General features: G+C 36.0%; 38 protein-coding genes and 1 tRNA gene (1 of these 39 running past the window's edge). 10 read left to right on the top strand and 29 right to left on the bottom strand.

All coding sequences use genetic code 11. The features are described from left to right. The 11 genes from ACSHW7_RS15175 to ACSHW7_RS15125 form a co-directional block, all read right to left on the bottom strand. A tRNA-Thr gene (locus ACSHW7_RS15175) sits at nucleotides 1–73 on the bottom strand. Nucleotides 74–289: 216 nt separating this feature from the next. Further along, the gene (locus ACSHW7_RS15170) at nucleotides 290–1177 is read right to left on the bottom strand and encodes a tyrosine-type recombinase/integrase (protein WP_435680214.1); all 888 of its coding nucleotides are present in this window, start codon (nucleotides 1175–1177) and stop codon (nucleotides 290–292) included. A gap of 259 nt (nucleotides 1178–1436) precedes the next feature. Then, on the bottom strand, nucleotides 1437–1631 hold the full coding sequence (gene rpsU / locus ACSHW7_RS15165; RefSeq protein ID WP_151674372.1) for a 30S ribosomal protein S21: 195 nt from the start codon (nucleotides 1629–1631) through the stop codon (nucleotides 1437–1439). A 116-nt stretch (nucleotides 1632–1747) separates the two neighbouring features. Continuing rightward, nucleotides 1748–3178, bottom strand: a complete 1431-nt coding sequence (locus tag ACSHW7_RS15160) for a carboxypeptidase-like regulatory domain-containing protein (RefSeq protein ID WP_435680213.1) — start codon at nucleotides 3176–3178, stop codon at nucleotides 1748–1750. 43 nt (nucleotides 3179–3221) lie between these two features. Continuing rightward, complete coding sequence (locus ACSHW7_RS15155; RefSeq protein WP_435680212.1) at nucleotides 3222–4379, bottom strand: acyl-CoA dehydrogenase family protein; 1158 nt, start codon at nucleotides 4377–4379, stop codon at nucleotides 3222–3224. A gap of 73 nt (nucleotides 4380–4452) precedes the next feature. Continuing rightward, on the bottom strand, nucleotides 4453–5352 hold the full coding sequence (locus tag ACSHW7_RS15150; protein WP_435680211.1) for a ComEA family DNA-binding protein: 900 nt from the start codon (nucleotides 5350–5352) through the stop codon (nucleotides 4453–4455). A gap of 62 nt (nucleotides 5353–5414) precedes the next feature. Beyond that, nucleotides 5415–7040 carry an alanine/glycine:cation symporter family protein gene (locus ACSHW7_RS15145; RefSeq protein ID WP_435680210.1) on the bottom strand — a complete coding sequence of 542 codons (1626 nt, stop codon included), beginning with the start codon at nucleotides 7038–7040 and terminating at the stop codon, nucleotides 5415–5417. Between the two features lie 98 nt (nucleotides 7041–7138). Next, a complete protein-coding gene (locus tag ACSHW7_RS15140; protein ID WP_435680209.1) occupies nucleotides 7139–8149 on the bottom strand; it encodes a potassium channel family protein in 1011 nt (336 codons plus the stop codon). Next, on the bottom strand, nucleotides 8146–8376 hold the full coding sequence (locus ACSHW7_RS15135) for a PspC domain-containing protein (RefSeq protein WP_435680208.1): 231 nt from the start codon (nucleotides 8374–8376) through the stop codon (nucleotides 8146–8148). Before ACSHW7_RS15135 ends, ACSHW7_RS15140 begins: the two co-directional genes overlap by 4 nt. A gap of 31 nt (nucleotides 8377–8407) precedes the next feature. Next, nucleotides 8408–9679 (bottom strand): DUF2851 family protein, encoded by a 1272-nt coding sequence (locus ACSHW7_RS15130; RefSeq protein WP_435680207.1) that lies wholly within the window; start codon nucleotides 9677–9679, stop codon nucleotides 8408–8410. 202 nt (nucleotides 9680–9881) lie between these two features. Further along, entirely contained in the window at nucleotides 9882–10862 is a 981-nt protein-coding gene (locus ACSHW7_RS15125) for a PLP-dependent cysteine synthase family protein (protein ID WP_435680206.1), read from the bottom strand. 219 nt (nucleotides 10863–11081) lie between these two features. Between ACSHW7_RS15125 and ACSHW7_RS15120 the strand changes: the two genes are divergently transcribed. Further along, nucleotides 11082–14021: a GEVED domain-containing protein gene (locus tag ACSHW7_RS15120; RefSeq protein WP_435680205.1), complete on the top strand. Its 2940-nt coding sequence runs from the start codon at nucleotides 11082–11084 to the stop codon at nucleotides 14019–14021. 312 nt (nucleotides 14022–14333) lie between these two features. On the opposite strand, the gene ACSHW7_RS15115 is transcribed toward ACSHW7_RS15120, so the two are convergent. Then, nucleotides 14334–15572 (bottom strand): ABC transporter permease, encoded by a 1239-nt coding sequence (locus ACSHW7_RS15115; protein ID WP_435680204.1) that lies wholly within the window; start codon nucleotides 15570–15572, stop codon nucleotides 14334–14336. A gap of 9 nt (nucleotides 15573–15581) precedes the next feature. Here ACSHW7_RS15115 and ACSHW7_RS15110 point away from each other — a divergent pair, with 9 nt between their 5' ends. Next, the gene (locus ACSHW7_RS15110) at nucleotides 15582–16877 is read left to right on the top strand and encodes an exo-beta-N-acetylmuramidase NamZ family protein (protein WP_435680203.1); all 1296 of its coding nucleotides are present in this window, start codon (nucleotides 15582–15584) and stop codon (nucleotides 16875–16877) included. 19 nt (nucleotides 16878–16896) lie between these two features. Here ACSHW7_RS15110 and ACSHW7_RS15105 read toward each other — a convergent pair whose 3' ends face one another. Together ACSHW7_RS15105 and ACSHW7_RS15100 are read right to left on the bottom strand one after the other, a co-directional pair. After that, a complete protein-coding gene (locus tag ACSHW7_RS15105; protein WP_435680202.1) occupies nucleotides 16897–17439 on the bottom strand; it encodes a DinB family protein in 543 nt (180 codons plus the stop codon). A gap of 28 nt (nucleotides 17440–17467) precedes the next feature. Beyond that, a complete protein-coding gene (locus tag ACSHW7_RS15100; RefSeq protein ID WP_435680201.1) occupies nucleotides 17468–18010 on the bottom strand; it encodes a YkgJ family cysteine cluster protein in 543 nt (180 codons plus the stop codon). 58 nt (nucleotides 18011–18068) lie between these two features. On the opposite strand from ACSHW7_RS15100, the gene ACSHW7_RS15095 reads away from it, so the two are divergent. Further along, nucleotides 18069–18791 (top strand): class I SAM-dependent methyltransferase, encoded by a 723-nt coding sequence (locus ACSHW7_RS15095; protein WP_435680200.1) that lies wholly within the window; start codon nucleotides 18069–18071, stop codon nucleotides 18789–18791. Here the strand turns inward: ACSHW7_RS15095 and ACSHW7_RS15090 are convergent. Next, the gene (locus tag ACSHW7_RS15090; protein WP_435680199.1) at nucleotides 18763–19299 is read right to left on the bottom strand and encodes a DUF2059 domain-containing protein; all 537 of its coding nucleotides are present in this window, start codon (nucleotides 19297–19299) and stop codon (nucleotides 18763–18765) included. The genes ACSHW7_RS15095 and ACSHW7_RS15090 overlap by 29 nt on opposite strands. Nucleotides 19300–19344: 45 nt before the next feature. On the opposite strand from ACSHW7_RS15090, the gene ACSHW7_RS15085 reads away from it, so the two are divergent. Next, nucleotides 19345–20154 carry a hypothetical protein gene (locus ACSHW7_RS15085; protein WP_435680198.1) on the top strand — a complete coding sequence of 270 codons (810 nt, stop codon included), beginning with the start codon at nucleotides 19345–19347 and terminating at the stop codon, nucleotides 20152–20154. Nucleotides 20155–20225: 71 nt separating this feature from the next. On the opposite strand, the gene ACSHW7_RS15080 is transcribed toward ACSHW7_RS15085, so the two are convergent. The 3 genes from ACSHW7_RS15080 to ACSHW7_RS15070 all read right to left on the bottom strand — a co-directional run bounded on the left by ACSHW7_RS15080 (nucleotide 20226) and on the right by ACSHW7_RS15070 (nucleotide 26861). After that, nucleotides 20226–21857 (bottom strand): amidohydrolase, encoded by a 1632-nt coding sequence (locus ACSHW7_RS15080; RefSeq protein WP_435680197.1) that lies wholly within the window; start codon nucleotides 21855–21857, stop codon nucleotides 20226–20228. Between the two features lie 128 nt (nucleotides 21858–21985). Continuing rightward, nucleotides 21986–23725, bottom strand: a complete 1740-nt coding sequence (locus ACSHW7_RS15075) for a TonB-dependent receptor (protein WP_435680196.1) — start codon at nucleotides 23723–23725, stop codon at nucleotides 21986–21988. Nucleotides 23726–23837: 112 nt separating this feature from the next. Beyond that, the gene (locus tag ACSHW7_RS15070) at nucleotides 23838–26861 is read right to left on the bottom strand and encodes a tetratricopeptide repeat protein (RefSeq protein WP_435680195.1); all 3024 of its coding nucleotides are present in this window, start codon (nucleotides 26859–26861) and stop codon (nucleotides 23838–23840) included. A 267-nt stretch (nucleotides 26862–27128) separates the two neighbouring features. Here ACSHW7_RS15070 and ACSHW7_RS15065 point away from each other — a divergent pair, with 267 nt between their 5' ends. The 3 genes from ACSHW7_RS15065 to ACSHW7_RS15055 all read left to right on the top strand — a co-directional run bounded on the left by ACSHW7_RS15065 (nucleotide 27129) and on the right by ACSHW7_RS15055 (nucleotide 30041). After that, nucleotides 27129–27605 carry a hypothetical protein gene (locus tag ACSHW7_RS15065; protein ID WP_435680194.1) on the top strand — a complete coding sequence of 159 codons (477 nt, stop codon included), beginning with the start codon at nucleotides 27129–27131 and terminating at the stop codon, nucleotides 27603–27605. After that, the gene (locus ACSHW7_RS15060) at nucleotides 27605–29284 is read left to right on the top strand and encodes a S8 family peptidase (protein ID WP_435680193.1); all 1680 of its coding nucleotides are present in this window, start codon (nucleotides 27605–27607) and stop codon (nucleotides 29282–29284) included. Before ACSHW7_RS15065 ends, ACSHW7_RS15060 begins: the two co-directional genes overlap by 1 nt. Before the next feature lie 73 nt (nucleotides 29285–29357). After that, nucleotides 29358–30041 (top strand): cell division ATP-binding protein FtsE, encoded by a 684-nt coding sequence (locus ACSHW7_RS15055; RefSeq protein WP_435680192.1) that lies wholly within the window; start codon nucleotides 29358–29360, stop codon nucleotides 30039–30041. Between the two features lie 41 nt (nucleotides 30042–30082). Here ACSHW7_RS15055 and ACSHW7_RS15050 read toward each other — a convergent pair whose 3' ends face one another. Both ACSHW7_RS15050 and ACSHW7_RS15045 read right to left on the bottom strand, forming a co-directional pair. After that, nucleotides 30083–31003 carry a hypothetical protein gene (locus ACSHW7_RS15050; protein WP_435680191.1) on the bottom strand — a complete coding sequence of 307 codons (921 nt, stop codon included), beginning with the start codon at nucleotides 31001–31003 and terminating at the stop codon, nucleotides 30083–30085. Between the two features lie 2 nt (nucleotides 31004–31005). Next, nucleotides 31006–32427, bottom strand: a complete 1422-nt coding sequence (locus ACSHW7_RS15045) for an MBOAT family O-acyltransferase (RefSeq protein WP_435680190.1) — start codon at nucleotides 32425–32427, stop codon at nucleotides 31006–31008. Between the two features lie 124 nt (nucleotides 32428–32551). Between ACSHW7_RS15045 and ACSHW7_RS15040 the strand changes: the two genes are divergently transcribed. Both ACSHW7_RS15040 and ACSHW7_RS15035 read left to right on the top strand, forming a co-directional pair. Next, nucleotides 32552–33430 (top strand): glycosyltransferase family 2 protein, encoded by an 879-nt coding sequence (locus ACSHW7_RS15040; protein WP_435680189.1) that lies wholly within the window; start codon nucleotides 32552–32554, stop codon nucleotides 33428–33430. Continuing rightward, entirely contained in the window at nucleotides 33423–34352 is a 930-nt protein-coding gene (locus ACSHW7_RS15035) for a glycosyltransferase family 2 protein (protein ID WP_435680188.1), read from the top strand. The genes ACSHW7_RS15040 and ACSHW7_RS15035 overlap by 8 nt, the downstream gene beginning before the upstream one ends. 52 nt (nucleotides 34353–34404) lie before the next feature. Here the strand turns inward: ACSHW7_RS15035 and ACSHW7_RS15030 are convergent, their stop codons facing one another. Genes ACSHW7_RS15030 through ACSHW7_RS15020 form a run of 3 tightly spaced genes read right to left on the bottom strand, consistent with a single transcriptional unit; the run spans nucleotide 34405 to nucleotide 37082 of the window. Next, a complete protein-coding gene (locus tag ACSHW7_RS15030; protein WP_435680187.1) occupies nucleotides 34405–35553 on the bottom strand; it encodes a glycosyltransferase family 61 protein in 1149 nt (382 codons plus the stop codon). Nucleotide 35554: 1 nt separating this feature from the next. Beyond that, the gene (locus ACSHW7_RS15025) at nucleotides 35555–35971 is read right to left on the bottom strand and encodes a sugar 3,4-ketoisomerase (RefSeq protein WP_435680186.1); all 417 of its coding nucleotides are present in this window, start codon (nucleotides 35969–35971) and stop codon (nucleotides 35555–35557) included. After that, the gene (locus ACSHW7_RS15020) at nucleotides 35958–37082 is read right to left on the bottom strand and encodes a glycosyltransferase (protein ID WP_435680185.1); all 1125 of its coding nucleotides are present in this window, start codon (nucleotides 37080–37082) and stop codon (nucleotides 35958–35960) included. The genes ACSHW7_RS15025 and ACSHW7_RS15020 overlap by 14 nt, the downstream gene beginning before the upstream one ends. Before the next feature lie 12 nt (nucleotides 37083–37094). Between ACSHW7_RS15020 and ACSHW7_RS15015 the strand changes: the two genes are divergently transcribed. Beyond that, complete coding sequence (locus ACSHW7_RS15015; RefSeq protein WP_435680184.1) at nucleotides 37095–38228, top strand: glycosyltransferase family protein; 1134 nt, start codon at nucleotides 37095–37097, stop codon at nucleotides 38226–38228. A 113-nt stretch (nucleotides 38229–38341) separates the two neighbouring features. Here the strand turns inward: ACSHW7_RS15015 and ACSHW7_RS15010 are convergent, their stop codons facing one another. From ACSHW7_RS15010 to ACSHW7_RS14985, 6 genes are all read right to left on the bottom strand, one after another. Beyond that, on the bottom strand, nucleotides 38342–39622 hold the full coding sequence (locus tag ACSHW7_RS15010; RefSeq protein ID WP_435680183.1) for an O-antigen translocase: 1281 nt from the start codon (nucleotides 39620–39622) through the stop codon (nucleotides 38342–38344). Then, nucleotides 39623–40723 (bottom strand): DegT/DnrJ/EryC1/StrS family aminotransferase, encoded by a 1101-nt coding sequence (locus ACSHW7_RS15005; RefSeq protein ID WP_435680182.1) that lies wholly within the window; start codon nucleotides 40721–40723, stop codon nucleotides 39623–39625. Continuing rightward, entirely contained in the window at nucleotides 40720–41697 is a 978-nt protein-coding gene (locus ACSHW7_RS15000) for a GNAT family N-acetyltransferase (RefSeq protein ID WP_435680181.1), read from the bottom strand. The genes ACSHW7_RS15005 and ACSHW7_RS15000 overlap by 4 nt, the downstream gene beginning before the upstream one ends. 89 nt (nucleotides 41698–41786) lie before the next feature. Next, a complete protein-coding gene (locus ACSHW7_RS14995) occupies nucleotides 41787–43274 on the bottom strand; it encodes a sulfatase-like hydrolase/transferase (protein ID WP_435680180.1) in 1488 nt (495 codons plus the stop codon). Beyond that, nucleotides 43261–44667, bottom strand: a complete 1407-nt coding sequence (locus tag ACSHW7_RS14990) for a class I SAM-dependent methyltransferase (protein ID WP_435680179.1) — start codon at nucleotides 44665–44667, stop codon at nucleotides 43261–43263. Before ACSHW7_RS14990 ends, ACSHW7_RS14995 begins: the two co-directional genes overlap by 14 nt. After that, nucleotides 44645–44815, bottom strand: partial view of a hypothetical protein gene (locus ACSHW7_RS14985; protein ID WP_435680178.1) — the 3' portion only. 30 nt of this gene lie beyond the right edge of the window; the window shows 171 of its 201 coding nt (coding positions 31–201); its start codon lies beyond the right edge, outside the window; its stop codon occupies nucleotides 44645–44647. Before ACSHW7_RS14985 ends, ACSHW7_RS14990 begins: the two co-directional genes overlap by 23 nt.

Raw genomic sequence — 44815 nt, 5'->3', positions numbered from 1 at the left:
GCCGATGGAGGGACTCGAACCCACGACCTGCTGATTACAAATCAGCTGCTCTAGCCAGCTGAGCTACATCGGCCTTTTTGACCAATTTTAGACTGAAAAAATCAGCATAAAAAAGTCCGCTATTTCTAACGGATTGCAAATGTATGTAATTTATCTTTTTTACAAAACAAATTTCAGAAAAAAAATTGTAATTATTTCTTCATCACAAATGCGGTGCAAAAATATTCAAATCAAAGATGTGTGCAAACTTTTTGAAGAAAAAAATTAGTTAAAACTCATCATATTTCTGTTACTCCGAATTTCGAGGATGCGCGCCCCTATGCACCTCTTTCAATGTGGCAATATTATTATGTGTGTAGACCTGCGTCGAGGCGAGACTAGAATGGCCAAGCAATTCTTTCACAGCGTTCAGCTCTGCCCCCTCATTGAGCAAATGTGTAGCGAAAGAATGCCTTAAAATATGCGGACTCTTTTTAATCTTCTCTGAAGCCATATCAAAATAAGAGGTTATCACTCGATAGACTAGTGTTTCATAAATTTGTTCGCCCTTTTCTGTTATTAGCAAAAATGACGAACTATAAGTATCAACCTCTTTTCTAAAACCGAGGTAAAAACCAATTGTTTTTAGAACCGAAGGAAGCAATGGGATTATTCGCTCTTTATTACGTTTCCCTAAAACTTTGATTGTTTTTTTTACTTCGGAAATGTCGCTTATCCTCAAATTTATTAATTCCGCACGGCGCATTCCCGTGCTGTAGAAAAGCTCGACAATCAATTTATTGCGATAGCCCTCGAAATCATCTGCTCCTTTTAATAGCTCCAAAACGTCATTCACCTCGGTTTCCGAAAAAGGGATTTGAATCTTTTTTGATGTTTTAAGGGCTCTGTGTTTTGCTAAAGGAGTTTCAGTAATCTCCCCTATTTTGAGCAGAAATTTATAGTAGGTTTTTAATGATGAAATTTTTCGGTTGACGGTTCTGTTTGAAATACCTGAATCTACTAATGCAACAATCCAACTTCGAACAATGGGGTAATTGACTTCGGCCAAGGACGTAATTTCAAATTCCTCCTTTCCGAAATTAAAAAACGTCTCCAAATCATTTTTATATGCCATCACCGTGTGCGCCGAATATTTTTTCTCGAGCGTCAAATAATCTATAAATGGCGATAGTGACAATTTCTTGGGTGTTTTATATTTCCGCTTTGCGATAAAATTACAAATAAACCGCTTTGAGTTAGGTGACCAAACAGATTATTTCAATAAAAATCTGAAATAACAAATTCACGTAATTACAAATCCCGCTGCAAAAGCGGGATCAATTCAACTTGTACTTTTAAATAATTTGAGTAAACACAAATTTTTAAAAGTGGGTTTCATTAAAAAAGACCGCTACTTAAAAGTAGCGGTCTTTATTTATTTTTAGGATTGCATGAGACTAGATTTCTTCTGCATCTCTAAGTCCTTGAATGTACTGTGCTTTCTGGATTTCTTTTCTTCTCACAACCGATGGCTTTGAGAATGCCTGACGTGCACGTAGCTGGCGCATAGTTCCTGTACGATCAAACTTACGCTTGAAACGCTTAAGCGCTCTGTCTATATTTTCTCCGTCTTTAACTGGTATAATTAACATAGTGTCATAACCTCCTCTCTTTTGGACCGCAAAAATACTACTTAATTTGAAACTTCAAAACAGGTAGTTGATTTTTTTCTGAAATTTAAATAAAATAAAAATTTCTGAAGCAATCCTTACTGTTCTCTAAACAATCCTGCCCGCAATGTCAAGTCTCTAATTAATTTCTCCTCTTCTTTACTCTCTAACAATACATTGTAATCTTCCCAAAATTCTGGGTGATATGGTTGTGGCGAAAAGATGTCTTCGCTCCACTGCTTTGAGCGCTCTTCTTTAATGAGTTCTGGGTCTGTGATGATTTCGGTAAAGACAATTTCTTGTACGGTGTTGTAATAGAATTCTGTTTTGTCTTGTGTGGGGTTTCCTTCTTTATCGGTTTGGTCTGAAGAACGGTCACCTGCATTAACAAGTTTTGGAGTCTCATAGTAGATGTATTTAGGGTACATCCTGCCGTTGTATTCCATATAGGTCAGCACCAATTTGTGATTTAGCAAAGTTCCAAAAAGACTTTTACTTCGTTTCTTTTGATTGTCTGAAGCCGCTATCAATTGGTATTCCACTTTCTTGATTGCCCAAGTATCCCAGTCAATATACAACCAACCTTTTGCTTCAAAACCTTCGTTATAAATATCGGGTGTATTAAGACCCACAAAGTCTTTTCCTTTTAAAATTTCGATTTTATAAAGTTTCTTGTCATTTTCAACCAACACAGTATCGAGCTTAAATTGCTGTCTTTCTAAAAGTCCGTTACCGAAAATGGCTCCGGTCTCGTTTGCATTTCTGATAAGATTTATTTTTCCTCTAAATAATTTATCGAGCCCATTTACGCGCTCGTCATTCCAGCGAATAGCTTTTACTAAACTTGAAGTTGAGATGGTATCTCGCCTTAAATTATTTTTTTGTAATTTTTTATTGCGGGTTCTGTTTTTAAGATATGCGGTATATGCATACAGACTGTCCACATCTCTTAAATCGTAACTCTTACGGGTTTCGTCAACATTAATCCTTAGGTTTTTTTTCGCACCTGCCTCGTAGCTATCATCGTATAATGTTATGGCACTTTCAATAAGCCATTTGTATTCGGTTGAGTTTCTCTCTTTGTGTCTAAGGAATCCTTTTTGAATGTAGGCGCTATCGGGTAATGTTTCGGGTAGTTCTTCGATGGCACGGAGTACAATATCGTTTCCTGTTTTTGGACGTGTTTCTGCGACGATTACAATTTCATCTAAAGAAGCAACATCTTCTTCAAGGAATAGATCCATGGAAGCATCAAAATCTTTTACAACGCTTTTGTAACTCTTGAAACCGATACTTGAAATAACCAGTGTATCATTCACAAACTTTTCTGGTACAGTTAAAGCAAAATTACCATCGGCGTTTGTGATGGTACCTATGGTACTGTTTTGAACATACACACTCGCGCTTTCAATACCAGCAAAGGTTGTAAAGTCTACAACTTTTCCGTTGATATCAATTTGAGAAACAGCGCTAAAAGAAATAAGACAGAGCAAAAGTAATGATGCCTTTTTAAATAAAGAGTTTTTCATTGTAGGTTGTTTATAAAGATAGAACGCTTTGGGCGATATTCTATTATGTTGCAGGCTTATACGCTACTCCATCGATGACCATCTTAGAAATGATTTCTCTAAGAATTTCGGAAGTACCACCACCTATAGGTCCCAATCTGCTGTCTCTCAAATTACGTGCCAGTGGATATTCTTCCATATAACCGTAACCTCCCAGTAACTGCACGCACTCATAAGCTACGGCGTCTGCTATTTTTGTTGAAACTAATTTTGACATAGTAGCTTCTTTTACAACATATTCACCATCGTTAAGCCTTTTCGCAGTAACGTAATTGAACGTTTTTGCCATTTCTACTTCACTGGATAAATCTGCTACTTTATGACGCAATGCTTGAAATTTTGAAATTGGTTTTCCAAAAGCGGTACGTTCCTTCATATAAGCAATGGCATATTCTAGCGCCCACTCGCTTCGTGCATGTGCATTTACTCCCATAATCAAACGCTCCAATGCGAAGTGTTGCATAATGTAAGGAAAACCCATGTCTTCTTCACCTAACAAGTTTTCAGCTGGAATTACCACATTGTCAAATGCAATTTCCCCTGTATCGCTTGCTCTCCAACCTAGCTTATCTAACTTAGTTGCACTAATACCAGGCATATCTCTATCCATTACAAAAATACTTATTCCTTTATTTCCCAACTCTGGGCTCGTCTTTGCACAAACGATTAAGTAGTCGCTGTAAATACCGTTTGTAATAAATGTTTTTGAACCATTGATAACATACGTATCTCCTTTTTTAACCGCAGTAGTTCTCATACCTCCGACATCACTTCCTCCAAAGGGCTCGGTAATACACAGACATCCTATTTTCTCTCCAGTTACACTTGGTGCTAAATATTTTAATTTTTGTTCGTGATTTGCTTCTTTATTAAGATGCGTCATTGCAAGATATTCGTGCGCCCACATTGCGGCTGCAAAACCACCACTATTAATTTTTTGTAATTCTTCAATGAAGATAATGGTATAAAAAATATCCAAATCCAACCCTCCATATTCCTCAGGGGTTGCCAGACCAAAATAGCCCATTTCGCCAAACTTCTCCCAAATAAATCTATCTATCGTTCCTGTTTCCTCCCACTTTTCAATGTGCGGTACAACCTCTTTCTTTAAGAAATCTTGAAAACTCTTTCTAAAAAACTCATGCTCTTCGGTAAAATACATTTGCTATTGCGGTATTAATAATATGATTGTAAATAAATGTCGATTTGTCAATAATATGCTGAAATTTTAAAAATTATTCAACAGACAAATATAATGCAATTAGCTTTAATTTGGAAGAAGTGATTCCGTCTATTTTCTGCAATTCATCCAACGAATTGATTCGTTCTCGCAGGGTTCTGAATTCCCATATTTCAGCAGCTAAATCGAAAGATATACCTTTTATCGTGGCGATGTCTGAAGCTGATGCCGTATTGACGTTTATCTTTTCAATGACCTTTGGTGTTTTTACCGTAAATTGAAGCAAGGTTTTCTGTACTACGGAATCATTCAATCCCCAAATGCCGTATAATTGGTCATTGTTAGAAAAGCCTCCCAACTTTTCTCGCTCTTTAACGATCCGCGCGCTTAGGGCGTCGCCAATTCCGTACACTTTTTTGAGTTGTTCGGCGGTTGCTATGTTTAAATCTATTTTTTGTTCAAACGGCAATTCTTTATTATAATCTTTAAAATTTTTCTTCGGAAACGAGGTGTTTGAAACATATTTGGACTTAGGGTTTGTTACCCAATCTGGAAATTTAAAATACGGGCTAATTTTATACAAAACAGAGTCGTTTACCTTTGTAACCTTTTTAAAATCTGAAACCGAATTTACCCATTTATCTTTTTCCCTAAAATTTTTGAGCCTGTCAAACTCTTCGGTTGAGAGACCTAATGTGTAGGCTTTGTAATCTGTAATAAAATTGGGATTAAATGGATATATCTTTGGTTTTCTTGCTTCTATCGCTATAAGCTTTAATGAATCAATCTCGTTTTGGCTGGAGACTATTTCCGGAGAAGAAATATCTAACAGTGGTACTTGTGTGGGTTTGTAAAATTTCAGAAAAACTAATAATCCCACTATGATTGAACACAATATAAAAATCCCACTTCGTTCATTTTTTGAATATTCGAAGTGGGATTTAAAATTTTTCATAACTCTCCTAGTTTTTTAGCAACTGGGGAGTTTTAAAAATGGTATCAGTGTACTGTCAACTCTTACATATGTTTATTGATATCATCAGCACCACTATCTATAGCCTCTTTTTTGGTCTTGATTGCTGTCATATATTTATTAAGTTCCCTACGAACAACTGGTGTTAAGAAAATAACACCAATAATATTTGGAACCACCATCGCAAAAATCATAGCATCACTAAAGTTGATAACCGCACCTAAACTAATTGAAGCACCAATAACAACGAAAATTAAAAACAATACTTTGTATACCAAATCGGTTACTTTTCCGCGGCCAAAAAGATATTTCCACCCTTGCATTCCGTAATATGACCAAGAAATCATGGAAGAAAATGCGAATAATATTACCGCAATTGTCAACACAATTGAAAAGTGAGGTATTACGCTATCAAATGCAATTGCCGTGAGTTCTACTCCTTCTTTGATTTCAACTCCATATTCCATGAATCCCCCGTCAAAGTTTGTGATAATAATTACTAGCGCAGTCATTGTACAAATAATTACAGTATCAACAAAAGGCTCTAAAAGCGCCACAATACCTTCACTTGCTGGATATTTAGTGCGTACTGCTGAGTGAGCAATCGCAGCAGAACCTACACCTGCCTCATTTGAAAATGCACCACGACGAATTCCTTGAATCATTACACCAATAAGTCCACCGGCAATTCCCAATCCAGAGAATGCACCATTATAAATAAGCGCAAAAGCATCATCAATAAGTGTGAAGTTTGCCGCTAAAATAACGAGAGCAGCCAACACGTAAATACCTGCCATGAATGGAACAATTTTTTCAGTTACAGATGCAATACGCTTAATACCCCCAATAATTACAACAGCAACAATTGCTGCCATTCCTATTCCAAAATACATCCCAGCATTTCCACCCGTTAATTCAAATAGCTTTACAAACTGGGCAGCCGCTTGGTTTGCTTGGAACATATTTCCACCACCGAAAGACCCACCAATCACAAAAATGGCAAATAATACAGCGAGAACTTTACCAAGACCGCCAGCTCCTTTTTCTTTTAATCCTTTAGAGAGGTAATACATAGGCCCGCCATATACAGTTCCATCCTCACCTACATCTCTGTATTTAACTCCTAGAGTACATTCAGCAAATTTTGAAGCCATCCCCAAGAAACCTGCCAATATCATCCAAAAAGTTGCACCTGGGCCACCTATAGAAAGTGCCACAGCAACCCCAGCAATATTACCAAGCCCCACGGTTGCCGAAAGTGCCGCTGTTAAAGCCTGAAAGTGTGAAACCTCCCCGTCAGCACTATCATCACGAATCGTTTCTATAATATTTTCTCCTTCATTAGGAGTTACATCCCCGTATAAGGTATCAGCTCCATGCTTTTCAATATCCTCATATTTGCCGCTCACAACTTTGAAAGCAGTGACAAAACCAGTGATATTTATAAGTTTAAAATAAATGGTAAAGTAAATAGCTCCTCCCATTAAAACTATCAATACCCAAGGAATTTGAAAAGATTCTGAAAATGGAATTTCATAAAAAATTGCATCTACAAACCAACCCGTCCAACTCTTAAAGTTTGCATCAATCTTTTCAGAAGTTGTAAGCTCCTGAGCAAAAGTGAGTAAAGGCATGATTATTGCAAATAGGGAAAGAAGATATTTCTTCATGATGGGTATGTATTGATTAGTTTTTTTTATTAAGACAAGCAATATGCTAAAAAATAGCCAAAACTCAAACGGTTTGCCCGTTAAAATGTTAAGGTAATCTAAACGTTGTATAGATTTTTTAAACTTTCAATCTGTGTGGGGCGACCTATCAAAATTAATTTTGAACCCCTTTCCAAAACCAGAGACGGCTCTGGGTTTACAACATATTCCCCAGATGGCCCTTTATAACCTATCACGGAGCAACCCGTTTTCTTCCGAATATCTAAATCTTGAATCGCTTGTTCTTTGCCCGATGGACACACATTTTCAAATGATACTTGCTCCACGTTAATACTATCATCATCTCCCGAAATGGATAAATTATCTAGAAATTCAATCAAATCTGGCACTACTACTAAAGATGCCATATGATCTCCACCTATTTTGTCTGGAAGGATGACATTATCTGCCCCGGCAAGTTTCATTTTTCGGTAACTTGTTTCCTCGGTTGCTCTACTTATTATTTTTAAACCTGGATTTATTTGCCTTGCCGAAAGAACAATAAAAAGGTTATCAGCATCACTTGGCAAAGCGCAAATAATTGTACTCGCTCTATCAAGTCCGGCTTCAATGAGCACCTCATCTTCGTTGGCATTTCCTTCGACGAACAACATTCCATCTTCCGAAAATTTCTCGACTACCTCATGGTTTTTTTCAATCACTACAAAATCTTGTTTGTAGTCCAATAATTTTTGAGCGGCCTGCTTACCGTTACGCCCGTAACCGCAAACAATGACGTGGTTTTTCATTTTATCTATCATTTTATGAGCTCTTTTTTCTCTTAAATTCCCTATGTTATTTTTACTCAAAATATGTTCGGTAATCACACTTATGGAAAATGCAACAATAAAAATACTGGAAAGAATTAAAATGGATGTAAACAATTTATCCATATCATTCAAGGGCTGCACCTCTCCAAATCCCACCGTAGTAATCGTGATGACCGTCATGTAAAACGCGTTCACCCAAGAGTAATCTGAAATGTAGCGATAGCCAATAACCCCAGCCCCAAATACTGCGACCAATAAGAAAAGTGCGAAATATATTTTTGAATGAAATATCCTTCTCATAAATCAAAAACCGAAGTCCGTTTTGTGTACACCAAGTCTTTTAATTTCAACAAAAAAGCCAATGTAAGATAGATGGCAAACCAAATTCCCGCAGTTGCAAAAGACACATATATAAAGAACAAACGCACACTTTTTGCGCGCATGCCAAGCCTATCTGCAAGGCGCGCGCACACATAATAGCCGTTGCGTTCAAAGTAATGCCGTATGTTGTATATCCTGTTTAGCACACGACCAAATTACAACATTTAAAGCAAAATTTCACTTTTTTAATAATTGATTACCCACCGCACATTGCAAACATTTCATCCCTTCACAATATGCGTTTTTCAACTGAATCAAACCCTGACTATCCATCGCATTTTTAGCAACCGGTTTCAACGCATTGAAAGAATTGACAATACTATTTTTCTCTGCCGAAATTTGCTGCGCCATTGAGAATAGTGTTTCTGTTTCATCTTTTCCAACATACAAAGCATAACAAAACCGAAGCGGAATAATCGTATTTATAATCAATAGATCAATGAACTTTTTAGTAAGCAAACGCGTACTTTTTGCTGAAGCTACCCCAAAATTATAGTGGGCATTCCAATAGGGCAAAGCCGAAATTTTAAACACATCATACATTTGAGAGATATCATTAATATTCATTATTTCAGAAAACAGGGATTGTTTCGTATGATAAAGATTCGCCAATTGGGACAACCTAATTGTAGGGAAATTGGGAGGTCTTAATCTAAAAAACTTTGGAGCAATCACCGAAGTAGCATCCAATTGAAATTTCCGAAGTAAAAATTGAAAGGTTTCTTTTTGAGTTTTAAAGTAGTTGTCATCAATTTCAGAATCAAAAAAACCAGCCTGCCCCATCAATAAAGCTTCGAGGGTTTTGGCGTCACTTCTACATTTTTGAATTACACTAAAATCGATGGATTGCCCGATGCTCAAAAATGCTTCACCATTTATTTTGAGTCCAAAGTTTTTAGCGAGCATTTCAAAAAGCAATGCTTCCCAATGATTGTTCAATGCGTTTAAACGCTGCAACATGAGCTCGCTTTTAGCCTCTAAGCGTTCAATGTATAATCGCTCAATCCAATGGTTCATTGTCAAATCGTCAATTTCATGGAAACGGTGTTCGCAGGCAATCCACTTATTACCTTTTTTAAAAAGACTGTTATATGTATTTAAAATTTCCGAAGAGACTAAAGCCTTTAATACTAATGTAGGAATTATACTTCCATCTTTGCGATGCACCTCAACATCATGTTCCCAAACTACGTGAAGAATTACATTATCGTAGGCGGTATCAATTTCGTGGTGGTGGGCAAACCAGTCAGACGATTTTAAGTGGATTTCAATATTACCAGCCCATTTTTGACCAGCAATTACGACTTGCCCATTAAAAAAATCGGGGCCAGAATTGTTATTGTGCATCCCGACCTTCACGACATGTATCGCTTCTCCTGAGGTTGTGGTAAGTTGTTTTGTGTTAAATTTTTGAAATTTCCAAACGTAGTGCAAGAAATCCTCTTTCATAGAAAATACGTTGCGGGGAGCGTTGCGATTGTGAAAGATATAAAAAACAAATGAGACGATTCTGTTGAGATTTGAATCGTCTCATTTTAAAACATTTTTTTACAATTTAAAACAAGAATCAAGACCACTTGCTTCGCTCGCTGCAAGAAGCAAGACAAAAAAAGAAGTCTTGGTTCTTGTGTCCCTTAAGTCCTGAATCCTTTTATTCAATATATCCCATTTTTTTCATCCAATCGTCATTGTACATTTTTCCTACGTAACGACTTCCGTGGTCATGAAAAAGAACTACTATTACATCATCTTTAGTAAAATGTTCTTTGAGTTGGTGAACACCTTTCATAGCCGCACCTGCGCTATTTCCTAAAAACATCCCTTCTTCTTTGGACAATTTTTGCGTCCAAACAGCAGCATCTTTATCGGTTACTTTTGTAAATCCGTCAATGATATCAAAATCTACATTTTTTGGGAGGATGTCTTCTCCAATTCCTTCGGTCACATACGGGTAAATTTCTTTCTCGTCAAAAATTCCGGTTTCGTGATATTTTTTGAAAACGCTTCCGTAGGTATCAATCCCCCAAACTTTAACGTTGGGATTTTGTTCTTTTAAATATTTACCTACACCGCTGATAGTACCACCCGTTCCAACGCCTACAACAAAGTGCGTTACTTTGCCATCGGTTTGCTTCCAGATTTCTGGCCCGGTACTTTGATAATGTGCTTTTGTGTTGCTCGGATTGTCATATTGATTAACATACCAAGAATTAGGTGTTTCCTTAGCTAATCTCGCAGAGGTTGAGTAATATGAGCGAGGATCATCTGGAGCGACATCGGTTGGGCAAACGACTACTTCACTTCCCACAGCGCGAAGAATATCCATCTTCTCTTTGCTTTGTTTATCACTAATTACGCAAATCATTTTATAGCCTTTAACAATTGCCGCTAGTGCCAGACCCATTCCTGTATTTCCAGATGTACCTTCAATAATAGTACCTCCCGGTTGCAGTCTACCATCAGCTTCAGCATCTTCAATCATCATCAACGCCATACGGTCTTTTACCGAATTTCCAGGGTTAAATGTTTCATATTTTGCGAGGACAAGTCCAGGGATTTCTTCAGCAAGTTTGTTGATTTTAACAAGAGGCGTATTACCAATTGTGCCTAATATATTTTCTGCGTATTCCATAGTTTATTTTTGAAAGCGCAAAGGTACTATTTCTAAAAATAAGGATTTCAGAATAGATAAAATTATGCTTGAAAAACATTTCAGAAAATAATAATTATGATAAAAACCCATTAAAACCATAGGATTACATTTCACACATTTAACTTATAAAAATCTATTTTATCATTATTAGTAATTATATTGAGCCCCAATAAAAATAAACGTATTTAAACTTAATTTATGAAAACAAAATTCTTAACTCTTTGTTCATTATTCGTGGCATTTGCTACGATGACTGCACAAGAAACAGAACAAAAACCCACTTTTGTTGGTGAAGCAACACTCGTGAGTGTTACTCCCTCATTACAATCACGAATGAATGAACTTACTCCCGGCTTTGCAAAAGGAGAAGCTCAAGATGGACGCTCTAACCCTAAAAAACCCAAAAGAGAAGTAGTTCCAGGAAAAGGGGTACAACCAGATTATTTTTCACAGAATCAACATCCACTAACTGGAAAAATCCCTGGGAAGGCTGCAACAGCTGTATGGGATGCAGGTTACACAGGCTCAAACCCTACTGACCCAGCATTAGCTGTAGGTCCTGACCATGTATTTGTCGTTTGGAATACTGCATTCGCAATTTTTGATAAAGATGGTGGTGAACTTTTAGGAGATACAGATCCGTTTCCAGCTATTTTTCCATCTGATGGATGCTGTGATTTAACGGTTTCATATGATAATGCTGCTGATAGATGGGTCATCTCTTTCTTAGGAAATGGAGTACAAATGGCTATTTCTCAAACTGGAAATCCATTAACAACCGATTGGAACATTTACAACATTCCTACCGTTAACGATTATAACAAAGTTTCTGTTTGGAGCGACGGTTATTATTTGACAGACCAATCAAATGGAAACAGGTTATATGCAATGGATAGAGCAGCTATGCTAGCAGGTAACCCTACTGCTTCAATACAAGGATTTGTTTTACCAGGTATTGCTACATTTGGATTTGCAAGCCCACAGGCATTAAATGTAACAGATGGTAATATGCCAGCTGCAGGAAATGCTCCTATAGTCTTTTTTCAAGATGATGCATATGCCGGTGTAACAGTTGACCATATAAAATTTTGGAATGCTAATGTAGATTTTGCAAATCCAGGAAATTCGACAATCAGTACACCACAAGAAATCGAAGTGACACCCTTTACTTCTATTTTTGATGGAGGTAGTTTTGCAAATTTGACTCAACCTAACCCAGGCGGAGGAACATTAGATGCACTTCAAGGAATTATCATGAATCAAGCACAATTCAGAAAATTCCCAACTTACAATTCAGCTGTATTTAACCATGTTATCGACACAGACCCTACTGCAGGAAAAAGAGCAGCGGTAAGATGGTATGAATTCCGTCAAGCTGCAGACGGAGCGCCTTGGACATTGTATCAAGAAGGAACTTATGAAAGCCCAGATAACAAACATGCCTGGAATGCATCTTTAATGATGGATGGAGCTGGAAATATTGGAATGGGATACACAGGAATGAGTATCGCTGGTCAAGGAACAACAAATGTCAGTTCTTATTATACTGGTAGATTTGCTTCAGATCCGTTAAATACGATGACAATTTCAGAGGAACCTATTGTAATTGGTGATGGTGTAATTGTTGGTAGTAGATATGGGGATTATAGTAAAATTGATATCGACCCAACTGATGACGCAACGTTCTATTTCACAAATGAAATACACACTGTTGACACCCCTAATAACCAAAGAGCGGCAAATGTTGGTAGATTTAAAATCGCTCCAGATTTTGATAACGATATAGGAGTTGTAAATATTGACACACCCGAAGATGGTGCTTTAACTGCTACGGAAGATGTTACAGTTACTATCTTTAATTTTGGAATCAATGATGCAACTGGTTTTCCAGTAACATTCCAGGTTGATGGTGGCGCTACAATTACTGAAACTTTTGCTGGAACAATTGCCTCATCAACAAGTGCTCAATATACATTTACTGCAACAGCAGACTTAAGTACAGAGGGTCAAACTTATTCAATTACTGCTGCAACTGCACTAGTAGGAGATGAAGGCCCGAACAATGATTCATTTACAAAAGATGTAACCCACTTATTTTTAAATGATGTTGGTGTTACTGAACTAGTAAGTCCTGTTTCTGCATCTGGATTGTCAAATGCTGAAGAAGTTACAATTACAGTGACTAACTTTGGTAGCGCGACTCAAAGTAATTTCCCAGTAAATTATACATTGAACGGAGGAACTTCTATAATTGAAACCTTTACGGGATCACTTGCACAAGGTGAGTCTCAAGATTATACTTTTACAGCTACGGTAGATTTATCAGGATTAGGAGATTACACAATTGATGCATGTACTGGACTTCCAGGTGATTCAGTTCAACCAAACGATTGTTTAGGAGAGCAAACTGTATCTAACTTTTTATGTCAACCAGGTGCAGACTGTACTTTGGGGGATGGATTGAGATTAGTTAGTATAGCAGAAATCAACAATGCTACCGGTTGTGAAACCGATGGATATGGTGATTTCAGTACTCTTGTAGCAAATTTAGCGCAAGAAGGAACGTATGATATTACATTGACCACAGGATATGGTGATCAGTTCGTAAATGTTTGGGTTGATTTTAATGATGATTTTACATTTACTAATGACGAGTTAATCCTAAGTGGTTTTGAAATTGCTAACGGACAAGCTACCGGAACTTACACTGAAACGACACAAGTTACAATACCTGCTGGTGCACCTTTAGGCATGCACAGAATGCGTGTTAAAACTAACTGGAATGCTCCAGTTCCTGCAGATGCTTGTGAGGAAACAACATTTGGTGAAACGGAGGATTACACAGCAAACGTAACAGATGAACTAGGTATTAATGATGTATTTTATGATGCGCAACTTATAGTTACTAGTGCTGATAACGAGAATTTTAATCTTGAATTCAATACTACATCATATACTAATAATTTACCTGTAACTGTTTACAATACATTAGGTCAAAAATTAGCCTATTATGTGTTAGAAAATGAAGGGTCTGGATACAAAAAGACAATAGACATGTCATATGTAGCATCAGGTGTTTATTTCTTCCAAGTTGGAGATAGAGAATTAAACAAAACAGTGAGAGTAATTGTTAAGTAATAACACTCATTGAAATAGTAAAGAGTCCTAACTTTAAAGTTAGGACTCTTTTTTTTTATAATGTAATCTGATTATTGTTACTCTACGGAAATATATTACATTCAGATAATTGAAATCCTTTAAATTTTAAACTTACCTAGTCATACAGATGTTTAGAATTCAAATATGATAAACTGAATAAAATAAAGAGAGTTAAGTGGAGTCAATGAAATTAATATTTCCGAAGAAAACGAAAATTAACAGAAAGGTAATTGGTTTAAATTATTGCAGTAATTAGAATTAGATTTATCCGTAACTTTATTCTCAAATCATTTACTCAAACCTTATAGCCCTCACAGGACTAATCTTTGAAATAATATAACTGGGAATCAATAAAATCAAAAAGCAAAGTACAAATGTGCCCACATTGAGCGCCAAAATATAATCCCAAGCAAGGTAGACAGGTGCTTGGTCCACATAGTATGTATCAGGATTTAAAGGAAATAAATTAAAATTATGTTGCAACAAAAGTAACCCTATCCCAATCAAATTACCCCAAAACAAGCCCACACCCACCAAGTACATCGCGTTGTAGATAAAAATTTTGCGCACACTCCAATTATCACTCCCCAGCGCTTTTAAAACACCAATCATTTGAGTTCGCTCTAAAATCAAGACCAACAATGCCGTAATCATATTAAACCCTGCCACCACAATCATTAAAGTAATAATGAGCACAATGTTAAAATCAAACAAATCCAGCCATTCAAAAATGGAATAGAATTTCTCCCGTATTGTCTGGGTATCTAACGTACTTCCCACGCCATCGTAAACGGTATTCCCAATGCTTTGAACCTCATCAAAATCGTCCACAAACAATTCAAAAGCACCTATCTCGTCTTTCTCCCATTTGTTCAATCGCTGAATGTGTCTAATATCGGCCAACATAAATTGTGCATCAAATTCCTGAAACCCGCTGTTGTACAACCCGCTAATGGTAAAGGCCCTTGTGCGTGGTGGTTTTGAACTTTGCTCGTCAAAAAAATACGTCAATACTTTATCGCCTACGTTTAATTGCAACCTATTTGCCAAGAATTCTGAAAGCAAGATTTCGTTACTTTCATTCTCAGTGGTAAAATCTGGCAACGCACCTTCGGTCAAGAAATCTCCAAAATATTGCCAATTGTAATCTTCGCCCACCCCTTTGACGATGATGCCCTCAAAATCGGTTTCTGTTCTAATAACAGCTCCTTTGGTTGCGGTGGCTTGTATGTGTGTTACCCTATCGGAAATATTAAAATCGGGATAAAATTCCTGCGTTTTGGATACCGGAATTTGCGAATCATCAGAAAAATTAGTGTCGAAATTTGTAATAATTATATCTCCATTAAACGCCGAAACCTTTTCCCGAATCTTTTTTTGAAGTCCCACGCCCGTTGCAATCGAAATCAACATCATTACCATACCCAGCGCAATTGCCACGATAGCAATTTTTATTATTGGTGCCGAAATGCTACTTTTATAATCCTTAGAAGCAACAACGCGGCGGGCGATAAATAATTCGAAATTCACAAGTAACGTATGGGTTTAACAGTTCTCAAAAATATAGTATTTATAACGATTTTAGGATTGTTTTCGTGTGGAAATATGGGAGAGCGGGAAGCTGGGAGCGGGAAGCTAGAAGCAAAAAGTGGAGAATTGGACATTGCTTCAAAGAAGATAGAGGAAAGAGGAAAGAATAAAGAGATTATCGTTGGTGCGAATAGAACGAAGGAATATTATGGATTAATTGCAGGTAAGAAAATTGGTATAGTTGCAAATCAAACATCAATTATTATTGATACAATTGTACCTGCTATTGATCAGGGAAAAGTAATTGTTAGACCGATGCATTTAGTAGATTATCTTAATGCTTGGGAAATGGATATCAAAAAAGTATACGCGCCAGAGCACGGTTTTAGAGGAAAAGCTGATGCAGGAGAATTGTTGAAAGATGGAGTTGATGCTAAAACTGGTATTCCAATACTTTCAATTTATGGAAAAAGTAAAAAACCCTCTCCCGAACAACTCGAAGGTATCGATGTAATGGTATTTGATATTCAAGACGTGGGGGCGCGTTTTTACACCTATATTTCAACACTGCATTACGTTATGGAAGCCTGTGCCGAAGCTGGGATTCCAGTAATTGTACTCGACAGACCCAACCCAAACGGACATTACATTGACGGTCCCATTTTAGAAAAGGAGCATACCAGTTTTGTGGGCATGCATCCCATTCCCGTAGTCCACGGAATGACCATGGGAGAATATGCAAAAATGATTAATGGCGAAGGTTGGTTAAAAAACAAAATAAAATGCGACCTCACGGTTATTGAAATGGAAAACTATAACCATTCGATGCCGTATTCCTTACCCATAAAACCATCACCCAATTTACCCAATGATATTGCTATCAACCTCTACCCTAGCCTCTGCTTTTTTGAAGGTACCATCGTTAGCGCGGGAAGAGGAACGGATCAGCAATTTCAAATTTTTGGGGCACCGAGCCTGCCAGCAAAACTGTACGAGTATCAATTCACACCCCAAGCAAACGAAGGCTCAAAATACCCAAAATTCAAAGGAGAACTCTGTAATGGTAAAGATTTGACAAACCACCCAAAACTAAACAAAATAAACTTGGATTGGCTCATTGAAGCTTATGCTGCCAACGGCAAAAAAAAGGATTTCTTTATTCCATTTTTTACAACCTTAGCAGGAACAACTAGATTACAACAACAAATTGAACAAGGGCTAAATTCAGAAGAAATCAGAGAAACGTGGGAACAAGGTATAAAAGACTACGACGCAATGAGAAAACAGTATTTAATTTATGATTAATATTTTTTTATTGAGTGTTTCACTGAAACAAAACATATCGAGGTGGAACAAGATCATTTAATCTCATATAGACGAACATTTGCCCTCTGTGGTGTGTAATGTGGTCTGCGAGCAGTAGAAAAATTTGTCGTTTTGTTCTTTTCAAACCAAAATAATCAAGCTCGTCATCAAGTTGAGCTGCGTCAAAGTTTTCAATCAACTCGGTAGCTTCATCAAAAGTTTTATCAATGGTTGCTATCATTTCAGCTTTGCTTTTATTGGCTGTTTTATAAATAGTATCTGTTTTCCATTCTCTCGATGCTCTTCCTCCCAATAAAGACTGACTGTGCCAATCTATTGCAAAACCAATATGCATTAAATTTTCAGCAAAAGAAAGTGACTCTGGCGTTGCTTTAAATTCATAGTTTTCTTCCGGCATAGTTTCGGCAACGAGAAGTAAATACTTGCGAGAATTTTCAAATCGCTCTAAAAAATCTTTTATAAAACTGTCCTGCTGTGCAAAGAGAGGAGAAACAAACGAACCAAATAGCAGTATCGTTGTTATAAATAGTATTCGTTTCATAATATTTCTTTTGTTAATTATTTTTATTTCAATGTCTCCCGCCGTTAAATCGTTCTTTCGCACCTTTTGAATTCATCCCAACATCAACGGCTTTTCGCATTGCTTCCACAATATTAAAAGTCGCAGGGCAAATGGCGGTATTCTTTAAAGTAATCTCGCTAATTTTATGAAAATCCCTACGGTCTGTATGCGGGTATTCGGCACAGGCTTTTGGACGTACGTCATAAATGGAACACGTATTATCGTCTGCTAAAAAGGTGCACGGCGCAGATTTCAACACATGAAAATTATCTTCATCGACCTCAAGATAGATTTCAATAAAACGCTGTTCTTTAATGCGAAAATGTTTTGCAATGCGCTGAATATCTTTGGCAGTAAAAATCGGACTCGTCGTTTTACAACAGTTGGCGCACGTCAAACAATCGGTTTTTGCAAATTCCGCGTCATGCAATTCCACCATGATCGAGTCTAGATTTTTGGGCGGTTTTTTCTTCAGCTTTGCAAAATACTTTTTGTGCTCGTTATGTTTATCTTTGGCTTTTTTAGGGAGTTCCCGTAACGTTTCTTCCATGATACAAAAGTAAACGTTCAAAACGCAAACAAAGTTTCTTTTTTCTGAAATTTCAACAATGAAAGATATTCTGGGCACCGCACTATTAGATTATTTACACGGAAATTATACCGAAGACATCATCACCGAAACAAATATTTCAGAAGAAGATGAAATGCCGCTGCCGTACCTTTTCCGTAGTTTTGAAGAGATGCCACCTCTCGAACAACAAGCATTAATATTAGCAAAAGGAAAAACACTCGATGTGGGTTGTGGCGCAGGCGGCCATGCCTTGTATCTTCAAAATCGAGGACTGGATGTTTTGGCGATTGACATTTCGGAAGGTGCCATAAAAGTTTCAAAAGAAAGGGGTGTTAAAAACGTAAAACAAATTGAGTTGCTGCAACTCGAAAATCAAAAATTTGATACCATTTTACTGTTGATGAATGGCACAGGCATCTTTAGCAAATTGAGTAACGTTTCGGCATACCTACAACATTTAAAAACGTTGCTCAACGAAGGAGGTCAAATTTTGATGGATACCAGCGACATAAAATATATGTACGATGAAGGAGAAGATGGTTCAATTTGGGTGCCAAGCGATAGATATTATGGCGAGTTGACTTTCACAATACGTTATAAAAAAGAAAAAGGCGAACCCTTTAACTGGCTCTACCTTGACCCTACTTTATTTGAAACTGCCGCTACGAGCAACGGTTTTGATTTTGAAATTATTAGCCACGGAGCACATTTTGACTATCTCGCCAAGCTAACTATTGCGGGGAATAACCCTTTGCAATGAGCGCGTTCATTTTTTCATTGAACAAGTCACGGCTCCAGTATTCGCTTATTTGAGAGACATCGGTCGTTAACTCTGCACTTAACGCATTTAAATTTTGCCCTGCTTCACTATCATAAAAAGCTTTTACTTCTTTACGTTGGTCAGCGTTTAAACCTTCAGGATTCATACGCATTTGAACGCCTGCCGGAGTGCCAAAAAATTGGTTCATTTCCATAATTTGTTCTTGGTCAAAATGCTTTCTATATGCCGAGGCAAACATTCTAATTGCTTTGTCAACATCTTTTGATTTTGACGCCTGCAAAGCCTTCCATTCGCTATCGGGAATATTTGCACCTGCAAATTGCTGTTTGATGACAACAAACATATCGTCGAAGACACCTTCATATTGTTTTACGGTTCCATTGGTAGTTAAATAATTGATCACCTCCTGTTGAAAATCGTTTTTTTGTGCTGTTGCCGAAAAACAAATGGTTAAAAAAACCGTTAAAAATAAATAGCGTACGTTCATAATGAATTGAAAAAAGTTATGTTTGCTAAAATACAAATTTATACAATGAAAGGATTTAAAATTACATTCTCCATCCTCCTTTTTGTTTCAGTAATTTTTACTGCTTGCAAAAGTGATGATAATAACGATACCGTAGAAGACCCGAGAGCTGAAAACTTAAAGGCATTGGGTACCTCAGCACGAGACATTCTATCAGACGAGACCTACAAGAGTTTGACAGTTGAGTTGGCGTACACCAATAATCAAAAACCATCACAACAATCCATAAATGCTTTTAAAGCTTTTATTCTGGAAAGAGTAAATAAAAGTGGCGGTGTAAACTTTGTAGAAACTGTCGTTACAAATCAGCCTGGCGCTCCTTTTACAATTGCTGAAATACGTGATATTGAAACAAATATTAGAACACAATATACGGTTGGGGATAATATAGCACTTTTCGTTTATTTCGCCTCTGGGAGTTCTGATAATGATACAGACACTACGGTAACCTTAGGAACGGCCTATCAAAACACCAGTGTTGTAGTGTATCAAAACACACTTATCACAATTACCGCAGATGAAACAAACCCAGACATATTACCTCTTTTAGAATCAACTACACTGCACCATGAATTTGGGCATATTTTAGGGCTAGTTAATATACAGGAAGATGACATCCACCCTGCAGGAGTGCATGAAGATTTAGACCATCCAAAACATTGTGTAATCGAAGATTGTTTGATGTATTTTGAAGCTTCAAATTTAGGGAAATCACAAGTAGAACAAATGATTGAGCGACTCAAACAACGTGCAAACGTACCACAATTTGACACAGAACTTTGCCTTGCAGATTTACAGGCAAAAGGTGGTAGATAATATATATTTCTGAATAAAAATTGGCTCAAGTCTTAAAGATTTGAGCCATTTTCTTTTATTCGGAAATGTAACTAATCTCTCGAATACACTTTTTTACCATTAATAAAAGTAGCAACGGTTAACACCTTTGGAATGCTGTCTTCTGGAATTTCCATGATGTTTCGGTCAAGGACCGTAAAATCGGCTAACTTACCCGTTTCGATGCTTCCTTTTTCATCTTCTTCAAAATTAGCATATGCTGCCCAAATTGTCATCCCTTTTAATGCTTCTTCACGGCTCAACGCTTCCTCTTTTCTGAAACCATCCTCTGGATAGTTTTCTAAATCTTTTCTAGCAACCGCTGCATAAAATGTAAACATTGGGTTTACTTGCTCCACCGGGAAATCTGTTCCCAATGCCACAATCCCGGCATTTTCCAATAATGTTTTATATGCATACGCTCCTTTAATTCGCTCCGCTCCCACTCTATCTTCCGCCCAATACATGTCGCTAGTTGCGTGTGTAGGTTGAATGGATGGAATAATATTTTTTGAGAATTCTGTAAAATCCACCGGCGTCACAACTTGCGCATGCTCCACTCTCCATCGTGTATCGTTTTTACCTTCCAATGCTTTTTTATACGCTCGCAACACCGCCACGTTTGCCGAATCTCCAATGGCATGTGTATTCATTTGGTAGCCAGCCGCAGCTATAACCATTGCAAGTGAATCCAATCTTGCAGCGGGCGTTATCATTGCGCCAAAATGATTTTCCGCATCACTATAACTTTTACGCATAGCAGCACCTCGCGATCCCAACGCACCGTCTGCATATACTTTTACAGAGCGCACGTTGAGTCTATCGGTTTTTATGATTCCGTTGGGGAGAAAATGGTTTAAATTTTCGGGTGTGTTGGCAATCATTGCATAAATCCTCAAATTCATTTCGCCATTTTTTTGCAGAGCGTCAATAGCCTCAATGGCCTCGCGCGATAATCCTGCATCATCGAGCGTTGTTAATCCGTAGGACAAACAAACCTGCTCTGCTTCTTTTAGCGCAGTTTCGTAAAATTCTTTTGATTCCTGCGGAATGATATTCCATACAAGTTCCATTGGTGCATCAACGAGTACACCTGTAAGTTTTCCGTCTTTCAAGACAACCGTTCCTCCATCTACCTTAGTTTTATTTGTAATCCCTGCAAGTTCGATGGCTTTCGAATTTACCACCATCGCGTGTCCATCAATTCGTGTCAATGCCACGGGAATGTCTGGAAATAATGAGTCCAACATTTTTTTATTAGGAAATTCTTTTACTTCCCAGTCGTTTTGATCCCAACCTCTCCCTGTGATAAACGCGGCTTGTTTTTCTTTCTGAAATGTAACCACCCTTTCAACTACTTCTTCAAAACTTTTTGTCCCAACTAAATTGACTTGTTGCATCGTAACACCTAAATTGAGCAAATGTGCATGTGCGTCAATGAGACCGGGAACAATGGTTTTTCCTTCGGCATCAAAAATTTCGGTGAATTTATATTTGAGTTCAAGTTCTGGTTTGATACCTATTTCTAAAATCTTTCCGTCTTTGACAACAAAGGATTTCGCCATTTCAAAATTTTCATTTACGGTATAGATGTTAGCATTTTTGACCAACAAATCGGCTTCGATTTTATCGGGGGCACAATTTGAAAAAATGAAAATAGAAAGGAGCAAATAGAAATATTTCATAACACATGATTTTGGTTTAGGTAAAAATAAGGATTCTGCCGAAGCAAATTTCCGAAGAGCCCAAATAAAAAATGCTTCTTTCAGAAATTAAAATCCAAAAGAAGCATTCTGTAAAATATCAAATCAAATTACCAATCAAACTTATAAGTAGCTCCACCCAAAACTTGAATGCCCTGCACGGGATAATTATACCATTTTTCGTAATTACCACCTATTAAATTACTTCCTTTCATAAAGATAGAAAGGCGCTCACTAAGGCGATATCCTAAGTGAACATTGGCGTCAACATAACCATCGAGCGTCACCACTCCGCTATCTAAAACAATGTTATTTATTAAAAGATTGTCATCTTGGTCCTTGCGCTCTCCCACATAAAATAAGGATGCGCCTCCGTAAAATTCTTCTGTAATATTGAAGGTACTAAAAACCGTTGCTTGCAATGACGGTAGATTCCACGCTTCGAGTTGGGTGTCTGTACTGTAACTATTAAAAGTTCCATTCACTCCTATATTGAAATTGGTAGAAATTTCGGCCTTTAACTCTCCGAAGATTCCCAAGGTATTTATGTCGTCGTAAACAACACCGAATGAGTTTCCATATTTATAACCTTCTGTATCCAATGGTGCTGTTGTATATGGATTTGCTTTGAATAAGCTCCTGTCGTTTTCACTAGCATATGAAGCCCGCAAGTTATAGGCAATCGCACTTGACAATTTACCTTTTAGTCCTAAAAATGCCTCGTAGGTTTTACTTGTGGGCGCGATATCTAATGTTGGCGAAATAAAAGGATTTACTTCTTTAAAATCATACAATGTATTTTGGGTCAAACCTCCCTCAATGCCTGTATATGCTATCACTAACTCATCGACCACACGATAAGATGCCGCTACATTTGGATACACAAAAAAATCGGTTTCGCTATTTTCGCCGTCCATTCCAACGTACGCTTTTGCCCCTAATGATAGGGATAAATCGTCTGTAATAATATCAATCGACGGGAGAATTCCTGCGTTAAATTGGCTATACTTTTTAGTTCCGGGAGTAAATAAATCTTCAAAAAAACTTCCGCTTAAATAATCTAAATCTAACCCTATTTTAAATTTATTATCTACTATTGGAAATGCAAACTCAGGCATGGCGGTAAAGTTAATTTCCGAAGAATTATAACTATCACCCAAATATCTAAGTTTTGCAGTGGCCTTGTCAAAAAAGGAATTTTCAATATCAATGGTTCCTCCCAAGTAGGCACTAAAATAATTTTGAGCAAAGTCTGTATCATCAAAAAATGCGTCAGGTTGCAGATTAAATGCATCGTTAGTTCCATACCAATTGTAGGATTGGTGCTCCACGCCCACGTCCAATCCATACGAGGCATCTCGCTGACGACTGCTGTAACTCAAATCTAATTGCGTATCAAAAAAACTAGCGGGTGCTCTCACTTCATCAATATCGCCTTGAGCGCTGTTATGTTTGAAAAATACGCCCACATTATCGGTACGGCTCAATTGGAAATTACTGTACAATTCGCCTAAAACAGTCGTGTAATTCCCGAAACCTAAAGTAGCATAATTATCAAATAATTTAATCTTTTTAGCTTTCTCTACAGTTTGTGCTTTTCCTTTTGAAGGTGTAAATGTGGACGCCACAGGCACAGAGAAAATGCTATATTCCACCTGCTTTTTTTGGTCGCTCACAGAGTCATTCAATATAGGTGTTTCCTTCACTTTAAAAGCATCACTAATTGTTGGTGTGTAAGGCTTTACAATGTTTACAACCTCAGTCCCTAGGGGGTCATCGTCATCCTGAGCAACTGCTTGAAATGTGCAAACAAAAGCAAGAAACAACAACAACGAATATTGATTTTTCAAGCTTTTAAATATTGAATGTATATTGAAATTTGTATGTGTCATACAATAAGATTATTTAGGTGTAGGTTTTTTTGTTTTTCTTCGGAAATGTGCCAGATGCAACTAATTGAATCTAATTTTTATTGGGTGCTTCGACCGATGAATTTGTTTTAGCTTCGGCTGTTTTGATGGTGTTCAATTCTTTTTGAGCTTCGGCAACTACTTCGGGGAATTCAGCAAAATTTGTAATCACACTGTCTAAAATATACGTGGCTTGATACGCATCGCCCAATCCATAAAAGTTTTTCGCCATGATTACAAGTCCCTTTGCGCCAAACAATTTATACCCCGAATAATCCTTTGCTAGCTTTTGAACTGTCTGATTTGAAGCTTCAAAATTTCCATCTTTATTTTTGAAGTAAGCATCGTAGTACAGTGCCTCTGCAGCTAATTGACCAGTCGCAATTTTTGCGACCTCAGCATAGGCAGTTTTTGCTTTTACCTCATTGCCCGTTTTGATTGCCGAACGTGCGATGATAATTTGAGCATCACTTTTAATACTGTTATCTATCTTACTATTTTGTAATACTTTTTCTGCATAACCCACAGCATGCGCGTAGTTCTTTAATTCGTAGCTCGCTTTCATACTATTGGTTTGCGCGAAGATGATATTCTGTGGGAAATCTGCTTCGGTCTCTAAACGGGTTAAATACGTTAACGCATTTTGATAATCCTTTTGCGCGAGGTAAACTTCTGAAATTCTTGCTAATGCCTGCTCGGTAAATTCATTTCGCTCTTTGTCCAGCACAAATTTAAAATGTGGAATTGCTTTCACGCCTGCCTCATTTCCGAAGTACATCTGTCCCAAATAAAAATGTGCTTGCACTGCATGTTGACCGTTGGGAAATTGCTTTAAATAATCTTCAAATCGTTTTGTTGCCTGAGTAACATTGTTCTGTAAATAAGGTTGCTCGGCAGCTTGATAGGTAGCGTCATCGAGTTCCGCATCTTCAATGTCAACGAAGTCCAAAGTTTTCACCCAAGTGGCATAATCGTTTACCCTACCTTGATCAATAAAAATTATTTTTGCACTTCCCACCGCCTGTAAAGCCTCGGGAGTTGAAGGATAATCGCTCGCCACCATTTTGAATAATGACAATGCCTCGTTGCTCTTGCCTTCATTGTCGAGAATAAGTGCCTCTTTCAATAATGCTTTTGAAACGAAACTACTTTTGGGTTGCTCTTTTACCAATTTGCGATAGGTACGTGTGGCATCTGCGCTGCGATTTTGAGCTAAATAAGTGTTTGCCAATTCGTAAAGAGCATCATCTTTATATATTGATTTTGGATACGCATTTCCATAGCTCTCCAGTTCTTTGATTTTTGTATCTGTCCTGTCCACAAATCCATAACATATTGCTTTCTGAAATGCCGCGTAATCATTATCACTGCTGCTCAACTCAATGGATTTATTATAATTTTCCATAGCTGGCCAATATTTACTGGTTACAAAATAGCTATCCCCCAAACGCAAAAATGCATCTTTTTTTCGCGTCGCGTCGGCAGATGAGGATGTTGTAAATTTTGTAAAATTTTCAATGGCGGTTTCATAGTCTTTCAACTTAAAATAGTTGTAGCCTATGTTATAATTGCTGTTTGCATATTCGAGTGTTCCCTTTGCTCCCGGGAGTTGCATAAATTGTTTGTAGCCCAAGCCAGCTTCTTCGAAGTTAGACAATTGAAAATCGCTCTCGGCATTCCAATAGGTTGCTCGCGCTGTAAAATTAGGGTCACGAGGTTCTTTTAAAGATTTTGCAAAAAATGATTTTGCTTCTTGGTAATTACCTTCGTTATACACTTCAATTCCACGATAGAATGTTACTTTTTGATATGCCAACTTATTTTCAAACGAACTATTATTCTCTAATAATTCAATAGCTTCTTTATAATTGCGCGAGGTGATGTAAGAGTCAATCAACAAATCATTGAGTGCAGCGTTGTTTTTGTTGTCGGGATATTTTTTTATGAATGACAATATAACTTGCGGTACGCTTTGGTAACTGTTCCCTATTTCATAACTTATTTTCGCATAATTGAGCCAAGCGTCTTCTTGAATTTCACTACTGAAATCCATTTCGGAAGCATTTTTAAATGCATTTAATGCTTGTTGCTTTTGGTCTAATTTCAGATAAGATTCAGCCAAATGATAATACGCATTTTGTGAGACCGCGTTTTTTCCATCTATAATTTTATTGAATTCTCCCACGGCTTCTGCATATTTTCCTTGCTTGTAATATGCATAGCCCAATTGGTAATAATCTGTATTATTCCAACGCCCTTTTTGACCTTTATAATCCTTTAAATAAGGGATTGCCTCTGCGTATTGACCTAAGTTGAAATAACTTTCTCCTATAATTTTTGACAATTCGCTTTTCTCTTTTGGGCTAGAACGGTCAAATTGAGCCGAGCCTAATTCTATCGCTTTCTCAAATTTGCCTAACTTGAAATTCATGTCGGCTTGATAATAGGACATGTCTTTGCTGTAACGTTCTTCGTCCTTTACCTCTTCAAAAAGTTCATTTGCTTCTTCATAATCGTCTCCTTCATAAGCAATGTATCCCAAGTAATATTTAGCTTGCGAACCATATTTTTGAGATGTGCTTACCAAATTAAAATATTTTTTTGCCTGCGTAAATTTGTTCGATTTAAAATATGCGTAGCCATTATTAAAATTGTAACGGTCACGCTCGCTTCCACTCAATCCCGAAGCATCTACTTTGTCATACCATTTACGTGCGTAAGAATATTTACCGTTCTCAAAGTAATAATTTGCTACGTCTATGTAGGCAGAATTTCGTTTTACGCTCGTGGGGTAATTTGACACAAACGAGGTCATCAATTGGTCAGCATCTTGCTGATTAAGGCGTACCGCACAATTGGCAATATAATATGCACAATCACTTTCAACACTCTCACTATCGGTTGTTTGTTTTACCTTCTCAAATTGGCTCTGGGCCGCAAGAAATTGGTCATTATTATACAGTTCAATGGCTTGGTTAAATTCAACCAATTCGTTTGTGAACGAAGCTGTTTGTTGGGAAAATGAAGTTGTGGAAAGTACTAAAAATAGACTTAAGGCAATGAGGTTTTTCAACATTAGTTTGGGTTTAAATGCTAGGTTAAAGATATAAGTTTCGCACTGTGTGTTTTAAGAAATATCTTTTGAAGTATCCACAGGTTATGAACGATATTATAATGTGGGAAAACTTCAGGTTGTTACTCTTGTTAACGGCAAAGTTTGTAGATAATTATATGATATTATAGAAAGAATATTGATTTAATATAATTTTAACGAGAAGTGCGAGGCTGTTGCAATTCTAAAATTTATCCTACCTTTAAACGATAATCTTTAGATCTATTTAAAATGAATTATTCTCTAATCGCTGTCTTTGTTTTCAGCATAACTTCCTGCATAGCGCAAACCAATGCAACCTCTTTAAACGTCATCCACCAAAAAGATGGAATGGTGGGAATTGGCACACAAAATCCCGATGAAAAATTAACCGTAAAGGGTAAAATCCATACCCAAGAAGTATTGGTCGACCTCGATGGTGCTGTAGCTCCAGACTATGTTTTCGATATGTATTTCGATGGGCAATCTACTTTAAAAAAAGACTACAAAATGATGAGCTTGACTTCTTTGGAAACTTACTTATCTCAAAACCATCACTTACCAAATGTTCCCAGCGCTGCAACTATTGAGGAAGAAGGTTTATCTCTGAAAGAAATGAATCTCACATTACTAGAAAAAGTAGAAGAATTGACACTCTACACCATTGAACAGCAAAAAGAAATTGAAGCACTAAAAAAAACAGTGCAATCATTGATTGAAAAGAAGTAATGAAATATTTTACAATACTATTTGTGTTTTTTATTTTCTTCGTAAATGTAACTGCACATTCACAGGAAGCAGAAGAACATTTTTATTTTCACGTCAATATTGCTGATGCTGATTTATTTAAAATCAAAAAGAAAAATGATGGCACTTTTGAAATAATAAATAGAAAGGATAGAAAAGAGACAGCGATATATGAGGCTTATAACGTATTTCAGTTTAAAAAAGCTTTTCCATATACAGACCGAGAGCTTTTAAAAACGGTCTATATTATTGAAACAGATGATGTAGCCTTGGTAAGTAATTTGAAGAACAAATTTGCAAAGAAATACACTCGTATAGACCAATTTTACCCGGCGAAAGACCCATTTTACCCCAATGATTATGGTACAACAAGCCAAGTTGAAAACAAAGGAAACAAACACCCATCGTATGACTTAGACCAAATCCAAGCAGCTGATGCGTGGAGTATTACAACGGGTAATAAAAAAGTAGTTATTGGTATAAGCGATTCAAAAATAGACTCTTTAGATCCAGATTTAAAGGGGCGCGTAAGTAAATATTTAGTCTATAGCAATGCGACAAAAGGCATTACATGTAGCCACGGTACAAACATAGCTGCGACAGCAATAGGACGTATGGATAATGCATATGGAAGACCCGGGATTTGTTCAGGCTGTGATGTAATAGCGAACAATTATGGAAGTTTTGAAAAAATAGAAGAATTAGTTGCCGCAGGTGCAAAAGTGATCAATGCAAGTTGGGCCACCTGCAGTTTGGGTGGTAAATATATGGAGAATATTAATGAGCGTATTAATGAATATTATGATGATGGAATAATCATTGTAGCAGGCGCAGGCAATGGAACAGATTGTAATAGAGACGGAATTAAAATAGGTGATTCATTATATCCTGCATCATTTAACAGGGTCATTTCTGTTACCGGTACTTACCTTGGAAACACTTTTGAAACCGACGAAGTTTTTCCCGACAAAGAAGGGAATCTCATGACAAAAAGCTTAAAAAACAGACGGAACGGTTATTTCTATGTCGAAGAAGACGGTACACTTAGGCCTCATGAACCCGAAAAGGGAATGCAAGTTAACAAGGCAATAGACCTAACATCTCCAGCCATTGGCTACCTATTGGGTAACGATATTTGTGGTGAAGAAGCTGTTTACGGAGGAGCAAGTTCAAATGCAGCACCCTATATAACTGGTACAATTGGACTTATGTGGTCTGTTAACTATTGCTTGTCTTCCTATGAAATTGAGACCATTTTAAAACAAACCAGTGAGCCTACAGAACATTTAAATGGAAATCAAATTTTTGTGGGCATGATGGGTGCCGGAGGATTAAACACATATAGGGCTGTTAAAATGGCAAAAGAGCTCAAGAATCCCTTCGGAAATGTGACTTTTGAAAATAGAGATTTCTACCGGTTTGAATTTACGATACGTAGTGCACCAAATATGATTACAATCCAAAATCAAACGTTTAGGGAAGATGCAACAGTTGATTTTAAAGCTAAAAAATCAATCGTTTTAAAATCTGGTACACGCATTGCTCCAAATAAAAATGGCTTTGCAAAAATAGCTATCGACCCAACAATTGAAATTAAAGAATGTGAACCTTCTCCACCAAAAAAATATGGCAGTTACAAAGAAATGGCAAAAACTGAATAGCAAATTTAAAATCCACGCTTCCTATCCATCAATCTGAATTATACATTTATATTTGTTTCAAAAATAATTGCACATGTCTCAAGCTGTTCTAGAATTTAAAAATGCATCCATATTTCAAAGAGAAAACCTCATTCTTGATGATGTTACCATCAAAGTAGAAAAAGGAGAATTTGTCTATTTGATTGGTAAAACCGGTTCTGGAAAGAGTAGTTTTATGAAAACACTCTATGGCGATTTACCATTGCAAAAAGGCGAAGGACATATTGTAGGCCATGACCTTGCCACTCTCAAAGAAAATGATATTCCAATGTTACGCCGTAAACTGGGTGTTGTTTTTCAAGATTTTAAACTCCTTAATGACCGCACAGTAAAAGATAATTTACTTTTTGTATTAACAGCAACTGGCTGGAAAGACAAAAAAGCGATGGACGACAAAATTGATGAAGTTCTTGATAAAGTGGGAATGAAGACCAAAAATTTTAAATTCCCATATCAACTTTCTGGTGGAGAACAGCAACGAGTAGCTATCGCAAGAGCACTCCTCAATGACCCTGAATTAATATTGGCCGACGAACCTACAGGAAACTTAGACCCACAAACGAGTGTTGAAGTAATGCAAGTATTACAGGAAATTAATAGCAATGGCAATACTATTTTAATGGCAACCCACGATTATGCACTGCTATTGAAATACCCTTCAAAAACCTTGAAATGTGATGACAATCAAATTTTTGAGGTAGTGCAGAAAACTGTTTAGGTTGAAAAGTCAGTTTTGGATTACTAAATGAATCATCGTATTTAAATAATTTCAGCCAAATATCGATTAATCAACTTACTACATTTCTCTGCGCCCTCATTGGTTAAATGGTCTGCGTCTCTTAAGTCCTCTTTTTTAAATGCTGGATTTTGGGTTAAATCTAAATGAAAAACATTTTTATTTTCAGCAACTAAACTTCCAAGCGTACTTTCAATTTTTGCCCATTTTTCTTGGCTGAGCAAATTGTAATATGTGGAGTACACTGGCATTTCTAATAGAATAACGTTAATGTTTTTTTCTTTACAAAGAGTAATCATCCGTTGTAATCTTGCTGTATTATTTTCAAAATCCAACAATCCATCTTCATGTTTGTTTGCGATAAAAGATGAAATAGCTTCTTTGTCCTTTACGATATCTCGCTCACCTTGTATTCCGAAGCCATTTTTATAACAATTTACAATCGTTTCATTCTCATGGTAGTTATTAATTAATTGAAATGATTTATTCAATCTTCGTGCTAACGCTAGACTATATTTTTGTGGAGCGAACGGTGAAACAATAGGAACGTCCAAATCCATTTGCACCTCATAAAAATACTTTCGCCAGCTATCTTCTTTTGAATTGTCCATCGAGGACAAACTAAAATAACTCACATTTAAAATGACTGTTTTTAAATTGGGCATAGAATAAATGTGCTTTTCCAACAACAACTCGTCAAAATAAAGCGTCTGGCTTATGTTTGCCAAGTTGAAGGTTTCTGAAGTAAAATACACTGGATTCAAACCGTAAAAAGTATGCGAGTCTCCTAAAATGAGTATTTCAATCGCATCATAATTTTCAATGAGCTGCGCTGTTTTATAAGTATAATTCGTTTCAGTAGTGCGATAAAAAAATTCAAGTGCTCCCCACCCCACAACCAACGGCAGTAAAAAAATGAGTAGTTTTTTATAGAGATTCTTCATTGCTAAAATTGAAAATAAATAAAAGGTTGTAAATCTCCCGCATTTAATAAAATGACCGCAACAAGTGCATAATAAATAGCATACCGCAACGCTTTTGATTTTATAAAAGCAATGTCCAGCACATGCTCCCTGTGTCTTTGCATCCACTCAAAACACATGTATAAAAACAACAACAAAATCCCACTTCTTGGAATATTGGGCATTGACATCAAGCTCGGAGAAGCGATTGTTTTTAGGTATTGAAAGGCATCTGTAACTGTTTCTACACGGAAGAAAACCCAAGCGACAACAACAATAAAAAAAGTTGCTGAAATATTAAATACTTCTCTAAAAGAAGGTAATAATTTTCCCTTCGGAAATGTGACATCCTTTTTCACAAACAGAATTACCGGAATAACGAACAGCCCATGAATAAAACCCCAAATCACGAAAGTCCAATTGGCACCATGCCACAACCCGCTCACCAAAAACACAATTAAAATATTAATAATCAATCTGCCTTTTGAAACCCTGCTCCCACCCAAAGGGATATACACATAATCCCGAAACCATGTTGAAAGCGACATATGCCAACGACGCCAAAAATCGGATAAATTTTGCGATAAATATGGATAGTTGAAGTTTTTCATTAAATCAAATCCCATCAATCTGGAAGTCCCAATGGCAATATCGCTATAGCCAGAAAAATCACCATAAATTTGAAATGCAAAAAACACCGCTCCAAAAAATAAGGTACTACCGCTTTCGGCTTGATAGTTTTCAAAAATTTGATTGGCGATGAGTGCACAATTATCTGCAATGACCATTTTTTTGAAGAGTCCGCCGAGAATCAATCGCAATCCGTCAACATTGGAATCGCGATGAAATAAACGTGGCTTTTTAAACTGTGGCAATAAATGCGAAGCACGTTCAATGGGTCCGGCCACCAATTGCGGAAAAAACGAAACAAAGGCAAAAAACGCTACTATATCTTTGGTGGGTTCAATACGCTTTCTATATAAATCGATGGTATAGCTTAAGGTTTGGAAGGTGTAAAAACTAATCCCTACAGGCAATAAAATATTTAAAGAACTCAAATTAAAACTGGTACCAAAAACGGCAAAAGTTTCAGAAAATGAGGTTACAAAAAAATTGAAGTATTTGAATGTAAAGAGGAGACCAAGATTAAATACCAAGCTGGCGATGAGCAGCCTTTTTCTCGTTTTAGGAATTTCGGCTTTGCCCATTGCAAGACCTATTGAGTAGTCAACTAGAGAACTAAGAAAAATGAGTGATAAAAATCGCCAATCCCAAAAGGAATAAAACAAATAGCTCACTATTACTAAATATGCATTTTGCCATTGCAGCGACCGCTTGAAAACTGTCCAATACATGACGAGCACAAGTGGAAAGAAAAAAGCAAAATCGATGGTATTGAACAGCATGCTTAGATTTTGTCGCAATATACACAGAAGGTGTGTTTTTGCATTTGGTTGCACACATAAAATTATCTGGGGATACCATATGTAATCTTCAAAAGGAGTTTTGTACTTTCGAGAAATGATTTCTGTGCTGATCCCTACATATAATTATGATGTGCGCGAGCTTGTGACTACCATACACAAACTATGTGTTAACGAAAAGATTACTTTTGAAATTTTAATACTTGACGATTGTAGCACAGACCTTTTGAGTTATGAATTGAATCAAAAAATTTCTAACCTGTCAAACGTAACTTTTTCAAAAAATGAAACAAATCAAGGTCGTACTGCGACTAGAAATAAACTTGCAGAAAGCGCAAAATTTGATTGGTTGTTATTTTTGGATGCAGATGTATTACCAAAAGCAGATTCATTTATATCTAACTATCTTAAAACAATGAGCGAGGCCTATGATTGTATTTTTGGCGGAATTTGCTACACAAAAGAAGCGCCCCAACAGGAGCAATTATTGCGATGGTTGTACGGAAAACTTAGAGAGGCAAAAGCAGTTGACCAAAGAAATACCCATCCTTTTGATATTATTTCTCAAAATTTATTAATCAAAAAAAAAATCTTTTTTGATTGCAATCCTTCAGAATATAACTTTTATGGTATGGATATTCTATTCTCTTATAACTTAAAAAAAACCCAAGCAAAGATGCTACACATCGATAATCCTGTAATACATCATGGATTAGAAAGTAGCGCTTCATTTTTAGACAAATCTTTAAAAGCTGTCGAATCTACATACAAAATGGAAAAAGCGGGATTGATAAGCGAAGATGCACGGCCTTTGCAAAGAGCCTATCTAAAATTAAAAAAAGCACGTAGTTTGAGTTCGTTTCAAAAAACGTACAAGTTGATTGCTTCGAGAGCCGAGAAAAATCTTACTTCAAAAAATCCTTCTATTAGATTGCTGGATGCTTACAAATTAAATTATTACATAAAATTAAAACGACATGGCTAAATTTTCGGTAGTTATTGCTGTTTATAATAAGGAATCTTATATAAGAAAAACACTTCAAAGCGTGCTTGACCAGACTTTTGAAGATTTTGAAGTTATTATTTATAATGATGGTTCAACCGACAATAGCGAGGTAGAAATTTTAAAATTCAAGGATAATAGAATACGTTATTATAAAGGCGACAACCTTGGAGCCGCAGCTGCACGTAATTTTTGTATACATAAAGCTAAAGGAACTTATATTGCTTTACTCGACGCAGACGATGTCTGGAACCCTATTTATTTAGAAGAACAAAATAATTCTATTTTAAAATATAATGATTATAAGGTATTTGCAACTAGGACAGCATCACTAATAAACGGGAAAACGAAAAAAAGAATCTACTCAGTAGACATGAAAAATGGTGAGCGGTATATTTTAAATTATTTTTCTTCAAGTCTTATAAATTCAATATTACATAGTTCGAGCACCGTCATACATAAATCTATATTTGATGTTATAGGATTTTACAATCCTCAAATAAAAAGCGGACAGGATACAGACTTATATGTCCGAATAGGAATTAACTATGATATTGTTTTTTATAATAAAAGCTTAGTTACTTATCATGTAATTAAAGACAGTTTGTTTAGAAGTTCAAAAAGCGTAAGTGACAAACCTAATTTTGATCAATACGAAAGAGAAGAAAAAACGAATCAGAAATTAAAAAAATTTTTAGACCTCAACAGATATTCACTTTGCTTACTAGCAAAATTGGATGATGACAAGGAATCATTTGAATATTTCAAGGATAAAATTGATTTTAAAAACTTAAATTCAAAACAAAAGTTCTTGATAAAACAAAACAAATACACCTTGGTATTATTAAAGAATATTCAAAAAATAGTTGAGCGATATTTATTTAAAATTAGCAGTTTTACTTAATCAATATTTTTTTAATTATAAGTGAAACCCTTTTAAATTAAAATTTCAAAATCTAAATTAGTGTATCCAGTCTGTTTTTCAAGTCGTTTATTTGCAATTTAGTCATCAACAAATCTCCTTGCCCATTAGCATCTTCATAGGTTATAAAATGATGCGGCATGTCTATCGCTCCCGTAATTTGAGTAAAATAAAACCCATCTCTAATATTTCGTTTTTCAGGGAAATATTCCATCAATGTTGCATTTTCACAATACAGACAATTAGTTAATCCTGCCCCGTGGACTCCAATAATCACTTTTGCTTTTGAAAACAATGCTACTTGCTCAAGGTATGGTAGCATTTCAAGATATACGACTTCAACGCCATAACTTTCCAATGAACTTAAAACTTCCTCTTCATTAATCATGCGGCGCTCAGTTGCATTCTTTCTCGAAATCAATATACATTGTGGATGATTTTGACGATAAATGCTTTGTTCTTTAATTCGCTTTAATGCAAGTGTGTTGAGGTTTTGTAAAACAGACGGATCATAAACATTGGTCCATTGGGTTTCATCATTTCGCACATGCGGAAACGAAACTACCATTATTTCTTTCGTTTTTAAAACTTGAGATAATGGCTTTTCAATAATTTGTTGTTCTTCAACATTAAACAAAAAGGATAATGATTCTTTAATAAAAGGTTGTGAGCCAGATTTAATGACAATTTTATAGGAACTAAATTCAGGAAGCTGATGGACCAAAAATATCCTTGTAAGCGATTCAGTCGCCCAATGGAAATAATTATTATCGAGCCTGTTCAATAAGGAAATAACTTTACCAACATTTCTGGAGGGTAAAAATCGCCTTAGTTTTATCAAGTGATTGCTAAACAACTCATCCAAATATTCTCGCTGGAAAATACAATTTTCAAGAATTACTTTTCCATCTTCATCAATGACAATTCCTTTTGAAATTAGCGTTGCATTTTCAATATGAATTACAAAATGCGGACTTCCTTCAATAGCAGTAAAATTAATCCAATAGGGTTTTTCAGAAGAATGAAAATTTAAAAAAGAGGGGTGGAAAACTGTTGCTTTTTTTAAAACCTTTACTTGTTGAGTTTGCTCTTTTCTGAAATCGACAACATCCACAAAATAAGAAAATAATGAACTTACTACTGCATTTGCTTTTTTGAATATATGCGATTTTTTAAGCTGCATTTTATTTTGAGTAGTTCAAAAAATCTTGATATTCTCTTATATAATCACTTTCTTGATACACTTCACTAACGAGTGATAAACATACCGCACCCGCCGAAAAATTTTCCAGTTCACGCCAAACACCACTTGGTATCAACAAGCCTTTATTGGGCCTATTTAAAGTAATCGACCTTCTACTTTTACCATTATCCAAAACCACATCAAAGCTACCGCTAAGCGCTATTAAAAACTGTTGTAGTTCTATGTGTGCATGTCCACCTCTGCTACTATCGCTTGGAACATCGTACAAATAATACACCCTTTTAATGACAAAAGGGAGCACATCTTTTTCAATAACCGACAAATTTCCACGACCGTCCGGATCACTTATTTTTGGTATTTCTTTTAACGCAATTTTTTCTAGATTAATGTATGACATCTTGTAATAATTGGTTCCATTTTTTCCCTATTTCATCCATTGAAAATTGAGATACCGATGGTTTTGTATTTTCTTTTAAAGTACGATAAAACGATTCATCTGTACAAATATTCTGTAGTGCTTTTGCAAATTTTTGTATGTCTCTCTCTGAAATGAGCAGCCCATTTTTTTCGTGTTTTATAATTTCCGAAGGCCCCGAAACAATATCCAAAGAGACAATCGGCGTCCCTAAAGATAAAGATTCAACCAGCACCATAGGGAAACCCTCATATTTGCTGGTCAACGTAACACATCGCGCATTTTTAACAATAGAAAACGGATTATTTTTAAACGGTAAAAAGATAATTTGTTTTGCTGAAATTTCTGCAGAAGCAAACGCTTTCAACATTTTTTCATCTTTTCCTTGGCCCATCAAAACGAGCTGCACACCTTGCTCCCAAAGTCTTGAAGCAGAAAACGACTGCATCAAAAATTTAAAATCCTTTATGCTATCATCAAACCGACCGTAACTTAAAATATAAGTGCCTTTAATTATTTTTTCTTCAGAAATTTCTTGCACCCAAGAAGTGTTATATGCATTATGAATTGTAACGGCATTTGTAACCCCTAGCTTTTCCCGTACATGATTTTCAATATATTTTGAAACTGTTACTGTAGCCAGATTTGAATTATAAACACGTGCAAACATAGCAGGTTTTTGTGTAAAATATACAGCTTGTTTTGAGCTATGAACCACGTATATTTTTGGAACATTTTTATAGATAAAATTGATATAAAATAGCTCCTTGCTAAAGGTATTTTTAGAACGGTGATCGATGACAACATCAAAATTTTTGGTCAATAAAAATTTCCGAAGCCTTTTAAATCTTCGCAATCGATTGAGCGTTTTTCCTTTGGAGTCTTTTAAATCCGATAGATTAAAAATCGTCCCGCTGTACTCAAAATCAATCGCACCTCTTAAAACCACGATATACACTTGATGGCCTAATTGCGATAACATTTGAGAATGCATCGCGACCGAGCGTTCTGCCCCTCCCTTTTCCAAAGAAATTGAAACAAGGCAAATCTTAAATTGTCTATTTTTGTACAACTTTAAAAGGGTTAATGTCATTATTGCAAATATATGAGAATACTTTTAGTAGGTGAGTATAGTAACCTTCACAATTCATTAAAAGCCGGGTTGGTGGCTCTGGGGCATGACGTAACAATTGTTGCGACGGGAGATGGATTTAAGGATTTCCCTGCTGATATTAAACTCAAACGATACTTCATGAAAGGAATTGCAAAAAAGCTGAAAATTGCAATTTACCGCCTATTTAATATTGACCTCACTTCGGTTTTATTGGAACGTCAATTTTTTGGCAAAGCCAAAATGTTACAAGGATTTGACATCGTTCAATTGATAAGCGAAGAATCCTTTTCAGCCGGGTCAAAAGTTGAAAAGAAAATCGTTAGTTTTTTAAAAGAGAATAACAACAAGCTATTCCTACTAAGTTGTGGCACCGATGTATTGAGTGTTAGACATATGCTAAGCGACGCACACCCCTATTCTATTATGAAGGGGTACAAAGATGGCACTGTTGACCCTCATATGTACCGTTACATTTTAAAATTTACAACAGACGCATATTTGGATTTGCACAAGCATATTATAGAGCGAGTTGATGGTGTTATCGCATCAGATTTGGACTATCATTTTCCATTGCTAAATCACCCTAAATATTTAGGGATGATACCTAATCCCATAAACATTGAAAAGCTAACAATTCCCGAAACTAATTTTGACGGTCCCATCAAAATATTTATGGGTGTCAATAGACTTAACTATGCCTTTAAAGGAATTATTTATTTTGAAGAGGCTCTGGCAATTATCAAAGAAAAATTTGGAGATAAAATAACGGTTGAAATTGCTGAGAATCTTCCGTATGCCACTTACATAGAAAAATATAATAGTGCTCATATTATGCTGGATCAAGTATTGTCATACGACCAAGGATACAATGCACTTGAGGCAATGGCAAAAGGAAAAGTAGTGTTTACTGGAGCCGAAAAAGAATTTATAGATCATTACAAACTAGAAAAAACCGTAGCAATCAATGTGCTTCCAGATGCAAAACAAATTGCGCGAGAATTAGAAAAGCTCATTCAAAATCCACAACTTATTAAAGAAATAGGAACAAATTCAAAAAAGTTTATTGCAGAATTTCACGACCACAAAGTTGTCGCTAAAGAATATTTAAGAGTTTGGAGTATCTAAAAAAGTGATTTGTAATTAGCTGCTCTTTTAATTTATATTTGATGTATTTGCCAAAGCAATAAACTAAAGATTACTTAAATTTAAAAAAACTATAACTCACTAGAATCAGTATCTCACATCAAGTTTTTATTAAATGCTCTTTGTAATAATATAAGCACTACGATAAAATAAATTACATAGCGTATAAAGTGAGCAATTACAACTCCCTCCACTCCATAAATGGGTACTAAATAATAGGATAGCCCAAAGAAAAGCACTGTTGAAATCACTTCAGAAAATATAAAATTCCGCACCATTTTTTTTGCTAAAAATTGTGTGGCGAGGATTATGGAGGCTAGCCTAATAAAATCGCCCATCAATTGCCATTTAAATAATTGCGCCATACCATCAAATCCCGGGAAAATTAAATCGATAATAAAATGACGCAAAAAATAAATAAGTAACATGCCTACACCAAAAAGAGGCAACAATGTTTTATAAATACTGCCCACTTCTTTAAAAAATAACTTTTTAGTTTTAATGGTTGCAAACTTAGGAATCACATACATCGTAAATAACAGCGATGAAAACGCCATGTAGTTTTTTGAAAGATCAAGCATCCCAGACCAGAGACCAGATTCGGTTTGCGAGATATTTGTTCTAATCATATTTCTTATTTCCACCTCAACGAAACTCAATACAACTGTTGACATAAAAGAAATCAACGTAAATGCCAACAATACATTTTTAAAAGGAATTCGAAATGAAATATCCTTGTAGTGAATGTAATTTTTAAACGTTTTTAAAAACACATATAACAAAATCACCAATTGAATTACAGGTGTTACGGCTATAGCATATAAGGCATATTCAAACTCATTTACCCAAGCAAAATACAAGAGTAAAATTGCAGAAACTACATAGCTTATAATGTCAACTTTCGCAAAACGTTTGTATTCCGTAAGTCCATTAACAACGCCATTATACAAGCGCTGTAAACCAATAAGAGGAGCCACACATCCTAGAATAATCATCACAGAGGCATAATCAGTAGTCTCAAAAAAGTAATTCGAAAGTGTTTCAGAAAATAAGATAAACCCAATGGCTACTAAAGTTGAACTAAACATCCAAAAAACAAATGCCGTCGAAAATAATCCATTTAACTTATCTTGATCCTCTTTATGTTCGGCCACATATTTTACGATTCCATTAAAGAAACCAAAAGATGTCAATGAAAGAATCCCTTGCTGAACACTGCGTAATTGGCCAATAACATCAATCCCAACTTCACCAAAATTTTCAGCTACAACCCTTCTTATAAATAAAGAAAGTATTTGTCGTACTAAAATTATAGGCGCATTGACTGAGGTAATCTTCAGCAACAAATTAGATTTAATAAAATGTGGAATTTTCAATTAGTAGCTGTTTAAGACTTCGATAACGCGACTCACTTGTTGTGCATCCATCACTGGACTTATGGGAATACTTATTACTTGATTATGTATTTTTTCGGTAATCGGAAACTTTAAATGTTTAAAATCTGGCAGCGCATTTTGTTGATGCGGCGCTATGGGATAATGAATTAAATTACCAATCCCATTTTCATTTAAATACGTTTGAAATTCATTTCTATTCTCCACTTGAACTACAAACAAATGGAATATGTGAGCATCACTTTTATCATAAAACGGCAAGGTGATTTTAGAATTATTTATTTCTGAAATATAACGCGTGGCAATTTTTCTCCGGAAATCATTATCGGAATCCAAAGTAGGTAATTTAACATTTAAAAATGCAGCCTGAATTTCATCGAGCCTTGAATTGAAACCCAAAACTTCATTGACATATTTTGAGGAGGTTCCATAATTTCTTAGTTTCCGAATTACTTCAGCCAAGTCATCATCATTTGTTGTCACTGCCCCACCATCGCCTAAGGCACCTAAATTTTTTGTTGGGTAAAAACTAAAACCTGCAGCGCTTCCTAAATTTCCAGCACGGTTTCCATTTGCGTCCTTTGCTCCGTGCGCTTGTGCCGCATCTTCAATTATCAACAAATTATGTTTGCTGCTCAATGCAAGAATTTCTTTCATTGGAGCTAATTGTCCATACAAATGCACAGGCATAATTGCTTTAGATTTCGGCGTTATGCCAGCTTCTAAAGCGTCCAAATCAAAGTTAAAAGTTTTAGATTCTGCTTCAACCAAGACAGGTTTTAAACCCGCTTGTTTTATGGCTATAATAGTCGCTATATATGTATTTGAGGCCACAAGAACCTCATCGCCAATGCTTAATTTATCTAATAATTTGTAGCCTTCAAGAATTAATTGTAGCGCATCAAGTCCATTACCAACGCCCACACAATGTGCTGTTCCGCAATACTTTGCAAACGATTGCTCAAATGTTTTTACTTGATTGCCTAATATGTAATAACTGCTGTCTAAAAAATCCTGAAACCCAATTTTAAACTCATCTTCAAAACGAGCATTTATGGCATGCAAATCTACAAATGGAATCATATAACGTTTAGGTCTAAAGTTTTATATTTTGCTGTCTCTACAACGTAATTATCAGCCACAAAGGTGCGCGCACCGCAACTTTCTTTCCAAAAAATGAGGCCGCTATTGAGTTTTTTACCGTTTTCTTCGCTCGAAATATTGAAATCGAAATACCGTTTTTGTTTGTCAAAATGATTGATAATAAAATCGTATGCTAGGTCTAAACTTCCGTAGGTATTTTTATCACTATTGCCCGAAACATATTGCGGGTGGATGGTTGTTTTTGTCAGAAAAACAGTTGTCCCCGCGACAATCACATCATCTTTATAGACATTGACCTGTTTAATATTTTCGGGGAAACGAGCTGCGAGCAATTCAATTTCTTCTAATGAATGCACCGGTTTAACGTTGTGTTTTTTGCTCAGGTTCGGAATTAAAATTTCATTCCAAAAGCTTTCAAAGGTATCTTCTATCTTGATTTTTAACCCATTTCGTATGGCTTTGTTAATGCCTTCTCTCCTATTTTTTTGAAATCCCAAATTGTGCGTTGTGTCTATCACCATCAATGCATCTCTTTTTGTTAAGGTCGCTTCAGCTTTAAACAGAAAATAGGCGAGCTCGTCTGCTGGGACGGTATTGTAAAAAGTAGGAATATTTCTAATTTCTAACGTGTTTATTCCTTCCGAAGACAGAAATTTCAAAAGAGCTTTAAAGGCTTCAAAAGAATATAATAATTTAGATTTTTCTTGAAGAACAAAACTTCCGTAGGTCAATCCTTGATGTGAATACACCACCCCATCTTTTATGTTTGCAGGAAACACCGAATATAATTGCTCATCTTTAAAAACCATTAGAGAATAGTCTTCAAATCTATTTTTGTGATAATCCATGAAATTTCGGTCAAACAAAAACGTAGCATTTTTCGCGCTTGCAATAAATGTGTTCCATGCATCTTCATGCTCTGGTTTGTATTTTTTTACTTGATAGTTAGACATATAATTTCAAGATGCATTTTTTTAAAAGATGTTGCTTTCTCACCGTGTAAAACTAAAATTAATTTTACTTTTAACGGGTATTTATAACCTTAAATGATAGGCTCAAAAACTACTTTACCAGCATCATTGATATATTTGTAAACTCCATTGGGAGCGCCATCTTTTAAAATAACGTAACTACTATCATCCTGCAAGCTTTGTAGATACTGCTCATTTTCGGCAAGATAAGAGAATATTACTCTAAAAATATTCACGCTACTCGATAGTTCTGATGTGAATTCTGGCTCATTACTATTAGGCCAATGAATCAATAAATTACTACTGAAAATTGACTTGACAATTTCAGGTTTTTGCGTTTTTTTATAGATCTGCTCCGTAAAATCCATACCCACAAATCCGCCGTGGTCTGCCATGATAATCACCAATGCGTTAGGGTCTTTTTCTTTGATTACTGTAATTAAATTTGTCAATTTTTCATTTGCAAACGCTAAGCTTTCTATCCATTGTTCGCGTTCAATTACTTTACCTTCACTTATCGCTTCTCTTCCTTCAATATGCCCAGGATTAAACATTTCAATAAAGAAAAATTGAGGTTTTGATGTATTAATTTTTGTATTGCTTAAAAATTGCACTACGTCTCTTTGTTCGCCTAAACCAGTTCCAATAAAGGGAATTTCAGAAACATCAATATTGCTTGCATCGTACCCCAACGTAGGTTTGTTCATCAACAAATAATGCTTCTCGCCTAAAAAAGTAGTGGTATATCCGTTATTTTTAAAAGCATCTAATACCACGTTTTTCGACATGATAATATCTCGCGAATTGAGCGATTCGCTAAATCTTTTATTACCCTCATAATAGTGATGCTTCATCATAAAAATGGAACTATTTGATGAAAGCGTAGAAGCATAATTGCTTCGGAAATTTGCATAGTGTGTAAAACCTTGTGCTGTAACAAAATTTTCAAACGTGCTACTCTCGTAACTATACGGTGGAAGTTTTAATTCAGAAAAATTGACATAGCCGTCTGGCTGGATATAATAGACATTCGGTTTTTTCTTGAACACAACATTTGCTATGTCGTCCGGTTGTTGCATCCACGCCGTATTATATGTGAGTTGTTTTACGATATGTTGTGTGAGTGAAAAACCTGCGATTACGGCAAGTATGAGCTGCAAGGCAATAATTTTCTTGTAATGTTTGTAAAGTACAAAAGCCAACACCGCAGCAATACCAATAATCGCTACAATCATTTTTTTCTGAATACCCGCATACATGCAAACCTTCATCAAAAAGAGAAAAATAAAAATGCTTAAAAATGGAAATACATATTTTTGAAATTTCTCAGGTACAACCTTTTGCCTCAACAATTTAAAAAGCAGAAAAATAATAAAGGGAATCCCAATGAACATGAGTAAAAAATACCCAAAATGCCCCCACGAATTTACAAGGGAATAATTACTCGAATAATAAAAAAAAATAGGATATAAACCAGCTGCAATCGCAGCAAGTAAAGGAGATGCATTGTTTGATTTTAAAAATGTTTCAAGAATACGTTCCTTTTTAGGCGATGCCATGTTGTTTGTTTTTGTAAAGATACAAAATGCGTTTTGTGCCTTTCAACTCTATCTTCTTCTCTAAGGTAAAAAACTGTTCGTAACCTTGTTCAAATTGCTTCTGATTATAAAAATCAAAGTGATTGATAAATTCTCTTTTTCTAACCAACAAACTCTCCACCCACGAGTCCTCTCTTTTTGGGAATTCAATAATGAGGTGCTTTGAAAATTTTGAGAAAAACTCGGCACTTTTATCAAACGGCACATTTCCGCTTAAAGTAATGTGATGAATTAAAGCTAGCGCCATCGTAATATCTGGAGCGTACGTTGCCAACCGCTCAATTAAAGAATTACGCTCTGTATTATTAAACCCAATTCCTGGCGCAGGTTGCAGTACATCGCATACAAAGGGCAACATATTTGTCTCTTTGTTTTCCTGTACTTGTTTGTAGTTGTAGGCTACAGCATTACTATCAATATCTGTAACAATTACCTCGGACACGTTTGACAATATGGTACGGGCAAAAGTACCATCGTTGCCTCCCATATCAATCAATTTTTGAGGCTTTAAATCACTCACCCACTCTTGAATAAGTTCTTTTTTACCCTGAAATGAAGCATCATCATAATTTGTCTTTTCGTAATAATTACCCCATTCCGTCTCTTCTTTGAGACTCATTTTTTTAATAAAATTAAAGAGGTTTTCAAGAATATTATTCTGTGCTTTTTTTGACAGTTTTGCAATCTTCGTTTCAGCACTATAATCTTCGCTGTGTTTACTTTCCATCTTTGCAGCAAGGTGGATGTTTGAGTAAATCGTAGAACTCAACTTTGCTTTTCCAGGCAATAATGACGAAATCAAACCCATTGGAATACCGTCAATATGTGTTTGTAGCATTTTGAAAATTTCGGTGCCGTGGTAACTTGCCAAAACTAAGGGTCCAAAAAAGTGCGTAATAAACTGCTTATACGCTCTCCAAGGTTTATCTTCTTCGTAAAAATCGAACGATAAAGTGTCTATAAAAATAGGTTTTCCATTATGAAAAGTAATGTTATATGCTGAAGCGTCCTTCAAAATAAACCCTTTAGTCAAGGCATATTTTTGAAGTTTTAAAGTATGCAACGCAGCATGTTTGTACTGCTCAAAACTCCACTCGTAAGGATTGGTTATAAACGAAATAGGTTCTGGAGTAATTATAATTTCACTTTCAGAAACAGAAGTTTCTTCGTGAGGGATAAGTAGTTGATTTTTGAAAAGCGTTTTAAAAAAACCGCTTTCTTTCAATGCTTTATATTGCTTAAAATAGATGGGATTTATGCGTCTCCGCAAAACATTACCATCATGAAACATGTACCCAGAGGGGTCTCTAAATGAAGCTTCGTGCGTGGTATTACTTTTTGTCATCTTCCTCATCCTCATTTTCATCTACGTCAATAGAATCATACGTATCATCATCATATTTATTCATTCCAAAAAAACTTTTTATTTTATACAAAACACCTTTAGAAAAAAGCAGTATGCCCGCAAACACAGCAGCAATAGCCTGCACAATCATCATACC

It is taken from the genome of Patiriisocius sp., assembly GCF_051252435.1.
GTDB lineage: Bacteria > Bacteroidota > Bacteroidia > Flavobacteriales > Flavobacteriaceae > Patiriisocius.
This window is presented reverse-complemented; position numbering and strand designations above follow the sequence as displayed.

Bases quoted from the DNA above. Each gene is read 5' to 3' on its own strand.
- ACSHW7_RS15015 (WP_435680184.1), top strand. From the start codon at position 37,095: ATGAGAATACTTTTAGTAGGTGAGTATAGTAACCTTCACAATTCATTA.
- ACSHW7_RS15090 (WP_435680199.1), bottom strand. From the start codon at position 19,299: ATGAACGTACGCTATTTATTTTTAACGGTTTTTTTAACCATTTGTTTT.
- ACSHW7_RS15105 (WP_435680202.1), bottom strand. From the start codon at position 17,439: ATGAAACGAATACTATTTATAACAACGATACTGCTATTTGGTTCGTTT.
- ACSHW7_RS15160 (WP_435680213.1), bottom strand. From the start codon at position 3,178: ATGAAAAACTCTTTATTTAAAAAGGCATCATTACTTTTGCTCTGTCTT.
- ACSHW7_RS15150 (WP_435680211.1), bottom strand. From the start codon at position 5,352: ATGAAAAATTTTAAATCCCACTTCGAATATTCAAAAAATGAACGAAGT.
- ACSHW7_RS15055 (WP_435680192.1), top strand. From the start codon at position 29,358: ATGTCTCAAGCTGTTCTAGAATTTAAAAATGCATCCATATTTCAAAGA.
- ACSHW7_RS15000 (WP_435680181.1), bottom strand. From the start codon at position 41,697: ATGTCTAACTATCAAGTAAAAAAATACAAACCAGAGCATGAAGATGCA.
- ACSHW7_RS15095 (WP_435680200.1), top strand. From the start codon at position 18,069: ATGAAAGATATTCTGGGCACCGCACTATTAGATTATTTACACGGAAAT.
- rpsU (WP_151674372.1), bottom strand. From the start codon at position 1,631: ATGTTAATTATACCAGTTAAAGACGGAGAAAATATAGACAGAGCGCTT.
- ACSHW7_RS15020 (WP_435680185.1), bottom strand. From the start codon at position 37,082: ATGACATTAACCCTTTTAAAGTTGTACAAAAATAGACAATTTAAGATT.
- ACSHW7_RS14990 (WP_435680179.1), bottom strand. From the start codon at position 44,667: ATGAGGAAGATGACAAAAAGTAATACCACGCACGAAGCTTCATTTAGA.
- ACSHW7_RS15045 (WP_435680190.1), bottom strand. From the start codon at position 32,427: ATGCTGTTCAATACCATCGATTTTGCTTTTTTCTTTCCACTTGTGCTC.
- ACSHW7_RS15145 (WP_435680210.1), bottom strand. From the start codon at position 7,040: ATGAAGAAATATCTTCTTTCCCTATTTGCAATAATCATGCCTTTACTC.
- ACSHW7_RS15155 (WP_435680212.1), bottom strand. From the start codon at position 4,379: ATGTATTTTACCGAAGAGCATGAGTTTTTTAGAAAGAGTTTTCAAGAT.
- ACSHW7_RS15080 (WP_435680197.1), bottom strand. From the start codon at position 21,857: ATGAAATATTTCTATTTGCTCCTTTCTATTTTCATTTTTTCAAATTGT.
- ACSHW7_RS15035 (WP_435680188.1), top strand. From the start codon at position 33,423: ATGGCTAAATTTTCGGTAGTTATTGCTGTTTATAATAAGGAATCTTAT.
- ACSHW7_RS15025 (WP_435680186.1), bottom strand. From the start codon at position 35,971: ATGTCATACATTAATCTAGAAAAAATTGCGTTAAAAGAAATACCAAAA.
- ACSHW7_RS15060 (WP_435680193.1), top strand. From the start codon at position 27,605: ATGAAATATTTTACAATACTATTTGTGTTTTTTATTTTCTTCGTAAAT.
- ACSHW7_RS15065 (WP_435680194.1), top strand. From the start codon at position 27,129: ATGAATTATTCTCTAATCGCTGTCTTTGTTTTCAGCATAACTTCCTGC.
- ACSHW7_RS15125 (WP_435680206.1), bottom strand. From the start codon at position 10,862: ATGGAATACGCAGAAAATATATTAGGCACAATTGGTAATACGCCTCTT.
- ACSHW7_RS15030 (WP_435680187.1), bottom strand. From the start codon at position 35,553: ATGCAGCTTAAAAAATCGCATATATTCAAAAAAGCAAATGCAGTAGTA.
- ACSHW7_RS15100 (WP_435680201.1), bottom strand. From the start codon at position 18,010: ATGGAAGAAACGTTACGGGAACTCCCTAAAAAAGCCAAAGATAAACAT.
- ACSHW7_RS15110 (WP_435680203.1), top strand. From the start codon at position 15,582: ATGGGTTTAACAGTTCTCAAAAATATAGTATTTATAACGATTTTAGGA.
- ACSHW7_RS15140 (WP_435680209.1), bottom strand. From the start codon at position 8,149: ATGAGAAGGATATTTCATTCAAAAATATATTTCGCACTTTTCTTATTG.
- ACSHW7_RS15130 (WP_435680207.1), bottom strand. From the start codon at position 9,679: ATGAAAGAGGATTTCTTGCACTACGTTTGGAAATTTCAAAAATTTAAC.
- ACSHW7_RS15070 (WP_435680195.1), bottom strand. From the start codon at position 26,861: ATGTTGAAAAACCTCATTGCCTTAAGTCTATTTTTAGTACTTTCCACA.
- ACSHW7_RS15005 (WP_435680182.1), bottom strand. From the start codon at position 40,723: ATGATTCCATTTGTAGATTTGCATGCCATAAATGCTCGTTTTGAAGAT.
- ACSHW7_RS15085 (WP_435680198.1), top strand. From the start codon at position 19,345: ATGAAAGGATTTAAAATTACATTCTCCATCCTCCTTTTTGTTTCAGTA.
- ACSHW7_RS14995 (WP_435680180.1), bottom strand. From the start codon at position 43,274: ATGGCATCGCCTAAAAAGGAACGTATTCTTGAAACATTTTTAAAATCA.
- ACSHW7_RS15120 (WP_435680205.1), top strand. From the start codon at position 11,082: ATGAAAACAAAATTCTTAACTCTTTGTTCATTATTCGTGGCATTTGCT.
- ACSHW7_RS15050 (WP_435680191.1), bottom strand. From the start codon at position 31,003: ATGAAGAATCTCTATAAAAAACTACTCATTTTTTTACTGCCGTTGGTT.